Source organism: Achromobacter sp. T5-5 (genome assembly GCF_055397965.1).
This window is the reverse complement of record NZ_AP027919.1, coordinates 4,735,674-4,793,344: the sequence shown is the minus strand read 5'-3', so window position 1 is coordinate 4,793,344 and position 57,671 is coordinate 4,735,674. Positions and strand designations below refer to the sequence as shown.

Below are 57,671 nucleotides of genomic sequence, written 5' to 3'. Positions count from 1 at the left end.
CATGCAGTCCGCCGTCCGCACGTTGAACAGCCTGGCCGCCATGTCTTTCATGTTGCGCTAAGGATCCTTCCTCCCATGTCTAGCACCGACGCCCGTATTGCCCAACTGCGGCAGGCCATGAGCCGCCGCGGCCTGACCGCCTACATCGTTCCGTCCTCGGACCCGCACCTGTCCGAGTACCTGCCGGCCCGCTGGCAGGGGCGGCGCTGGCTGTCGGGCTTCACGGGGTCGGTGGGCACGCTGGTGGTGACGGCCGACTTCGCCGGCCTGTGGGTGGACAGCCGCTATTGGGTGCAGGCCGAAGCGCAGCTCGCGGGCACGGGCGTGCAATTGATGAAGATCGCGCTGGCCACGACGCCGGGCCACGTGGACTGGCTGGCCGCCAACACGAAGGCGGGCGACGTCATCGGCGTGGATGGCCAGGTGCTGGGCCTGGGCGCTTTCCGTGCCTTGTCCGCCGCCGCGGCCGCGTCCGGCGCCGCGCTGGAGATCCGCGAGGACCTGCTGGACGAGGTCTGGGCGGATCGCGCGGGCCTGCCGCAAGCGGCGATCTACGAACACGTGGCCCCCGAGGCCTGCGTGACCCGCGCCGACAAGCTGGCCCAGGTGCGCGAGGCCATGCGCGCGCACGGCGCCGACGTGCATTTCATTTCCACGCTGGACGACATCGCGTGGCTGTTCAACCTGCGCGGCGCGGACGTGGACTACAACCCGGTCTTTGTCGCCCACGCGCTGGTGGGCCTGGATCACGCGACCCTGTTCGTGGCGGACGGCAAGATCGACGACGCCCTGTGCGCCATCCTGGCCGCCGACGGCGTGCAAGTCGCGGACTACGCGCAGGCCGCGGACGCGCTGGCCTCGCTGGAGCTGGACCAGAAGCTGCTGATCGATCCGGCCCGCGTGACCTGCGGGGTGTTCCATGCCATGGATCCGGCCGTGCCGCGCGTGGAAGCCATCAATCCGTCCACCCTGCTGAAGTCCCGCAAGACGGACGCGGAGCTTGCCAATGTGCGCCAGGCGATGGCGCAGGACGGCGCGGCGCTGTGCGAGTTCTTCGCCTGGTTCGAGGGCGCGCTGGGCAAGGAAACCATCACCGAACTGACCATCGACGAAAAAATCACGGCCGCGCGCGCCCGCCGGCCGGCCTACGTCTGCCCCAGCTTCGCCACCATCGCGGGCTTCAACGCCAACGGCGCCATGCCGCATTACCGCGCCACGCGGGACTCGCACGCCACCATCGAAGGCGATGGCCTGCTGCTCATCGATTCGGGCGGCCAGTACCTGGGCGGCACCACCGACATCACCCGCGTGGTGGCCGTCGGCACGCCCAGCCCGGACCAGAAGGTCGATTTCACGCTGGTGCTCAAGGGCATGATCGCGCTGTCGCGCGCGTCGTTCCCGCGCGGCACGCCGTCGCCCATGCTGGACGCCATCGCCCGCGCGCCCATCTGGGAAGGCGGCGCGGAGTACGGCCACGGCACCGGCCACGGCGTGGGCTATTTCCTGAATGTGCACGAAGGCCCGCAGGTCATTTCGTACCGCGCGATGCCGGGTCCGCACACGGCCATGGAGCCGGGCATGATCACCTCGAACGAGCCGGGCATCTACCGGCCGGGCCGTTGGGGCGTGCGCATCGAGAATCTCGTCGCCAACCGCAGCTGGCTGACCTCGGAGCTGGGCGAATTCCTCTGCTTCGAAACGCTGACGATGTGCCCGATCGACACGCGCTGCATCGAACCTTCGCTGATGCGCGAGGACGAGATCGACTGGCTGAACGACTATCACAAGACGGTGTTCGAGCGCCTGTCGCCGCTGGTCGAGGGCGAGGCGCTGGACTGGCTGACGCGCCGCTGCGCCGCGATCTGACGTCGCGCCAGGAGCCGCCGGAAGCGCCGGCCGCCGGAAGCGCCGGCCGCCGGAAGCGCCGGCCTCCCGATACGCCGGCCCAAAAAAGAAGGCCGCGGGGCATGGCGCCGCGGCCTTTTGCGTGGCGGGGCGCGCGGCCCCGTTTACCGTGCCGCCGCCCCGTCGCGGCGGTGGAGCCAGCGTGCGGCCACCAGGCAGCCCAGCGCCAGCAGCGCGCCGTAGGCCAGCAGGGACAGGCCGGCCGCGGCGTGCGATTGGGCCGCCCAGGCGAGCTGGTTCCAGGTCATCGACATCAGCACGCTCAGGCCCAGTCCGATGCCCAACGCCTGGGCGAACCAGAACGCAACACTGCCCAGCGCCACGGCGCGGCCGATGCCGGGGCGTTCCAGGGGACGCGGCAGCACCTTCAGGCAGACCAGCACGGTCAGCGCCAGCAGGAACACGGGCAGCACCCAGTAGCCCAGCGCGTACTGCGCCCAGCCTGCGTCCAGCGTCTGCATCTGCAGATAGCCGCCCAGGATGATCGACACGCTCGTCTGCCACGCCAGGACGGTCAGGCCGCAAATCCAGGCGACGTCGCGCCGCGTCATGGCCGGGCTGCCGGGCGGTCCGGCGGGGGCGGCCGTCCAGGCCGCGATGCGCAGCGCCAGGCAGATCCCGATGATGTCCAGCAGGACGGTGACGACGCGGATCAGGAGATTCATCGCGATGAACCGTCCGGTGATGTCCAGCCCGAACCATGTCTCCAGCAGCGATCCGCTCTTGATCAGCGTCGCCAGCATCGCATTCTGCGCGATGGCCACGCCGCTCGTCAGGCACAGCGTGTAAAGGGCCTGCAGGGCGAGAAACGTGCCGAGCAGCCTGCCCGGCTGGTCGACGGCGCTGGCGTTGTGGCGCGCCAGCCAATGGCGCGTCGCGCCCCAGGCCGCCACGCCGACGATCAGCAGGGTGGACGCCACGTTGGCCAGCAGCGGGGCCAGCACCGGGGGCTGCGTGAAGCTTTCCCGGATCTGGTCCAGGTAGGGCGAAGGCCCCATCAGCGAATAGGCCTGCACGAGCGCGGTGTACGCCAGCCGCAGCAGCACGGCGGCGACGGCGATGCGCCAGGCGAGGGAAGGAGCGGGACGGGCGAGGTCGGTCATCGGCGCGGCGTATGAACAGGGGGCGCTGGCAAACGGCAGCGGCTGAAAACAGGGAGCGACCATAGCACGTCCGCGCCGACGCCGCGCCGCGGGGACGTGTCGTGTGCATTCAAATGTTACGCAACGGGCGCTAGGGGAAAACCCAAACAAGTCGTCTCGCCCGGCTATAATCCAAATTTCCCGCACGCGCCCGCTCGTCCCGGGCGCTCATTACGATGACCAAATACGTATTTGTCACCGGCGGTGTGGTGTCTTCCCTGGGCAAGGGCATCGCCGCCGCGTCGCTTGCCGCCATCCTTGAGTCGCGTGGTTTGCAGGTAACCATGCTGAAGCTCGACCCCTACATCAACGTCGATCCGGGCACGATGAGCCCGTTCCAGCATGGTGAAGTGTTCGTCACGGAAGACGGCGCCGAGACCGACCTGGACCTGGGCCACTACGAGCGCTTCATTTCCGCTCGCATGCACAAGGTGAACAACTTCACCACCGGCCAGATCTACGAATCCGTGCTGCGCAAGGAGCGCCGTGGCGACTACCTGGGCAAGACCGTCCAGGTGATTCCCCACATCACGAACGAAATCCAGGACTTCATCGCCCGTGGCGCCGAAGCCGGCTGGAATGGCAACACCGACGTTGCCATCGTCGAGATCGGCGGCACGGTGGGCGACATCGAGTCCCTGCCGTTCCTCGAAGCCGCTCGCCAGATGAGCCTGCGCATGGGCCGCAACAACGCGGCCTTCGTCCACCTGACGCTGGTGCCCTTCATCGCCTCCGCCGGCGAACTGAAGACCAAGCCCACGCAGCATTCGGTGCAGAAGCTGCGCGAGATCGGCATCTACCCGAACGCGCTGCTGTGCCGCGCCGACCGTCCCATTCCGGACGACGAGCGCGCCAAGATCTCGATGTTCTCCAACGTGCCCCTGGACGCGGTCATCTCCGTCTGGGACGCCGACTCCATCTACAAAATCCCCGCCATGCTGCACAAGCAGGGCGTGGACAACATCGTGTGCGAGGCCCTGGGCCTGACCCCGCCGCCGGCCGACCTGTCCATGTGGGACAACCTGGTCGAGGCGCTGGAACACCCCGAGCACCAGCTCACCATCGGCATGGTCGGCAAGTACGTCGACCTGACCGAGTCGTACAAGTCGCTGACCGAAGCGCTGGTCCACGCCGGCATCCACACGCGCTCGAAGATCAACATCGAGTACATCGACTCGGAAGACATCGAAACCCGCGGCACCGACCAGCTCAAGCACCTGGACGCCATCCTGGTTCCGGGCGGCTTCGGCAAGCGCGGCACCGAGGGCAAGATCGCCGCGATCCGCTACGCCCGTGAAAACGGCGTGCCCTACCTGGGCATCTGCCTGGGCATGCAGTTGGCCGTCATCGAGTTCGCGCGCCACGTCGCCGGCCTGGGCGGCGCCAACAGCACGGAATTCGATCCCTCCGCGCCGCATCCGGTCGTCGCCCTCATCACCGAGTGGATGGACCGCGAAGGCAAGGTCGAAAAGCGCGACACGACGTCCGACCTGGGCGGCACCATGCGCAAGGGCGCGCAGCGCGTGCCGATCAAGGCCGGCACCCGCGCGCAGGCCATCTACGGCGACGAGGTGAACGAGCGTCACCGTCACCGCTACGAGGTCAACAACGTCTACGTGCCGCGCCTTGAAGAAGCCGGCATGGTGATCAGCGCCCGCACCCCGTCCGAGAACCTGCCGGAAATGATGGAATTGCCCAACCACCCGTGGTTCGTGGGCGTGCAGTTCCACCCGGAGTTCACGTCCACCCCGCGCGACGGCCATCCGCTGTTCTCCAGCTACATCCGCGCCGCCATCGAGCAGAAGGCTCGCCGCGGCCAGGAGGCCTGATGCGTGTCCGCGGCCTCGAGTTCCGTAAGCGGATCCTCGGGGCCGCGGGCCGATTTCCCAGCGCCGCCCTATACGGCGGCGCTTCTTTCGGATACAACCGATTAGCATCGGATATGCGTCGCCCGTGCGCCTTGCGCGACACTGGCGGCGGCGCCGTATCCGGCGCCAGACCGAAATCAACGCAACTGCTCTGAAGGAACCCCATGAGTGCCTATCTCATCGCCGACGTCAATGTGACCAAGCCCGCGCAGTACGAAGACTACAAGCGCCTGTCCACGCTCGCCATGCGCGCGTACGATGCCAAGGTCCTGGTGCGCGGCGGCGAGTCCAAGCACCTCGAGGGGCGTGAACCCGGCCGCACCGTCGTCATGGAATTTCCGTCCATGGCCGCGGCCCAGGCGTTCTACGACTCCTGGCAGTACCGCCGTGCCCGCAATGCCCGCGAAGGCGCGGCCGTCATGAATATGTTTATCGTTCAGGGAATGTAAAGTCATGAGTGCAATCGTCGACATCATCGGCCGCGAGATTCTGGATTCGCGCGGCAACCCCACCGTGGAATGCGATGTGCTGCTGGAATCCGGCGCCATGGGCCGTGCGGCCGTGCCGTCCGGCGCATCCACCGGCGCCCGCGAAGCCATCGAGCTGCGCGACGGCGACAAGGGCCGTTATCTGGGCAAGGGCGTGCTGCGCGCCGTTGAAAACCTGAATACGGAAATCTCCGAAGCCCTGATGGGCCTGGACGCCCAGGAACAGACGTTCGTCGATCGCACGCTGATCGAACTGGACGGCACCGAATCCAAGGAACGCCTGGGCGCCAACGCCATCCTGGCGGCCAGCATGGCCGTGGCCCGCGCCGCCGCCGACGAATCGGGCCTGTCCCTGTACCGCTATTTCGGCGGCAGCGGCCCCATGAGCATGCCCGTCCCGATGATGAACGTCATCAACGGCGGCGCGCACGCCAACAACACGCTCGACCTGCAGGAACTGATGATCCTGCCGGTGGGCGCGGGCAGCTTCCGCGAAGCCCTGCGCTGGGGCGCTGAAGTCTTCCACATGCTCAAGAAGCTGATTCACGGCCAGGGCATGTCCACCGCCGTGGGCGACGAGGGCGGTTTCGCGCCCAACGTGCCCAGCCACGAGGCCGCCATCCAGCTCATCCTCAAGGCCATCACCGAAGCCGGCTACGAGCCGGGCACGCAGATCGCCCTGGGCCTGGACTGCGCCAGCTCCGAGTTCTACCGCGACGGCAAGTACACGCTGGCCGGCGAAGGCGGCATTTCGCTGTCCTCGCAGGAATTCACCAACCTGCTGGCCACGTGGTGCGACAAGTACCCCATCATTTCCATCGAAGACGGCATGGCCGAAAACGACTGGGAAGGCTGGAAGCTGCTGACCGACCAGCTCGGCAAGAAGGTGCAACTGGTGGGCGACGACCTGTTCGTCACCAACACCAAGATCCTGCGTGAAGGCATCCAGAAGGGCGTCGCCAACTCGATCCTCATCAAGATCAACCAGATCGGCACCCTGACGGAAACCTTCGCCGCCATCGAAATGGCCAAGCGCGCCGGCTACACCGCCGTCGTGTCGCACCGTTCGGGCGAAACCGAAGACTCCACCATCGCCGACATCGCCGTGGCGACCAACGCCATGCAGATCAAGACCGGCTCGCTGTCGCGCTCGGATCGCATGGCCAAGTACAACCAGCTCCTGCGCATCGAAGAGGAATTGGCTGAAGTCGCGTCGTATCCTGGCCTGGAAGCCTTCTACAACCTGCGTTGATAAGAAGCGCGGCCCCGGCACCCAGCCCGGGCCGCATCCACGCCACGACTGCTGAGGTTCCCGCGTATGCGCCTGCTGTTCCTGGTGCTGTTCGTGCTGCTAGGCCTGATCCAATACCCGCTCTGGCTGGGTAAGGGCGGGTGGTTCAAGGTCTGGGATCTGCAACGCCAGGTGGCCGAGCAGCGCGAGACCAATGAAGGCCTGCGCGCGCGCAACGCCGCGCTTGAAGCCGAAGTGCGGGATCTGGAAGGCGGTTCCGGCGCCATCGAGGAGCGGGCGCGCGGGGAACTGGGCATGATGCGCGAAGGGGAAGTGTTCGTGCACATCCTTCCGCAAAATACCCAGCCGCCTGCCGGTGCCTCGCTGTCCGCCGAGACCGCGCCCAAGCCCGCGCCGGCACGCGCCGCCGCACCGGCCGCCCGGCCCGCGTCGGCCGCGCCTGCCCGGCCCGCCGCCAACGGCGCCACGACTTCCAACACCGCCGCCCGCCACTGAGGCCGGGCGCGCATTTCCCTGGCGCCGCCGACGCTGGGCATCGACCCCAGCCGCGGCCGGCGCTTGCCCCCGGCCCGACATCCCGCGGATCGTCCGCCTGGCCCGGTCGCGGCGCCGCGATTCATTCCGGATCGCACTGTTTGCGTCGGCACGCTCCATAGACCACCCCTGGCGGATGCGGCCTCCTGCGGGCCCAGTCCACGGGATGCGAGTGCATCTCCTGCTCCAGCTCGACCACGATGGGCAACAGGCCCTTGGTCTGCGCGTGGCCGGCGTAGCTGTCGTCCTGCCGACCCAGCACGGCCAGCAGTGCCCGCAGCGCCGGCAGCAACGGCTTGTGCAGGTAGGTCAGGCGCAGCTTCAGGGTGTTGGCGCGGAAGATGTCCTGCCCGCCGGGGCGGGGCGGGCGGCGCGCGTGCTGCAGGTCCTGGTAGTCGTTGTCGATGGCCGGCAGGCCGGGCGCCGCGGGCACCTTCAAGCCGGGCCGCGCGTGCTCGCGGAACGAGCGGTCGTCCGGCAGCAGCACTTCAATACGCCAGGGGTCCGACCCGGTCAGCGCCCGCAGTTCGGCCATCGCGTCGTCGAGCCGGCGCGTTGCGCCCGCCTGCCCGTCGGCGTCCGCATGCAGCGGCAGGAGCGCCAGAAGAAACGCCGACCGCATCCGGGCCGGGTCGGCATGACCGGTGGCGCCGGCGCGCGCCGCCTCCGTCAGCGCCAGAAGCGCCATCTGGCGCGCGGCGTGCCAGCGGGCGGCCTCGACCGCCAGCAGGCCCAGCAGCAGCACGATGACGCCCGCCACCGCGAATTCGATGGCGGCGGCGCCACGGTGCCGGCTGGCGGGGCGAGGAAAGGGAGCAAAAACAAAGGCGGTCATGGCTGCGCAGTGTGGCGCGCCCATGACCGCCTGTCGATGAGGACAAACCGGCGTGACGAAAACGGCTCGGCGGGCTTGCCGCCAGGCCGATCAGTGCACGGTGGGAGGCTGCTCTCCGGCAGCCGGCTGGTTGGCGGAGAACAGCGCCGCGCAGTCCACGGCATCGAACTCGTAAGGCTTGCCGCAGAAATCGCAGGCCACGTCGACCTGCCCGCGCTCGGCCAGGATGCTGTTGACCTCTTCCTGGCCCAGCGAGCGCAGCATGTTGGCCACGCGTTCGCGGGTGCAGGGGCAGTGCCAGCTCACCGGCTGCGGTTCGAAGGCGACGAGCGTCTCTTCCCAGAACAGGCGGTGAATCAGCGTGTCGATGTCGGCTTCCAGCATCTCGTCGCGCTTGAGGGTGCCAGCCAGGGCGCCGAGGCGTTCCCAGGTCTCGGTGGCGGCCTGTTCGCTCAGCACCTGCGCATCGGCGCCGCCATGGTGCGGCAGCCGCTGCAGCAGCATGCCCGCGACATGGTCGGCGTCGGCGGACAGCCACAGGCGGGTGTCGAGCTGCTCGGAGGCCTTCATGTAGTGCTGCAAGGCTTGGGCGACGGTCTCGCCCTCGAGGGGCACGATGCCTTGGTAGGCCTGCTGGCCCGGCAGCTTGCGCTGCGGGTCCAGCACGACGATGAACCGCCCGTTGCCGCCGGGGTTGAGCAGGCTCTGCATGTTGCCGTCGGTGGGCACGTCATGGCCTTCGCGCATCTTGACGGTGGCGCGCAGGCTGAGGTCGGAGCGGCATTCCACCACCAGCAGGGCGATGGGGCCGTCGCCCTGGATCTGGAGCACCAGCGAGCCGTCGAACTTGATGTTGGCGGCGAGCAGCGTGGAAGCGGCCACCAGTTCTCCCAGGAGATGGGTGATGGCTGGCGGATAGTCGTGGTTGGCCTGGACGGCCTTCCAGGTGGCAGACATGCGAACCGCTTGCACGCGGACGCTGCGGTCTTCGGTGAGGTATTTTTTGAGCTGATCGGTCATAAAGGAATGTTAGCCGATCGGAGGAGGGTATTCCCCCTGCTGGCAGCAGGGGTTGGGGCGTTCGCCGGGGCGGATCAGGCCAGCCGCTTCAGGGCCGTCTTGTACTGTTGGCCGCGCGCCACGTAGTGGGCGGTGTTCTTGTGCAGATTGGCGATTTCTTCTTCCGAGAGCTCCCGCACGATCTTGCCGATGCCGATCACCAGGGAGTTGTCCGGAATGACGCGGTCTTCGGGAATGATGGCGCCGGCGCCGATCAGGCAGTTGCGCCCGATCACCGCATTGTTCAGGACGATGGCCTGCATGCCGACCAGGGCGCCCTCATGGATGGTGCAGCCGTGCAGCATGGCCTGGTGCCCGACCGTGACGTTCGGGCCGATGGTCATCGGACAGCCGGCATCGACGTGCAGGACGCTGGATTCCTGGATGTTGGTGCCCTGGCGGATCACGATGGCGTCGTTATCGGCCCGGATCGACACCTGCGACCAGATGCTGACCCCGGCTTCCAGCGTCACGTTGCCGATGATGTCGGCGCTGTCGGCCACGTAGGCATGCGGGTCGATGCGCGGGATGAGGTCGTTGAGTTGGTAGATGGCCATGCCTAGGTCTCCGTTTGCCGCGCCGGGGCGGCAACGGGCGCTCCAACGTCTGTCGTGGGCACAACTGCCTGCGCGCGTTCTTCCTCGCGCTGGCGCAGGATGCGCCGCTGGATCTTGCCCGTGGTGGTCATGGGCAATTCGTCCACGTATTCGATTTCCTTGGGGTACTCGTAGGGCGCCAGGCGCTCGCGCACGTGTTCCTGCAGATTCTCGGTGATTTCAGCGCGGTCGCGCTGCGCGAATTCCGGGGTCAGTACGACGTACGCCTTGACCAGCGCTCCGCGCTCGGCGTCCGGCTTGGGCACCACCGCGGCATTGGCGACGGCCGGGTGTCCGACCAGGCAGCTTTCGATTTCGCCCGGGCCGATCCGGTAGCCGGCCGACTTGAACACGTCGTCGGCCCGGCCGGCGTACCAGAGGTAGCCGTCTTCATCGACCGTGGCGAGGTCGCCCGTCAGGCACCAGTCGCCCTTGAACTTGGCCTGCGTGGCGGGCTCGTTGCGCCAGTAGCCCAGGAACATCACCGGGTCGGGAAAGCCGTGAATGTCGAGGCGGTTGACGGCGATCTCGCCCGTCCCGCCGGCGGCGACGGGGACGCCTTCGTCGTCCAGCACGGCCACGTTGTGGCCCGGATACGGCCGGCCCATGGAGCCGGGCTTGGCGGGCCAGCGCTTGTTGCTGTTGCCCACCACGTAGTTCATTTCGGTCTGGCCGAACATCTCGTTGGGCGTCACGCCCAGCGCGTTCCGGCACCAGTCGAACACCGTTTCGCCCACGCTTTCGCCCGCGCTCATGATGGCGCGCAGGGCAAGCTGGTAGCGTTGGCGAGGTTCGGGCACCGCCTTCATCATCATCTTGAGGGCGGTGGGGAAGAGGAACGTGTTCGTGACCTGGTAGCGCTCCAGCAGCTCGAAAGCGCGCTCGACCGAGAAGCGCCCGCGCGTGCCGACGATGGGGTGGCCGAAGTACAGCGTGGGCAGCAGCGCATCCATCATGCCGCCGGTCCAGGCCCAGTCGGCGGGCGACCAGAACACGTCGGCGGGCTTGGGAAACCAGTCCTGCGAGGCGACGAAGCCCGGCAGGTTGCCAATCAGCACGCTGTGGGGAAGCAGCGCGCCCTTGGGGGCGCCCGTGGTGCCGGAGGTATAGAGCAGGATGGCCGGGTCCGAGGAGCGGGTCGGCACGGCCCTGAATTCGTTGGGTTGCCGGGCAAGCAGGCTGCGCCAGGGCAGGACGCGCTCGTCGGCAAAGCCGATGCCGATGACCTGCTGCAGCGCCGGACAGTTGTCGCTGACCGACAGCAGGTTGGCGCTGGAGGCATGATCGACGATGGCGACGCGGGCTTCGGCATCGCACAGGCGGCTCTGGAGCGCCTCGGGGCCGAACAGCGCCGACAGGGGCAACACCACGGCGCCGACGCTGTAGATGGCCATGTGCGCGACCACCGTCTCAGGGCGTTGTCCCAATACCACACCGACCCGGTCGCCCCGGCCCACGCCCATTTTCACCAGGCCGTTGGCCAGTTGATTGGCGGCCTCCGCCAGGCGGGCGAAGGTCCAGACCTCGCGGTTGCCGGATTCATCTTCGTAGTAGATGGCAATGCGCCGCGCATCCGGACTACTGGATGCCCAGCGGTGGCAGCACGCTTCCGCGATGTTGAACTGGGTGGGCACCAGCCAGCGGAATGTTTGGTAGAGCGCCTGATATTGGTCGTTCATGGCCCTATGTTGTGAGCATGTTGCAGCGTGAACGGGCCATGACGCCCGTTACCCAGTTGCAAGCATGACCTAGAGGGGCGTGAACTGCAATATACCCGTTGCGTAACGGGGACGCATACGGGTTATCACGGGTATTTGCCCTGGCGCCGCAGCGCCGAGGGCAGGGCGGGCAGCGTCAGGGATCGTGGGGGGCGGTTGGCCGGATCGCGCTGGCGTTCGGCCTGCATCACCGCCCAGTCCAGGAGCTGGAGCTGGCCGTCGTGGGTTTCCGCCAGGGCCGACAGGCTTTCCACCCAGTCGCCGTCGTTGCAGTACAGGATGCCGCCCACGTCGCGCAGTTCGGCCTTGTGGATGTGGCCGCAGACCACGCCGTCCAGACCGCGCCGGCGGGCCTCGCCCGCCAGGGCTTCCTCGAAGTCGGTGATGAAAGACACCGCGTTCTTGACCTTGTGCTTCAGGTACTGGGACAGCGACCAGTAATGCAGGCCCAGCCGGTGGCGCAGCCGGTTGAAATGGTGGTTGATCCACAGCGCAAGCTGATAGAGCCCGTCGCCCAGGTGCGCCAGCCAGCGGCTGTGCTGGATGACGCCATCGAACTGGTCGCCGTGCAGCACCAAAAGGCGCAGGCCCTTGGCCGTGACGTGCACGTCCTCGTCCAGGACCTCGATGTCGCCAAAGGCAAAGCCCGCGAATTCCCGGGCAAACTCGTCGTGGTTGCCGGGGATGAACACCACGCGCGTGCCGTTGCGCGCCTTGCGCAGGATGCGCTGCACCACGTCGTTGTGCGCCCGGGGCCAGTGCCAGTGCTTGCGCAATTGCCAGCCGTCGACGATGTCGCCGACCAGGTAGAGGGTGTCCGAATCGTTGTGATCCAGGAAATCGAGCAGGAATTCCGCCTTGCACCCGGCAGTGCCCAGGTGAATATCGGAAATCCAGAGGGCGCGCCAGTGCGTGGGTTGGATGTCGTTCACGGTCGCGTCCCTGTGGGCTGTGGTCATGCTTGGGAATGAGACCATCGCGCGATGACGCGCGCGTGACGAATCCGTGACGTAGTTGTGACGGCCGGCGGCGGCGCCCGCGCGCCGCCTGGCCGGCCGGATCAGGACTGTCCGGTGGCTTTTTTGCCCTTGATCCGTTTCCATACGGCGCCGCCCAGGACGGCCGCCGCCAGGATGCCGGCCTTGGCGAACTTGGCCAGGAAAGCGGCGATCACCGCGAACAACCCCAGCTTCTTGGCCGCCACGCCCGCCACCAGGGCTGCCAGCCCGTACTCGGCCACCTTGTCGCTGGAGGCGTCAAAGTCCGCGTAGCGCTTGCCTTCGACGTATTTCAGGTTGTCCAGCAGCGCGAGCACGGCGGCTTTGTCCGTGGGTACGTTGCCCTTTTCGGTGATGAGGTCCAGCGTGATGTAGCCGTCCCGCCCCAGGGCGTAGGTGTTGTAGTTGACCGTGGCGTCGTCTTGCGCCCCGGCGTCCTTGTGCTTGGCCGCGACGGACCAGACGAGGCGCTGCGTGGTGCTGTCGTACCTGGGCGCTTCCACCCAGCCGTCGACCGTCAGTTCCGGGAATCCGCGCTTCCTGCGTTCCTCATTGGACGCTTCCGTGCCCTCGCGCAGGCTGTCCAGCAACTCGCCGACGTTCCAGTTCCGGGCGTCGTCGTCCTTGATGTAGCCGGCCTTGTCGAAATTGACGGTGACCACCCAGTCCTCGTCATCGCTTTTGGGCATCACCACGCCCAGCAGCGACGGGTCCTTGCCGTTGCCATAGGCCTGCATCAGCCGTTCGGCCTGCGTGCGCGGCACGAAGAACATGCTTGGCGGCAGTTTCAGGGTTGCCTGGTCGCCAAGGGTGACATCGGTGGGGCCTTGCAGCGCCGCGGCAAAAGCGGCTTTGGTCGCCAGTTCGATTTCTTGCTGGGCCGATGCGTTCTGGGCGGACGCGCCGGCGGGCAGGAGCAACAGCGCACTGGCGAAGGCCAGCGACAGGCGGGTAATGAGTGCGCGCATGGGGAGAGTGAAGCCGTCAGTTAAATGGGGCCTCATTGTCTTGGCGGTCGCCTGTCATCTTTCTGAACACTCACCCAACGTCACAAGCGCCGCGCGGGCGTGAAACGGGATGTGTCCGGAAGGGCGCCGCCCGGGCGCGGCAATGCCTTCAGCGGGCGTTTTTGCCCTTTGCCTGCGGCGCGTTGCGCAGCCGCGTCCCGAGGATCCGGTCGTGCAGGAACTGCCCGTCGGGATCCAGCCAGGACCAGATGAAAATGGTGAAGGGCGCCGCGACGATGAACATGTCCACCGAGGGCCAGCCCGTGGCGGCGGCGGCCGCCCAGACCACGGCCGCGCCCGCCAGCACCAGCGGCCACGCGAGAAGGTAGCGCAGGACCAGCAAGCCGGTGGACGGCGTGTTGCCATGGCGGTCCACCAGCCGGATGTTCCATGTCTTCATGGGCAGCGTCTGGCCGCGGCGGCGCCAGCACAGGACGAAATAGGCGCCGATCGCCACGAACAACCAGGCCTGCCTGGCCGCCCGCAGCTCCAGGGCATTCCTGCTCTGGGTCAGCGTATCCATCAGGTAGCCCGCCAGGAACACCACGCCAAACAGCAGCACGGCTTCGTACATCATGCAGGCGAATCGGCGCAGCCGATTGGGGGTCTGGTCGAGGGGGGCGTCGGTCATGGACCGGTATTATCCATAAATCGGCGAGGGACGAAAAAAAACCCGCCGGTAAGGGCGGGTCTATAAAAGGGGCTATGCAGCCCCCAAGGGGAAAATCTTTAGGCCCGAGGGCCTGGGCCATGATCAGGCAGCGGAATGCGCGTTCTTGGCGCTCGTCTTGCCAGCCAGGGCCTTGATGCCGTGGGCCAGCTTGCGCAGGCCTGCAGCCAACGCCCGCATCGGGTGCGGACGGAATTGTTCTTCAATAGCCTGGAGCATCAGTTGACGCTCGAGTTCGTCGGTCAGGCGGATGGTGTTGTTCGCGTTGATCACAATAGCCTCCACGGGCTTGCACAGTTGTTTGCTACTAGGGATAACCCGAATTATAGGGGTTTACCCTGAAACTATGCAAGCGGTGGGTGCACGCTGGTGCAACTTGGCAACACCTTGGTGCTGATGATGCCCCAAAACCGCGCGGCCGGGGACCATGAGCAAAGATAGGGGCGTCATGTTGCGGCGCTTTTACAACGCGCCGCCCCTACGTTCGAGGAATGCGGTTGCCGCCCCGGGGGCGACGGTCAGGCGTCGCGGTAGCCCGCGGCCACCAGTTCGAAGCCGAACAGGCGGCAGTCCAGCGCGCCGTTGTGCAGCGGGATGCGGCGTTTGGGCTTCAGGCGCATCTGGTTGGGTAGCGTCAGGTCGCTGGTGATGACGTGCAGTTCCCATCCCGCGAAATTGTGCTTCAGGCACGTGGCCCATTCGCGCCACAGGTCGGGATCCTGTTCGGCGCCCATGCGTTCGCCGTAGGGCGGATTGGTGACGATCCAGCCGTGGTCGGCGGGCGCCGTCACATTGCGGGCGTCGCCGACTTCGAACCGGATGGAATCGGCGGTCAGCCAGGCGCGTTCGGCGTTGTTGCGGGCGTACTCGATGGCCTGCGGATTCAGGTCGTAGCCGACCAGCGGGGCTTCGAGTTGCGGCAGGATGCGGGCGCGGGCGTCTTCCTTCAGGTCGCGCCAGCGATAGGCGTCGTGATCGCGCAGGCGCTCGAAACCGAACGGACGGGAAATGCCGGGCGGCACGCCCAGGGCGATCCAGGCCCCTTCGATCAGGATGGTGCCGGAGCCGCAGAAGGGGTCCAGCAGCGGCGCGGCGGGGTCCCACCCGGCCAGCGCCAGCATGCCGGCCGCCAGGTTTTCACGCAGCGGCGCCTCGCCCTTGTCCAGCCGCCACCCGCGTTTGAAGAGGGACTCGCCCGAGGTGTCCAGGTACAGCGTGGCGGTATGGCCCGTCAGGAAAAGGTGCACGCGGGCGTCCGGGCGCACCGTGTCGATGCTGGGACGTTCGCCTTCGAGTTCGCGCAGCCGGTCGCAGATGCCGTCCTTGGCGCGCAGGTTGCAGTACTGCAGGCTTTGCACCGGGCTCTTGATGGCCGAGGTGTCCACGCGCAGCGTCTGTTCGGCGCCGAACCAGCGTTCCCAGGGGGTGTCGCGCGCCAGGTCCAGGATGTCGTCTTCGTGCGAGATCTCGGCGTGCGCCACCTGCACCAGGATGCGCGTGGCCAGGCGCGAATACAGATTGGCGCGCTGGATGCCGGACCAGTCGGACGTGAACGAGCAGCCCGCCCGGCCGGCCTTGGCATCTTCGTAACCGAGCGCCTGCATTTCGGCGGTCAGCGCCTCTTCCAGGCCCTGCGGGCAGGGAGCGAAGACCGTGAAGATCTCGGCCTGGCGCGGCTCGCGGGGGCGGCGGGTGCGGGTTTCGATCCGTGGCGCGGCGGGCTCGCGGAAGGTGTCGGCGTCCTCGGCGTAGGCGGGCGCGCGCGAGGCGTCGGCATCCCTGGCAAAGGCCGGTTCGTCCGCGTAGTCCGGCTCCGGCGCGAATTCCGGCGCGGGGCCGTCGTCCTCGAAGGGATCGTAGAACCGGCCGGCCGGCGTGGCCGGGGCGATGTATTGGTCGTCGCGCAGGCGCGGGGCGCGCTGCGGGGGGCGCCCCGAGCGCGAGCCGGGCGCTGCGTCGCGCGCCGAGTCCCCGCGGCCCGCGTCGGACGCGCCGCGGCGGGGTGCGGGACGATCCGCCGGGGCGCGTTCGCCCTGTCCGCGCGCGTACTGCCCACGTTCGCCTTGGCTGCGTTCGGAGCGACTGCGTTCGGGCTGGCCGGCGCGGCCTGCCGGACCGCGTGCGCTGTCGCCGCGGCCGCCGGCCGGGGATTTGCGCGCGCCGCGGGCTTCTTCTTCCTGGCGCCGCTGGTAGCCGACGGGGTCTTTCTGGCGTTCGATGTTTTCGCGGCTGCGCTCGATCTGCGCAACCAGGCGCGCGCGCGCGCCGGTGCGGGTGCGCTTGGCCGTGCCTTCGGCGTGGGCGTCGCGGGCCGTTTTCTTGATCGTCAGCGTCTTGCGCGGGCGGTCCTGTTCATCAGAGGACATACGAATCCTGGCGAATGTGCAAAGGTAGGGGTATCAGAAGGGTTTGACGACGACCAGCGCCACCACCACCAAGAGCAGCAAGACGGGAACTTCGTTGAACCAGCGATAAAACGTGTGCGAACGGGTGTTCTTGCCCTGTTCGAATTTGCGTAGCATGAGGCCACAGGCGTGATGGTAGCCGATGACGAGCAGCACGAAAAAGAGTTTGGCGTGCATCCAGCCGTTGCCGGGGCCCACGCCGATGCGGTAGCCCAGGTACAGCCACATCCCGAAGATGATGGCCACGACGGCCAGGATGGTGGTGAAACGATACAGGCGGCGCGCCATGCCGAGCAGCGTCGCCTGGACGGCCTGGTCCGACTGCTGCGCCAGGTTCACGAAGATGCGCGGCAGGTAGAACAGGCCGGCAAACCAGGAAGCGATGAAGACGATGTGAAAAGTCTTGACCCAGAGCATGGCCATGGCGCGATCCGATCGAGGAAAGCCGCATTGTAAGCCTCCAGGGGCGTGCGCCAGCCAATGCACCCGGTGTCTGACGCCCGTGGGAGACGGGCGTCAGCCTGGGTGGATGTGCCAAGGGTGTCAGGCACCCCTCAGATCACATACAGATCCACATATTCGTGGACCGGCATCGCCTCCAGCGTCTGCTGGTCCAGCGAGGCGGCGAGGATGCGCTGCTGCTGGCGCGCCGGGAATACGCGGGCCAGGTTGGTGCGGAACTTGGCTTCCAGCAGCGGTATGCCCTCTGGGCGGCGGCGCTTGTGGCCGATGGGGTACTCGCAGACGATTTCGTCCAGCGCGGTGCCGTCCTTGAATTGCACGGTGAGCGCATTGGCGATCGAGCGCTTGGCCGGGTTGTGATAGTCGCTGGTGTAGGCCGGGTCCTCGACGCAGACGATCCTGTCGCGCAGCGCATCGATGCGCGGATCCTGCGCGACGTCGTCTTCGTAGTCGGCGGCGGTCAGGCGGCCGAACAGCACCGGCACGGCCACCATGTACTGGATGCAGTGGTCGCGGTCGGCGGGATTGTCCAGCGGACCCTTCTTGTCGATGATGCGGATGCAGGCTTCGTGCGTGCGGATGCGGATCTGCGCGATGTCGTCCGCGGTCTTGCCCAGCGATTTGAGCCGGTCGTGGATCTGCATGGCGCATTCCACCGCGGTCTGCGCGTGGAACTCGGCGGGGAACGAGATCTTGAACAGCACGTTCTCCATCACGTAGCTGCCGTAGGGACGCTGGAACTTGAATGGCTGGCCCTTGAAGAGCACGTCGTAAAAGCCCCAGGTCTTGGCCGTCAGCACCGAGGGGTAGCCCATTTCGCCGGTCCGCGCGATGAGCGCGAGCCGCACCGCGCGGCTGGTCGCATCGCCGGCCGCCCAGCTCTTGCGGCTGCCGGTGTTGGGCGCGTGGCGGTAGGTGCGCAGGCTCTGGCCGTCGACCCAGGCCAGCGACACTGCATTGATCACTTCGTCGCGGGTCAGGCCCAGCATCTGCGCGACGACGGCCGTAGAGGCCACTTTGACCAGCACCACGTGGTCCAGGCCGACCTTGTTGAAGGAATTTTCCAGCGCGATGCAGCCCTGGATCTCGTGCGCCTTGATCATGCCGGTCAGCACGTCGCGCATGGACAGCGGCGGTTTGCCTGAAGCGGCCGCCGTGCGCGACAGCCAGTCGGCCGTGGCCAGGATGCCGCCCAGGTTGTCGGACGGGTGGCCCCATTCGGCGGCCAGCCAGGTGTCGTTGAAATCCAGCCAGCGGATCATCGCGCCGATGTTGAACGCGGCCTGGACCGGATCGAGCTGGAACTGCGTGCCGGGCACCTTGGCGCCATGGGGCACCACGGTGCCCGGCACGACCGGGCCCAGCAGCTTGCGGCACGCCGGATATTCCAGCGCCTCCAGGCCGCAGCCCAGCGTATCGATCAGGCAGTTGCGCGCGGTTTCGTACGCCAGCTCGCTGCGGATTTCGTAGTTGAGAACGTAGTCCGCGATGTCGGCCAGGACCTGGTCGGGATCGGGACGTACGTTGGAGATCGGGGCAGACATCGCGGTACCTCTTTCGGAAAGTGGATACAGGTGGCCATGACGCGCCCTCGATCCCGTCTTACTTGCGCTTGTCGATGGGCACGAACTTCTGGTCTTCCGGACCCACGTAGTTGGCGGTGGGGCGGATGATCTTGTTGTCGATGCGCTGCTCGATGATGTGGGCCGACCAGCCCGCGGTGCGCGCGATGACGAACAGCGGGGTGAACATGGCGGTGGGCACGCCCATCATGTGATAGCTCACGGCCGAGAACCAGTCGAGGTTGGGGAACATCTTCTTGACGTCCCACATGACGGTTTCCAGGCGTTCGGCGATGTCGAACATCTTGGTCGTGCCGGCCTTCTTGGACAGCTTCTTGGCGACTTCCTTGATGACCTTGTTGCGCGGATCGGAGACCGTGTAGACCGGATGGCCGAAGCCGATGATGACTTCCTTGGCTTCGACGCGGCGGCGGATGTCGGCCTCGGCTTCTTCGGGCGTCTCGTAGCGCTTCTGCACCTCGAAGGCCACTTCGTTGGCGCCGCCGTGCTTGGGGCCGCGCAGGGCGCCGATGGCGCCGGAGATGGCCGAGAACATGTCCGAACCGGTGCCGGCGATGACGCGGGCCGTGAACGTGGACGCGTTGAATTCGTGCTCGGCGTACAGGTTCAGGGAGATGTGCATCGCCTTGACCCATTCGTCGCTGGGCTTTTCGCCGTGCAGCAGGTGCAGGAAATGGCCGCCGATGCTGTCGTCGTCGGTCTGCACGTCGATGGTGCGGCCGTTGTGGCTGTAGTGGTACCAGTAGAGCAGGGCCGAACCCAGGTTGGCCATCAGGCGGTCTGCGATGTCGCGCGCGCCCGGGGTGTTGTGGTCGTCCTTTTCGGGCAGCACGCAGCCCAGCACCGACACGGCCGTGCGCATGACGTCCATCGGGTGGCTGGCGGCGGGTAGGGCTTCCAGGGCGATCTGAAGCTGCGTGGGCAGGCCGCGCAGGCTGCGCAGCTTTTCCTTGTAGGCCTTCAGTTCGGCCTTGTTGGGCAGCTTGCCATGGACCAGCAAGTGGGCGATTTCCTCGAACTCGCTGGTGTGCGCGATGTCCAGGATGTCATAGCCGCGGTAGTGCAGGTCGTTGCCGCTGCGGCCGACGGTGCACAGTGCGGTGTTGCCCGCGACCACGCCGGACAGCGCAACCGACTTCTTGGGCTTGAAACCGGCTTTTTCTTCCGGCTTGGCGTCCGACTTGGCTTCTTGCTTCTTGGGAACCGTGCTCATGTCTCTACTCCTTTCCTTACGCGATGGACGATGCAATGGGTGGCGGGCCACGCCGCGGGTCTGCCGCGGCGTGGCCTGGTCGTTGCGGGATTACGCTTTGCCCTTCTGGAAGAGCGCATCCAGTCTGGATTCGAATTCGTGATAGCCGATGCGGTCGTAGAGCTCTTCGCGCGTCTGCATCAGGTCGACCACATTCTTCTGGTGGCCATCGCGGCGGATGGCGGTGTAGACGGCCTCGGCGGCCTTGTTCATGGCGCGGAAGGCGGACAGCGGATAGAGCACCATGCCCACGCCCACGCTCTTGAGTTCTTCGACCGAGAAGAGCGGGGTCTTGCCGAATTCGGTGATGTTGGCCAGCACCGGCACCTTGACTGCCTTGACGAAGCGGTCGTAGGTGGGCAGGTCGTAGGCGGCTTCGGCGAAGATCGCGTCGGCGCCCGCTTCCACGCAGGCCAGCGCGCGCTCGATGGCGGCGTCCACGCCGTGCGAGGCGATCGCGTCGGTGCGGGCGATCAGGTAGAAATCGCTGTCGGTGCGCGCGTCGGCGGCGGCCTTCACGCGGTCGGCCATTTCCTCGGTGGTGACGATTTCCTTGCCCGGACGGTGGCCGCAGCGCTTGGCGCCGACCTGGTCCTCGATGTGGCAGGCGGCGGCGCCGAACTTGATCAGGCTCTTGACGGTGCGGGCGATGTTGAATGCCGACGGCCCGAAGCCGGTGTCGATGTCCACCAGCAGCGGCACGTCGCACACGTCGGTGATGCGGCGCACGTCGGTCAGGACGTCGTCCATGGTGTTGATGCCCAGGTCGGGCAGGCCCAGCGAGCCGGCTGCGACGCCGCCGCCGGACAGGTAGATGGCGCGGTAGCCGGCGCGCTTGGCCAGCAGGGCGTGGTTCGCGTTGATGGCGCCGATGATCTGCAGGGGATGCTCTTCGGCGAGCGCGCGGCGAAAGAGGGCGCCGGGCGATTCGGGTCTGGACATGGTTGTCTCCTGTTCTTGGTCGCCCACGACCTTAGCGTGGGTCCGAAAAATAAATCTGTCCCCTGCACGACAATCGGTTGTGGCTGGGCAATGAGACAGGTGTATTTGCCGGTACTGCCGAGGGCGCGGGACCGCGTATTCCGGTCCCGCTTAAGGAATGGGCCCGCATGAACGGGCCCAAACCTTTACTGCGCGCTGCTTACTTCAGCAGGTCCTTGACGCCGTCGCGCTCTTCGAGGAGCTCTTTCAGCGTGAAGTCCAGGCGCTCACGCGAGAAGGCGTCGATTTCCAGGCCTTCGACGCGCTTGTACTCGCCGTTTTCGGTGATGACCGGCACGCCGTAGATGATGCCTTCGGGGATGCCGTAGGAGCCGTCCGACGGGATGCCCATCGTGACCCACTTGCCGTTGCTGCCCAGGACCCAGTCACGGACGTGGTCGATGGCGGCGTTGGCGGCCGAAGCGGCCGAGGACAGGCCACGGGCTTCGATGATGGCGGCGCCGCGCTTGCCCACGGTGGGGATGAACGTGTCGCGGTTCCAGGCGTCGTCGTTGATCAGCTTGGCGAGCGATTCGCCGCCGACCGTGGCGAAGCGGTAGTCGGGGTACATGGTGGGCGAGTGGTTGCCCCACACGACCAGCTTTTCGATGTCGGCGACGGCCTTGCCAGACTTGGCGGCCAGTTGCGACAGGGCGCGGTTGTGGTCCAGGCGCAGCATGGCGGTGAAGTTCTTGGCCGGCAGGTCCGGCGCCGACTTCATGGCGATGTAGGCGTTGGTGTTGGCGGGGTTGCCGACGACCAGAACCTTGACGTTGCGGCTGGCGACGTCGTTCAGGGCCTTGCCCTGGGCCGTGAAGATCTGGGCATTGACCGACAGCAGGTCCTTGCGTTCCATGCCCGGGCCGCGGGGACGGGCGCCAACCAGCAGGGCCACGTCGGCGTCCTTGAACGCGGTGCGCGGGTCGCTGTGCGCGGTGACTTCCTGCAGCAGCGGGAAGGCGCAGTCATCCAGTTCCATGATGACGCCCTTCAGGGCCTTTTGCGCTTTCTCGTCGGGGATTTCCAGCAGTTGCAGGATGACGGGTTGATCTTTACCCAGCATTTCGCCCGAGGCGATGCGGAATAGCAGTGCGTAACCGATTTGGCCGGCGGCGCCGGTGACGGCGACACGCAAGGCAGGCTTGGACATGAACGTTCTCCGTAATGGTTTGGCGAGAATGGATCTCACCAATCAGTGTAATCGTTGGGCGCGGGAATCAGCGCGTGCACGGCCGCTCTGCGCGGGGCGCGGGCAGCTTTGAATCCTAGATCGGATTTACGTGTGCGTCAATTGCTCTTCTATCTTATATAAGACATAAGACGTTGGACAGCTCGCCTCCCGATATGCCACAATAGAGCGTTTGTTCGAATGCGCCGCGGCCCCGCTCGGCCGTGCGTCTGGGCCAGTCTGCAAGACCGGCGGCAGCAGCGCATTGCGGATGGGTTTGCATCCTTTGCGTTGCCCTCTCATTCATCCGGATGAACATGACACTTTCAAGAAGATCCATGGCAGAGCCTCGGCCCGAAACCTCCCTACGCACACGCGCCGCCCGTCCGACGGGCGAGGGGGCCGCTTTCAGTCCACTCTACCGCCAGATCAAGGATCTGCTTGTCCAAAGCCTCGAACGCGGCGAATGGAAGCCCGGCGAGCTCATCCCCAGCGAAATCGATCTGGCCGCCCGTTTCCAGGTGAGCCAGGGCACGGTGCGCAAGGCGGTCGATGAGCTGGCTGCCGAGCACATGCTGTTGCGCCGCCAGGGCAAGGGCACTTTTGTCGCCACCCACCACGAAGCCCGCGTGCGCTACCGATTCCTGCGCCTGGCCCCCGACGAAGAGGGCGAGGCCGGCCGCGCGGAAAGCCGCATCCTGGAATGCCGCCGCATGCGCGCCCCGGCCGAGGTCGCGCGCGCCCTGGACCTGCGGGCCGGCGAGACGGTCGTCATGATCCGCCGCCTGCTGTCCATGGGGCAGACACCCACCGTGCTGGACGACATCTGGCTGCCCGGCTCCATTTTCCGTGGCCTCACCCTCGAGCTGCTGACCGCCAACAAGGCGCCGCTCTATGGCCTGTTTGAATCCGAATTCGGCGTCAGCATGGTGCGCGCGGACGAGAAGCTGCGCGCGGTCGCCGCGCCGGCCGAAGCCTGTACGCTGCTTAATGTTGCCGCCGGCACGCCGTTGTTGCAGGTAGACCGGGTGTCTTACACATACGGTGACCGCCCCATGGAAATTCGCCGGGGGTTGTACTTGACCGATCGATACCACTACCGCAATAGTCTGAATTGATGAGCTTTTTACCTACGATTTGATACCAACCCGTCTCTGGGCGAAAATACCGCGTTTGCCCGCAAGGGCCGCGGCGATTTAGCCGTAACGATTCCCTAGTTCCGAAACACCGAGGCCGTCATGTCCGACACCGCTGCCAAGCCACGTCCGCAGTTTCGCAATATTGGTATTGCGCAAATTGCCAGTTACCGCCTGCCCCTGGCCGGCAAGCTGTCCATCCTGCACCGCGTCAGCGGCGCGTTGTTGTTCCTCTGTCTTCCCTTGGTCATCCTGCCGTTGTTCGCGGCCAGCGTGGCCGCACCCCAGACGTTCGCCGCCGTGGCCGCGTACGCCGGCAATCCGATCGTCAAGCTTGTCCTCCTGGTCCTCATCTGGGGCTACCTGCATCACTTCTGTGCGGGCATCCGGTACCTGATCCTGGATCTGCACATCGGTATCGACAAGCAATCGTCCAAGAAGACCGCCGGCGTGGTGTTCGGCGTCAGCCTCGCGCTGACCCTGGTGTTCGCTCTCAAACTGTTCGGAGTGCTGTAAATGGCCGCCGCTAAAAACTACGGACCCAAGCGCCTGGTCGTCGGCGCCCACTACGGCGTCATGGATTTCATCATCCAGCGCATCACCGCCGTCATCATGGCTGTGTACACGCTGGTGCTGCTCATCGGCATCCTGATGATGCCGGCCTTCACGTACGAACACTGGACCGCGCTGTTCAACTTCTACGTGGGCGTTCTTCCGGTTGGCCAGATCCTGGCCACCCTTGCATTCATTGCGCTGGCCTGGCATGCCTGGATCGGCGTGCGCGACATCTGGATGGACTACGTCAAGTCGGTGGGCGTGCGCCTGCTGCTGCAAGTGCTGACGATCCTCTGGTTGATCGGTTCGGTCGTTTACTTCGCGCAAATCCTCTGGAGCATTTAAGCCGTGGTCTCTGTCCTGAAATCCCTGCCGCGCCGCCAGTTTGATGTGGTGGTCGTTGGCGCCGGCGGAGCCGGCATGCGTTGTTCGCTGCAACTGTCCCAAGCGGGGCTGTCCGTTGCGGTGCTCTCCAAGGTGTTCCCCACGCGTTCGCACACGGTTGCCGCACAAGGCGGCGTGAGCGCCTCGCTGGGCAACATGAGCGAAGACAACTGGTACTGGCACATGTACGACACCGTCAAGGGTTCGGACTGGCTGGGCGACCAGGATGCCATCGAATTCATGTGCCGCGAAGCGCCGAACGCCGTGTACGAGCTCGAGCACTTCGGCATGCCGTTCGACCGCAACCCCGATGGCACGATCTACCAGCGTCCGTTCGGCGGCCACACCGCCAACTTCGGTGAAAAGCCGGTCCAGCGCGCCTGTGCCGCCGCCGACCGCACCGGCCACGCGCTGCTGCACACGCTCTACCAGCGCAACGTCGCCGCGCGCACCCAGTTCTTCGTCGAATGGATGGCGCTGGACCTGCTGCGCAACGAAGCCGGCGACGTCGTGGGCGTGACCGCCCTCGAAATGGAAACGGGCGAAATCTACATCCTCGAAGCCAAGACCACGGTGCTGGCCACCGGCGGCGCTGGCCGCATCTGGGCCGCTTCCACGAACGCCTTCATCAACACCGGCGACGGCCTGGGCATGGCTGCCCGCGCCGGCATCCCGCTGCAAGACATGGAATTCTGGCAGTTCCATCCGACCGGCGTGGCCGGCGCGGGCGTGCTGATCACGGAAGGCGTGCGCGGCGAAGGCGGCATCCTGCTGAACAAGGATGGCGAACGCTTCATGGAGCGCTATGCGCCCACGCTGAAGGATCTGGCGCCGCGCGACTTCGTGTCGCGCTCGATGGACCAGGAAATCAAGGAAGGCCGCGGCTGCGGTCCGGACGGCAGCTACGTGGTCCTCAAGCTCGACCACCTGGGCGCCGACGTCATCAACAAGCGCCTGCCCTCGATCCGCGAAATCGCCATCAAGTTCGGCAACGTGGACCCGATCAAGGAACCGATCCCCGTCGTTCCGACCATCCACTACCAGATGGGCGGCATCCCGGCCAACTACCACGGCCAGGTGCTGACGCGCGAAAACGGCGAGAACAAGATCGTCAACGGCCTGTACGCCATCGGCGAATGCGCCGCGGTGTCGGTGCACGGCGCGAACCGCCTGGGCACGAACTCGCTGCTGGACCTGATCGTGTTCGGACGCGCCACCGGCAACCACATCGTGAATTCGCACCCGGAGCGCCAGCACGCGCACCAGGACCTGCCCAAGCAGGCTGTCGAGTTCTCGCTGGACCGCATCAACAAGCTGGAATCGCGTACCTCCGGCGAAAAGACGCAAGACATCGGCAACGCCATCCGCTTCTCGATGCAGCGCCACTGCGGCGTGTTCCGCACGCTGGAACTGCTGAACGAAGGCGTGACCCAGATCGAAGATCTGGCCAAGCAAGCCGACAATATCTACTTCAAGGACAAGTCCAAGGTGTTCAACACCGCCCGCGTCGAGGCGCTGGAGCTGGCGAACATGACCGAAGTGGCCCGCGCCACGATCAAGTCGGCCGCCGCCCGCACCGAAAGCCGCGGCGCGCATGCGCTGGACGACCACCCGACCCGCGACGACGAGAACTGGCTGAAGCACACGCTGTGGTATTCCGAAGGCAGCCGCCTGGATTACAAGCCTGTGCAGATGAAGCCGCTGACGGTCGAGTCCTTCCCGCCCAAGGCGCGTACCTTCTAAGTCCGGATTGAGCCTACTATGAGCACCAAGAGAATCGTCAAGTTCGAAATCTACCGCTACGATCCGGACAAGGACGAGCGCCCCTACATGCAGAAGCTGGAAGTCGAACTCCAGCCCACCGACAAGATGCTGCTCGATGCGCTGGTGCGCATCAAGAACGACGTCGATGACAGCCTGGCCCTGCGCCGCTCGTGCCGTGAAGGCGTGTGCGGTTCGGACGCCATGAACATCAACGGCAAGAACGGCCTGGCCTGCACCACGAACCTGCGCGAACTGAAGGAACCGATCGTCCTGCGTCCGCTGCCGGGCCTGCCGGTCATCCGCGACCTGATCGTGGACATGACGCACTTCTTCAACCAGTACCACTCGATCCGCCCGTACCTCATCAACGACACGCCGCCGCCCGAAAAAGAGCGCCTGCAGTCGCCCGAGGCGCGCGAAGAGCTGGACGGCCTGTACGAGTGCATCCTGTGCGCGTGCTGTTCCACTTCCTGCCCGTCGTTCTGGTGGAATCCGGACAAGTTCGTCGGCCCGGCCGGCCTGCTGCAAGCCTACCGTTTCATCGCCGACAGCCGCGACGAAGCCACGGGCGAGCGCCTGGACAACCTGGAAGACCCGTACCGCCTGTTCCGTTGCCACACCATCATGAATTGCGTCGACGTCTGTCCCAAGGGGCTGAACCCGACCAAGGCGATCGGCAAGATCAAGGAACTGATGGTTCGCCGCACGGTCTAGTTTTTTGTGTATTTAAGGTGTGAAGCATGAGCAGGCTAACTGAACTGGAGCGGGCGCGACTGCGTTGGCGGGCGCGCCGCGGCCTGCTCGAAAACGACTTGATCATCACCCGGTATCTGGATGCCCATGAGGCTGAACTTACCGATGATGATGTGGCCGCATTGACCCAGCTTTTCGAGATGGGAGACAACGATCTTCTCGATCTGCTGCTGGCCCGTAAGGAACTCGAAGGCGACCTGGATACCCCCCGGCTTCGAACGATTATTGGCCAGATGCGCGCGCTCTGATTAATTGAGAGGAATAAACATGAACCTGTCTGACAAAAAAGCCACTCTATCCTTCTCGGATGGCAGCGCACCCATTGAGTTCCCTGTGTACAAGGGCACGGTCGGTCCGGATGTGATCGACATCCGCAAGCTGTACGGCCAGACGGGCATGTTTACGTTTGACCCCGGCTTCATGTCGACGGCGGCCTGCGAATCGGGCATCACGTACATCGACGGCGACAAGGGCGAGCTGCTGTACCGCGGCTTCCCGATCGAGCAATTGGCCGTCAATTGCGACTTCATGGACATCTGCTACCTGATCCTGAACGGCGAACTGCCCAACCAGGAACAGAAGGCCGATTTCGATTCGCAAGTGACCCATCACACGATGGTCAACGAGCAGCTGCATTTCTTCCTGCGCGGTTTCCGTCGCGACGCCCACCCGATGGCCGTCCTGACGGGCCTGGTCGGTGCGCTGTCGGCGTTCTACCACGACTCCACCGACATCACGAACCCGCAGCATCGCCACATCTCGGCCATCCGCCTGATCGCCAAGATGCCGACGCTGGTCGCGATGGCGTACAAGTACTCGCAAGGCCAACCGTTCATCTACCCGCAGAACGACCTGTCCTACACGGGCAACTTCCTGCGCATGATGTTCGCCACGCCGTGCGAAGAGTACAAGGTCAATGAAGTCGTCGAGCGCGCGCTGGACCGCATCTTCATCCTGCACGCCGACCACGAGCAGAACGCGTCGACCTCGACCGTCCGCCTGTGCGGCTCGTCGGGCACCAACCCGTTCGCCGCCATCTCGGCCGGCGTGGCTTGCCTGTGGGGCCCGGCTCACGGCGGCGCCAACGAAGCTTGCCTGCAGATGCTGGAAGAACTGCAAGCCAACGGCGGCATCGCCAAGGTCGGCGAGTTCATGGAGAAGGTCAAGGACAAGAACTCGGGCGTGCGCCTGATGGGCTTTGGCCACCGCGTCTACAAGAACTACGACCCGCGCGCCAAGCTGATGCAGGAAACCTGCAAGGAAGTGCTCTCGGCCCTGGGCCTGGAAAACGACCCGCTGTTCAAGCTGGCCATGGAACTGGAACGCATCGCCCTGGAAGACCCGTACTTCGTGCAGCGCAAGCTGTACCCGAACGTGGACTTCTACTCGGGTATCGTCCAGCGCGCCATCGGCATCCCGACCTCGCTGTTCACGGCCATCTTCGCGCTGGCCCGCACGGTGGGCTGGATTGCCCAGTGGAACGAAATGCTGTCGGATCCCGACTACAAGATCGGCCGTCCGCGCCAGCTCTTCACCGGTTCGGTCACGCGCGACGTGCCCCCGATGGACAAGCGCTGATCGCTGGTCCTGCTTCGGCAGAACAAACCGCCTTCGGGCGGTTTTTTTTCGCCCGCGCGTCGTCCGGAAAATTGCGGATATCATCCGTCCCATGATTCCTGTCGCACTGCCTTCCGCCGGCTTTTTCATTCTGCTTACCGCAGGCTTCTTCGCGGGTATTCTGCTGTTGGGCTGGGCGCTGGTCCTGGGCGTCAGCGGCGGCGCGCGGCGCACGGTCCGCAAGTATTGGAAGACCTCCACGGTGCTGTGCCTGGCGCTTTTGGCGCCGTTCAGCTTCTATGCCTGGTTCCAGGCCATGATGTGGCAACTGGAACGGGACATCCGGCGCGAGGAAGCGGCGCACCACGTCACGTTGCAGGCGCCGACGACGGTGGGCGGCGTGGTCATGCCCGCCGGCACGCGGCTGAAGGTGCAGGACAAGGGGCAGCTCGATACCTACCTTGAAGCGGCTTTTCCGCAGGCGGTGGCGATCCTGGGCGTACAGGCGACGTCGGTGCGGCGTTATCTGGATACCGAATACGACAAGGAATACAACATCGTGGCCCGGCGCCCGCGCACGGTCATTCTGCGCGGCGTGGGCGAGCAGGACGTTCAGGGCTGGCGGTGCGACGCCACGCAGGACATCGAATTCGATGTGGCGCCCGATGGGGCGATAAAGATGCTGACGCAATGCGTGCTGGCGGCAGGCAACCAGGCCGCGGGACTGACGCTGGGCCACGGGGCCGTGGTGCGCGGCTCCGGCGGCACTGTTTACACCGATGGGTCGCGCGATTCGGACCGCTGGCGGATCGATGTGAATGACGACACGGCCGTGCGGCTATTGGGAATGTTCCTGAGCAGACCGACCGTGTACCTGGACGATGCGCGCAGGCTGTTGCGCGTGACGGGGGCTGAGTTGGCCTGCCCGATGCAGTTCGGCGCCATGACCTATGTGGCGGGCACGCAGGTCAAGACCGCCAGGCTGGGATCAGGAAACGCGCGCGGGCCGTACCCCGGCGTCCTGGTTTTCAGCCCGTGGCACGGCCAGTCGGCCGCGCGGGCCGGCGCCGAGGACGTGCCTGAGGGCATGTCTGTGATGCAGACGCTGCAGGGCGAGGTGCTGGAGGTCGTGAAGAACGACGCGGCGGGCGTGTTCCGCTTCGACACCTTCATCGTCGACGGCAAGGAGCCGGAAACGCCGGCGCGCGCTCGCTGCCCGTAGCGGGCTGCTTCGGTGCCGGCTGCTTCGATGACGGCTGCTTCGATGACGGCTGCTTCAGTACCGGCTGCTTCGGTAGGGCTTTGTCAGAAGCCGATCCCGCGCGCCATCAGCACGGCAAAGAGCGGCAGGAAGATGAAGAGGTGCGCCCCGATCATCACCCAGCGCCGCGCGCGCTGGATTTCGTGCAGGGCGGGGACGAACTCAGGCTGTTGCCGCCGCTGCCTGGCCCAGCGCAGGAAGGTCAGCGTGGGCGGGATCGAACAGAGCGCGATGATGACGAAGAGCGCAATCTTGGCGTGGAACCAGGGATTGCTCATGTAGAACGCGGCGCCCTTGGCGCCGAGCATCAGGCGCAGCACGCCGGTGATGAGCACGATGACGGCGCTCACGCCATACAGGCGGTCATAGACGATGAGGCGCTTCACGCCCGAGGGCGTCAGGTCCGGACGCAGCAGTACGGCTTCAGCGGTCAGGACGACCACCAGCACGAAAATCGCCAGGTAGTGGAACCAGGCATACATTGCATCGGCCAGCATGTCGTCTCCAGGAAAAATGACAAGCTAGCGTTTTACCACTGGCGTAGGGGGGCGGGCCAGCGCTGTCGCGCGCGCGGCGCGTCAGGCGGGCATTGGGGCATTGGGGCATTCGGGCATTGGCCGGGCCGGGCATCCCGGAAAAACAACGGGCGCCCCGTTTGGGGCGCCCGAGGCGTTACTGCGGCACCGTCCGATCAGCGGCGGCGCTTCTTGGCTTCTTCGGCGGCTTCCTGCTGCGCATCCACCACGGCCAGCGCCGTCATGTTGACGATGCGGCGCACGGTGGCGCTGGTGGTCAGGATGTGCACGGGACGCGCGGCGCCCAGCAGGATCGGACCCATCGCGACGCCATTGCTGCCAGTCATCTTCAGCATGTTGTACGTGATGTTGCCGGTGTCCAGGTTGGGCATGACCAGCAGGTTGGCCGGGCCCTTGAGCGTGCTGTCCGGGTAGGCCAGGACACGGATCTTTTCGGACAGGGCGGCGTCGGCGTGCATTTCGCCGTCGACTTCCAGGTCCGGCGCGCGATCCTGCACGATCTGGCGCGCGGCCGACATCTTGCGCGACGATTCCGTGACGCGGCTGCCGAAGTTCGAGTGCGACAGGAGGGCGATCTTGGGCACCACGCCGAAACGCAGCATCTCGTCGGCGGCCTGGATGGTGATGTTGGCGACTTCTTCGGCCGTCGGGTTTTCGTTGACGTGCGTGTCGGTGACGAACAGCGTCTGGTCGGGCAGCATCAGCACGTTCAGGGCGGCGTAGGTCTGGCCTTCCTTCTTGCCGATGATTTCGTCGATGTACTTGAGCTGGTTGTCGTACTTGCTGGCCACGCCGCACAGCAGCGCATCGGCGTCGCCGCGGCGCAGCAGCATCGCGCCGATCAGCGTGTTGTGCTTGCGGATCATCGCCTTGGCGATGGCCGGCGTCACGCCTTCGCGGCCCTTCAACTGGTAGTACGCGTTCCAGGTTTCGTTGAAGCGGCTGTCGTCTTCCGGATCCACGATCTCGAAGTGCTGACCGGCGATGAGGCGCAGGCCGGCCTTCTGGATGCGCATCTCGATGACGGCGGGGCGGCCGATCAGGATCGGGAACGCCAGCTTTTCATCGGCAACCGTCTGCACGGCGCGCAGGACGCGCTCGTCTTCGCCGTCGGCGTAGATGACGCGCTTGGGCGCCTTCTTGGCCTGGGCGAACAGCGGACGCATCAGCTGGCCGGAGTGGTACACGAAGCCCATCAGCTTCTGGCGGTAGGCTTCGATGTCCTCGATGGGGCGGGCAGCCACGCCGGAGTCGGCGGCGGCCTGCGCCACGGCCGGCGCGATCTGGACGATCAGGCGCGGGTCGAAGGGCTTGGGAATGATGTAGTCCGGGCCGAACGACAGTTCCTGGCCGGCGTAGGCGCGGGCCACTTCATCGTTCTGCTCGGCCTGGGCCAGGTCGGCGATGGCCTTGACGCAGGCCAGCTTCATTTCCTCGGTGATGCGCGAGGCGCCGGCATCCATGGCGCCGCGGAAGATGAAGGGGAAGCACAGCACGTTGTTGACCTGGTTCGGGTAGTCCGAACGGCCGGTGGCGATGATGCAGTCGGGGCGCGCGGCCTTGGCGACTTCGGGGCGGATTTCCGGTTCCGGGTTGGCCAGGGCCAGGATCAGCGGGCGGTCGGCCATGGTCTTGACCATGTCGCCGGTCAGCACGCCGGCGGTGGAGCAGCCCAGGAACACGTCGGCGCCGTTGACCACGTCGGCCAGCGTGCGCGCGTCGGTCTTTTGCGCGTAGCGCTTCTTGTTGGCCTCCATGTTCTCGTCGCGGCCGTCCCAGATGACGCCGCGCGAGTCCACCACGTAGATGTTTTCGCGCTTGATGCCCAGGTGGACCAGGAGGTCCAGGCAGGCGATGGCGGCGGCGCCGGCGCCGGAGCAGGCCAGCTTGACCGAGCCGATGTCCTTGTTCACGACCTTCAGGCCGTTCAGGATGGCGGCCGACGAGATGATCGCGGTGCCGTGCTGGTCGTCGTGGAAGACGGGGATCTTCATGCGCTCGCGCAGCTTCTTCTCGATGTAGAAGCACTCGGGCGCCTTGATGTCTTCAAGGTTGACGCCGCCCAGCGTGGGCTCGAGCGCGGCGATGATGTCGACGAGCTTGTCCGGATCGTTCTCGGCCAGCTCGATGTCGAACACGTCGATGCCGGCGAATTTCTTGAAGAGGCAACCCTTGCCTTCCATCACGGGCTTGGCGGCCAGGGGGCCGATGTTGCCCAGGCCCAGCACGGCGGTGCCGTTGGTGATCACGCCCACCAGGTTGCCGCGCGAGGTGTACTTCGAGGCCGCGTCGTCGCCCTGGTCGAAAATGGCCATGCAAGCCGCAGCCACGCCGGGGGAGTAGGCCAGGGACAGGTCGTCCTGGTTGGCCAGGGTCTTGGTCGGGGTGACCGAGATTTTGCCGGGGGTGGGATAGGCGTGGTAGTCCAACGCCAGTTTGGTGAGAGTTTCGTCCATGGGATCGGGGCCTGAAAGGGCTAACGGAAAAAAACGGAGATAGAAAACGGGGATGACAAAACAAGGCGGGCTCGCGGCCCGCCGTATTCTTTGCGAAATGCATAGGGAACACCCGTATTTCACCAGAAAGCGCGGGTGCTTGGTTGCTGCAGTGCAGCGAGCGTTCGCTTTTGATCAAGCAGAAGCGAACGCCGCCTCGGTCGGCCGGATGAGTCTGGGCGGATGAGCGGTGAGGAAAGCGGCCTAGATTTCCCAGGGAGGGGATTGGCGGCTGGCGGCGTTGAGTTTCTGGCGCAGCGCGCGCGCGTCGTCCTGACGGTCAAGGCTGTCCAGCGCATACAGCGTGATCCAGTCCGCGCTCACCTCGAAGAAATCGCGCAGTTGGGCGCGGGTGTCGCTGCGGCCGAAGCCGTCCGTGCCCAGCGTGCGGTAGGGCGCCGGCACCCAGGCGCGGATCTGTTCGGGCACCGCGCGCACGTAGTCGCTGGCGGCGATGACCGGCGCGTCGCTGCCCGCCAGGCACGTGCGCACCCAGTCGTCGTCCGCGCCGGCTTCCAGGCCCAGCACGCGCGCGCGCTCGGCCTGGCGCCCGCTGCGGGCCAGTTCCGAGAAGCTGGTGACGCTCCAGACTTCCGCGTCCACGCCGTATTCGTCATGCAGGCGGGCAGCGGCCGTCTCGGCCTCGCGCAGCATGGGGCCGGCGCCCAGCAGCCGCACCTGGGCCTTGCCGCGCGCCGGCCGCAGCCGGTAGAGGCCACGCAGGATGCCCGCGCGGGTTTCGGGATCCTGCGGCATGTCGGGCTGCGCCAGGTTCTCGTTGGTGACGGTCAGGTAGAAGAACTCATCGCGCTGCTCGTCCAGCATGCGGCGCATGCCGTGATCCACAATGACGGCCACCTCATAGGCGTAGGCCGGATCGTAGGCGCGGCAGTTGGGCACGGCGGCGGCCATGACGTGGCTGGAGCCGTCCTGATGCTGCAGTCCTTCGCCGCCCAGCGTCGTGCGGCCGGAGGTCGCCCCGATCAGGAAGCCGCGCGCGCGCTGGTCGGCGGCGGCCCAGATCAGGTCGCCGATGCGCTGGAATCCGAACATCGAGTAATAGATATAGAACGGCAGCATCGGCAGGCCGTTGACCGAATAGCTGGTGCCGGCGGCGGTCCATGACGAGATGGCGCCGGCCTCGGTGATGCCTTCTTCCAGGATCTGTCCGTCGCGGGCCTCGCGGTAGTACAGCACCGAGCCGATGTCCTCGGGCTCGTAGAGCTGGCCCTGCGCGGAATAGATGCCGATCTGCCGGAACAGGTTGGCCATGCCGAAGGTGCGGGCCTCGTCCGCGACGATGGGCACGATGCGCGGCCCCACCGTGGTGTCCTTGAGCAGGGCGGTGAGCATGCGCACGATGGCCATCGTGGACGACATTTCCTTGCCGTCGGCAGCCAGCGCAAAGCGCGCCCACTGATCGGCCGGCGGCGGCGCCAGGCGCGGCGCCTCGGCATTGCGGCGCGGGATGTACCCGCCCAACGCGGCGCGGCGCGCCTGCAGGTGGCGCATTTCGGCGCTGTCGTCGGCGGGACGATAGAACTTCAGGGCCAGGCAGTCGGCATCGGAGATCGGCAGGGCGAAGCGGTCGCGGAAGGCGAGCAGGGCTTCGTCGTCCAGCTTCTTCTGCTGGTGCGTGGTCATCTTGCCCTGGCCCGCCGCGCCCATGCCGAAACCCTTCTTGGTCTGCGCCAGGATGACGGTGGGCTGCCCGCGGTGGCGCACCGCGCGGTGGTAGGCGGCATGGATCTTCACCATGTCGTGGCCGCCGCGGTGCAGGCGGTCGATGGCCTCGTCCGACCAGTCGGCCACCAGCGTGGCCAGCTCCGGGTTCTGGTTGAAGAAATGGGCGCGGTTGAAGGCGCCATCGTTGGCCGCGAAGGTCTGGAACTGGCCGTCGACGGTGTTGGCGAAGGCGCGGGCCAGCGCGCCGCCGGTGTCCCGGCGTAGCAGCGCGTCCCAGTCGCCGCCCCAGACAAGCTTGATGACGTTCCAGCCCGCGCCAGCGTACAGGGTTTCCAGCTCGTCGATGATGCGGCCGTTGCCGCGCACCGGGCCGTCCAGGCGCTGCAGGTTGCAGTTGACGACGAAGATCAGGTTGTCGAGCTTTTCGCGCGCGGCCAGCGTCAGGGCGGCGATGGATTCGGGCTCGTCCATTTCGCCGTCGCCGAAGATGCCCCAGACCTTGCGGTCGCCGCCGGGCACCAGCGAACGGTGCTCCAGGTAGCGCGTGAATCGCGCCTGGTAGATGGCGTTGATGGGACCGATGCCCATGGACCCGGTGGGGAACTGCCAGAAATCCGGCATCAGCCAGGGATGGGGATAAGAGGACAGGCCGCGCAGCCCGCGCGCGGTCGCGGTGATTTCCTGGCGGAAGTGGGCCAGGTCCGCTTCGCCCAGGAAGCCCTCCAGGTAGGCGCGGGCGTAGACGCCGGGCGCCGAGTGGGGCTGCATGTAGACGATGTCGCCGGGGCTGGCGGCCGTGCGCGCGCGGAAGAAGTGGTTGAAGCCGACTTCGAACAGGTCGGCGGCCGACGCGTAGCTGGCGATGTGGCCGCCCAGTTCGCCGTGCGCCTGATTGGCGCGCACCACCATGGCCAGGGCGTTCCAGCGGTTGATGCGGGCGATGCGTTCCTCGACGGCCAGGTTGCCGGGGAAAGGCGGTTCCTGGTCGGCGGGGATGGTGTTCAGGTAGGCGGTGCGGGTCTGGCTGTTGGCGCGCAGCCCCAGGGTGGCGGCGTGGCCCAGCAGGCTGTCCAGCACGTAGCCCGCTCGCCCGGCCCCGTCGGCCTGAAGCAGGGATTGCAGCGCGTCGCGCCATTCGGCGGTCTCGGCGGGATCGGCGTCGTCCGGGAGGGCCGGCGCGGCATGGGGCTGGCGAGGGTCGAGCATGGTGTTGTCGTCTCCTGTTTTACGCCCATGCTAGACCCTTGCCCGTGGCATGGGTAATCAAAATCCAGGGCGAATCCGGCGCGAATCAGCATATTGTGTCGTGAGGTTTTGCCGTTACGGCAGCTTCTACCGTGAAACCCCGCTTACGGCTGGTGACCACTGGGCGGACGCCAAGGCGCTAGAATTCGCGGCTATCAATCGGGAGAAACGGGAGAAACCCATGACTGAACCCATGCGCGTCCCTGCGGAGGTCACCCTGCCGGAACTGACGTTCCGGGGCGTCCTGCTCGGGGCGCTGATCACCGTGATCTTCACCGCCTCCAACGTGTTCCTGGGATTGAAGGTCGGCCTGACGTTTTCCTCCGCCATCCCGGCGGCGGTGATCTCGATGTCGGTCCTGCGCATGTTCAAGGACGCCAACATCCTTGAAAACAATATGGTGCAGACGCAGGCCTCCGCGGCCGGCACGCTGTCCGCCATCATCTTCATCCTGCCGGCCCTGGTCATGATGGGCCATTGGCAAGGCTTTCCGTTCTGGCAGACGCTGGGCATCTGCGCGGCCGGCGGCATGCTGGGCGTGATGTTCACGATTCCGCTGCGCCACGTCATGGTGGTGCAGAGCAACCTGCCCTATCCGGAAGGCGTGGCGGCGGCCGAGATCCTGCGGGTGGGCAGCGCGGAGCGCGAGCAGGACGAGCTGGAATCGGGTTTGCCGCCTGCCGGCAAACCTGCCGCGACCGGCATGGGCGACATCGTGGCCGGCGGCATCGCGGCGGCCGTGGTCAGCTTTGCCGCCAGCGGCCTGCGCGTGCTGGGCGACGGCGTCAGCCGCTGGTTCGAGCTGGGCGGCGCGGTGTTCCGGCTGCCCATGGGCTTCTCGCTGGCGCTGCTGGGCGCGGGCTATCTGATCGGCATCGTGGCGGGCCTGGCGATGCTGACGGGCCTGATCATTTCGTGGGGCATCGCGGTGCCCATCCTGACCGCGATGGGCGACATGCCGGCCGGCGCAACGCTGGCGTCATATGCCACCGGGGTGTGGTCCTCGCAGGTGCGCTTCATCGGCGCGGGCGTCATCGGCGTGGGCGCGATCTGGACGCTGGCGACGCTGTTCGTGCCGATGGCGCGCGGCGTGAAGGCCTCGTTTTCCGCGCTGACCAAGGAAGGCGCGGCTCGCGCCGGCGCCGCGCCGCGCACCGAGCGCGACTTGTCGGCGGGTTGGATATCGGCCGTGACGCTGGTGCTGGTGGTGATCCTGGTCATCACGTTCCAGGTGTTCCTGTCAGGCGTGCCGCTGTCGGCTGGCGCCATCTGGAAGCTGGTGGCCTATGCGGTCCTGTTCGCCTTCGTGTTCGGTTTCCTGGTGGCCGCGGCTTGCGGCTACATGGCGGGCCTGGTGGGCTCCTCGACCAGCCCGATCTCCGGGGTGGGGATCGTCGCCATTGTCTTGGTTTCATTGCTGATGCTGGGCGTCGGCGGCGAGCTGATGGCGATCGAAAACGGCGTGCAGATGGCGATCGCGCTGGCGATCTTCAGCACCTCGGCGGTGGTGGCGGTCGCTTCCATTTCGAACGACAACCTGCAGGACCTGAAAACGGGTTGGCTGGTGGGCGCTACGCCGTGGCGCCAGCAGGTCGCGCTGCTGATCGGCTGCGTGGTGGGCGCGGCGGTGATCTCCCCCGTGCTTGAACTGCTGTACAACGCCTACGGTTTCGCGGACGCGATGCCGCGCGAAGGCATGGACGCATCGCAGGCGCTGTCCGCGCCGCAGGCCACGCTGATGCTGGCGATCACGCGCGGCATCTTCACCCACCAGCTCAACTGGACCATGATCCTGATCGGCATGGCCGTCGGCGTGGGCCTGATCGTGGTGGACGAAATCCTCAAGCGCACTTGCAAGGTCGCGCGCATCCCGGTGCTGGCGGTCGGCATCGGCATCTACCTGCCGCCGACCGTGGCCGCGCCCATCGTGGCGGGCGCGCTGCTGGCCTGGCTGCTGGAACGCGTGCTGCGGCGCCGCGCGGCCGCCGCCGGGCAGCCCTACGACAGCTATGCCGAGGCGGCCAACCGGCGCGGCGTGCTGATTGCGTCCGGGTTGATCGTGGGCGAGAGCCTGGTGGGCGTGCTGATGGCGGCGATCATCGGCGCCGCGGGCACCGAGGCGCCGCTGGCGATCGCGGGCGAAGGCTTCGCCACGACCGCGTCCTACCTGGGGTTGGCGGTATTCGTGCTGGTGGCCGTGCTGTTTTCGCGCCGCGTGCTGCGGCTTTCGTAGCGCGGCTGGCCGGGAGGGCGGTGTCTGACACCCTGGGGAGACGGTCCCCAGGGAATGTCAGTCACCTTCGGCCCGCAGCAGGTCCGACAGCGCGCGGGCGATGACCTTGGTGGCGCGGCGCAGGTCTTCCAGCACGATGCGTTCGTCGCTGCGCTTGGCGTGCGATTCCAGCACCGTGCGCGGGCCGGCGCCATAGATCACGCCGGGTATGCCGGCTTCGGCATAGAGCCGCACGTCGGTGTAGAGCGGTGTGCCCATCGCCGGTATCGGTTCGCCGAAGACCGCTTCTCCATGCTTCTGGATGGCGTGCACCAGCGGTTGCGCGCCGGGCAGGGGGCGCATCGCGTTGGCGAGCAGCAGCCGCTTGATGTCCACGCGGATGCCGGGCTGCGACGCCGCGGCCTCCTCGATGATCCGACGGATGTCGGCCTCGACCTCGACCGCGTTTTCCTCGGGAATCATGCGGCGGTCCAGCTTGAAGCTGACCTTGCCGGGCACCACGTTCGTGTTGGTGCCGCCCTCGATCCGGCCCACGTTCAGATACGGATGCGAGATGCCGGGCACCTGCGACGTGATCTTGCGGTACAGCGCGTTCTGCGCGTAAAGGGCGTTGAGGATGTGGACGGCGCCCTGCAGCGCGTCCACGCCGCTGCTTGGAATGGCGGCGTGGGCCATCTTGCCGTGCACCGTCACTTCCATCTGCAGGCAGCCGTTGTGCGCGGTCACGACTTCATAACTGAAGCCGGCCGCGATCAGCAGGTCGGGCCGGGTCAGGCCCTGCCCGAGCAGCCAGCCGGGTCCCAGCAGGCCGCCGAATTCCTCGTCATAGGTAAAGTGCAGCTCGACCGCGCCGCGCGCCGGCCTGGCCACGGCTTCCAGTGCGCGCACGGCGAAGGTGAAGCTGGCGAAGTCGCTCTTGCTGACCGCGGCGGCGCGGCCGTACAGGCTGCCGTTTTCGATGTCCGCGCCGTAGGGGTCGTGGGTCCAGCCGTCGCCGGGCGGCACCACGTCGCCGTGGGCATTGAGCGCGATGCGCGGGCCGGCGCCGCCATACTCGCGGCGCACGATGAGGTTGGTGATGGACTGCATGCCGTAGTCCGCGACCGCCTGGGCCGGCACGGGATGCGCTTCGGCCTCGAGGCCGAACGCCTGCAGCAGTTGCGCGGTGCGCGCGGCGTGCGGCGCGTTGTTGCCGGGCGGCGTGTCGGTGGGCACGCGCACCAGTTCCTGCAGGAAGCGGACTTCTTCGTCGAAATGGGCGTCCACCCAGGCGTCAAGTCGGGCGTAGTCGGTCATGGTTTTACGTCGTGGTTTCGTTGGATAGCGCATCCAGCAGGCCGAGCATGGCCTGCGCGGCAAGTTCGATGTCGTCGCTGGTGGTGGATTCGCGGGGGTTGTGGCTGATGCCGTTGTTCTGGCCGCGCACGAACAGCATGGCCTGGGGCATGATCTCGTGCAGCTTCATGGCGTCGTGGCCCGCGCCGCTGGGCATGCGGTGCACGGGCACGCCCAGGGCGTCCACCGCGCGTTCCCAACGCTGCTGCCAGCGCGGGTCGCTGGGCGCGGCGGCGGCGCGCATGGTTTCCTCGATCGCGTAGCGCAGGCCGCGCCGCTGGCAGATGGCGGCCAGCTCGGCCAGCACGTCGTCCACCAGCGCGTCGCGCTGCGCATCGCTGGGCGCGCGCAGGTCCAGGCTGAAACGGCATTCGCCCGGCACGACATTGATCGACCCGCTGGGGACCTCGAACATGCCCACGGTGCCGACCGAGTCGCCATCGCTGGCGGCGCGCCGTTCGACGTAGAGCGCCAGTTCGGCGGCGGCCACGGCCGCGTCGCGCCGGCGGTCCATGGGCGTGGTGCCCGCGTGGCTGGCCAGTCCCAGGATCTGCACCTGGTGCCGCACGCAGCCATTGATGGACGTGACGACGCCCAGCGGCAGGCCCAGTTCATACAGGACGGGCCCCTGTTCGATGTGCACCTCGACAAAGCCCAGGTAGGCGGCCGGATCGCGCCGCAGCGCCGCGATGCCGTCGATATCGAGGCCGGCGTGCGCCATGGCCTCGCGCATCGTGACGCCGTCGGCATCCTTCTGGTCCAGCCATCCGGGGTTGAAGCCGCCGATCAGCGCGCCCGATCCCAGGAAGGTGGCCCGGTAGCGCTGGCCTTCTTCTTCGGCGAAGGCGATCACTTCGATATCGAACGACAGGCGCCGGCCCTGCCGGTGCAGCGCGCGCACACACGCCATGGGCACGAAGATCCCGAGCCGCCCGTCGTACTTGCCGGCATTGCGCACGGTGTCGTAGTGGCTGCCGGTCATGAGGACGGGCGCGTCGGCCCGGTCGGCGCGGTAGCGGCCGACCACGTTGCCGACCGCGTCGATCCCGACCTCGTCAAAGCCGCAGTCCCGCATCCATTGCGACAGGCGCGCGGCGCAGGCCCGGTGCGCGTCGGTCAGGTACGTGACCGTGAGCTGGCCCTTTTCGGCGTAGCCGGGATCGCTGTAGGCGCTGAGCGCTTCGTGCCAGTCCCAGATGTCGTTGCCTAGCGCGGGTTCGCCAAAACGCGCGCGCAGACGCAGTTCGGCCATCCGGTGCAATTGGCGCAGCGCTTCTTGCGGTTCGGCGTCAGGGGGATTGTCCAGGCGCCGCGACAGGTCTTCCAGGAGGCTTGCCCCGTCCAGCGGCGTGCCGCGGGGGCCGCGATCGGCGGCGATGAATCCGAAGCCGAAGCGGGCCGCGTATTGCGCCGTGAGCTGCGCCAGGCGCTCGGCGTGCGCCGCATCGGCGCCGGGCAGCGGCCCGAAGGCGGGCTGGGCGCGCAGCAATGCCAGGCGCGTGTCAAGGCTGGCGCCGTCCACCGCCTGGCGCAGGCGCTGGCGCAGGTCGGCGACGGACCGGAAGGGTCGCGAGCGCAGCGCCTGCTCGGCGACCCAGGGCGCGTGCGGGTACAGATCGGCAAGCTGCGCCTGGGCCTGGGCAGCCGGGGCGGCGTTGAGATCGTCTAGGAGGTCGGCCATGTGGGTCCTGTTCAACGGGCGGGATCAAAAGGGTGCGTGGTTTTCCAGTGGCGCGCGATGTCCAGGCGTCGGCATACCCAGACGCGGTCGTGGCGCGCGATGTGGTCCAGGAATCGCTGCAGCGCGACGATGCGCCCGGGCCGGCCCAGCAGGCGGCAGTGCATGCCGATGCTGAGCATCTTGGGCGATTCGTCGCCCTCGGCGTAGAGCGCGTCGAAGCTGTCTTTCATGTACTTGAAGAAGGGCTCGGCGTGCGAGTAGCCCTGCGGCAGCGCGAAGCGCATGTCGTTGCAGTCCAGCGTGTAGGGCACGATGAGTTGCGGCGCGACCGAGCCGTCGGTCTTGCGCACTTGCATCCAGAACGGCAGGTCGTCGCCGTAGTAGTCGCTGTCGTACTCGAAGCCGCCGTAATCGGCCACCAGCCGGCGCGTGCGGGGGCTGTCGCGTCCCGTGTACCAGCCCAGCGGACGCGTGCCGGTCAGCGCCGTGATGGCGTCCATGGCCAGGCGCATGTGCTCGCGTTCCGTGGCTTCGTCCACGTCCTGATAGTGGATCCAGCGCCAGCCATGGCAGGCGATCTCGTGGCCCAGTTCGACGAACGCGGCGGCGAGGTCGGGATGGCGCTGCAGGGCCATCCCGACGCCGAACACGGTCAGCGGCAATTGCCGCTTTTCGAATTCGCGCAGGATCCGCCACACGCCGGCCCGCGAGCCATATTCATAGATGCCCTCCATGCTGAGATGGCGGTCCGGGTAGCTTGCCGGATTGAACATCTCGGACAGGAACTGCTCCGATCCCGCGTCGCCATGCAACACGCTGTTTTCGCCGCCTTCTTCGTAATTCAGGACGAACTGCACGGCGATGCGCGCGTTGCCCGGCCATCGGGCGTGGGGAGGATTGCGTCCGTATCCGATGAGGTCGCGGGGGTAGGGCAGCGTGGCGTCGTAGGCGGGCATCGGCGGGGCAGCGCAGGGCGGGCGGCTAGGGGAAGGAGGGACCGGCGGCCTGGCGGTTTGCCGGTGTTGCATCGGTCTTGCACGGACTCTTTCATGTATACAAAGTATGTACATCAAATACCAGAGATGGGCCACCCGAGATTGCCCTAGCCATCGCCCTGGATGGCGAATTCCGGTGAATTCCGTCGATCACGCGGGGGGCGCTTGCCCGCCTTTGAACAACGCCGCGCCCATGAAATCGATAAAGACCCGCAGCTTCGGCGCGAGGTGCTTGCTCGATGGCCACAGCAGCCGGAAGGTGCCTTCATGCTGGACGTGCCGGTCCAGCACCGATACCAGGTCGCCCCGTTCCAGCGACGGCCGGACCAGGAAGTCGGGCAGGCACGCGATGCCCAGGCCCGCCAGCGCGACATCCAGCAGGGCCGCGGACGTGTTGCAGGTCATCGAGACCGGCAGCGCCCATTCCGGCGCGTCGGGGGCGCGCGTCAAGGGCCAGGGTTCGAGTTTTCCGGTGCTGGGAAATTTGTGCTGCAGACAGGCGTGATGCGCCAGGTCGGCGGGGGACGCAGGCGTTCCGCGAGCTGCCAGGTAGGCGGGCGACGCGACGAGCAGCAGCCGATACGTGCCGACCGGACGCGACACCAGGCGCGAGTCGGTGGGCTCGCCGGTGCGCATGACGACGTCGAAGCCCTCGTTGATCACGTCGACCAGGCGGTCCGAAAAATCCACGTCCAGCTCGATGGCGGGGTATCGGTGCATGAAGTCGGTCAGCGCCGGCATGATCAGCATGCCCACCAGAGGCAGGCTGATACGCAGCCGGCCGCCAGGCGCTTGCCGGGTTTCGGACAGTTCGAGCTCGGCCGATTCGACTTCGCACAGAATGCGGCGGCAACGCTCGAGGAACAGCGCACCCTCGGCGGTCAGCGTGATGCTGCGTGTGCTGCGATGGAACAGACGCACGCCCAGCCGCGCTTCCAGCCGGCAGATGCCCTTGCCCACCGTGGACGAGGACACGCCGAGGCTGCGGGCCGCCTCGGAAAAATTTCGCGTTTCGGCGGCCTGCACGAAGAAGGCAATGGCGCTCAGGGATTCGACCATGCTGGATTAAGGAAAATTTGTCGGAATTGTTTTGAACATTAGCATTATTGTCGCGAGCCCCTCTGGAGGCGACCATGGCTGCCTTCGATCAACCCGTCCAGCCCGGCGCCCACAGTCAGCGCGGGCCGGGCTTCAAAAAGGCAGAGCATGACCAGTTCAACAACCCGGATTCCCGAGGGCGGCGCGGATGGGGCGCGCCTGCCGATTGCATCGCTGCTGGCGCTGGCGTTGGCAGGTTTCATCACGATCCTGACCGAAGCGCTGCCGGCGGGCCTGCTGCCGCAGATCAGCGCCGGGCTGGGCATTTCCGAAGCGATGGCCGGCCAGATGGTGACCGTCTACGCCATCGGCTCGCTCGTGGCGGCGATCCCCCTGACCGCCGCGACGCAGGGCGTGCGCCGGCGACGGTTGCTGCTGGCGGCGATTGGCGGATTCGTCATCGCCAATACCGTCACCACGGTATCCACGCGCTTTGAATGGATCATGGCGGCGCGTTTCCTGGCGGGCGTGTCGGCCGGGCTGCTGTGGGCGCTGGCGGCAGGCTACGCCGCCCGCATGGTGCCGGAGCGCCAGAAAGGGCGCGCCATCGCGATTGCCATGGTCGGCACGCCCCTGGCGTTGTCTCTCGGCGTGCCGGCAGGCACGTTTCTGGGCAACCTGGTGGGCTGGCGGTCGTGTTTCGGCATCATGAGCGCGTTGGCGCTGATCCTGATGGCGTGGGTGCGCGTGCAGGTGCCGGACTTCGCCGGGCAGGCGGCCGGCGAGCGGGCGCCGATGCGGCGCGTCTTCACGACGCCGGGCGTTCGCGCGGTGCTGTTCGTGGTGTTCGCGTTCGTCCTGGCGCACAACATTCTCTACACCTACGTTGCGCCCTTCCTGGCCGCGGCAGGCATGGGGGATCGCACGGACGCGATGCTGCTGGTGTTCGGCCTTTCGTCCTTGCTGGGACTGTGGGTCATCGGCGTTCTCATCGACACCCATCTGCGCGCGCTGACGCTGGCCAGCACGGCGTTGTTCGCCTTGTCCGCGCTGGCCCTGGGCGTGCGCGGCGATGAACCCGTCGTGGTGATCGTGGCCGTGGTCGCATGGGGCCTGGCTTTCGGGGGCGCGCCGACGCTGTTCCAGACCGCGATCGCGCATACCGCCGGCGGTGCGGCCGACGTGGCGCAGTCGATGCTGGTCACGGCCTGGAACCTGGCGATTGCGGGCGGAGGGATCGTCGGGGGCGTCCTGCTCGCCCGCGCGGGCGTCGCCGCCTTCTCGCCCGCGCTGCTGGCACTGCTGGCCGCGACGCTGGTGGTGGCGGGCGCGGCCAGCCGTCACGGCTTTCCCGGGCAGCGCGGGCGAGGCGCAGGCCTTACCGCAGATCCCCGCAGGGCCACCCCGTAACGCCGAAGCCGCCGTTATCCGTTGCGGTAGAGAAAGCTGTAGGCGTTGATCGCCGGCACCCCTCCCAGGTGCGCATACAGAACCTTCGATCCGGCGGGAATCTCGCCTTTGCGGATGATGTCCATCATCCCCTGCATGGATTTTCCTTCGTACACGGGGTCGGTCATCATGCCTTCCAGCCGGGCGCAGGTGCGGATGGCGTCGTTGGTTTCGGGCGAGGGCAGGCCGTAGGCCGGATAGGCATAGCGCGTGTCCAGCACCACGTCCTTGTCTTCGATCGGCTTTTCAAGTCCCACCAGATCGGCGGTGCGCCGCGCGATGCGCAGGATCTGGGCCCGTGTCTGGTCGGGCGTGGCCGACGCGTCGATGCCGATGACGCGGTCGGCGCGCCCGTCGGCCGCAAAGCCCACGACCATGCCGGCCTGGGTGCTGCCCGTGACCGCGCAGACGACGATGTAGTCGAACTTGAAACCCAGCTCGGCTTCCTGGCGCCGCACTTCCTCGGCAAAGCCCACGTAGCCCAGCCCGCCCAGTTCATGGTCCGAGGCGCCCGCCGGAATCGCATAGGGCTTGCCGCCGCGCCGTCTGACGTCTTCCAGCGCCTCTTCCCAGCTCTGGCGAAAGCCGATGTCGAAACCCTGGTCCACCAGCCGCACGTCCGCGCCCATCAGGCGGCTCATCATGATGTTGCCGACGCGGTCGTAGACCGCGTCCGAATAATCCACCCAGTTCTCCTGGACCAGCACGCAGGCCAAGCCCAGCTTGGCGGCCACCGCCGCGACCATGCGGGTGTGGTTGGACTGGATGCCGCCGATGGTGACGAGCGTGTCGCAGCCTTGCTCCAACGCCTGCGGGATCAGGTATTCGAGCTTGCGCAGCTTGTTGCCGCCGAAGGCCAGGCCGCTGTTGCAGTCCTCGCGCTTGGCGTAGATCTCGACCTTGCCGCCCAGGTGCTGGGACAGGCGGTCGAGCTTTTCAATGGGGGTGTCGCCGAAGGTCAGGCGATGGCGGGGGAAACGTTGCAGATCCATGGGGGCTCCTGGTGATCCTGGCAGGGTCCGCGCCAGCGGCGGGACTTGCAAAAATCATAGAAATCATGGGGTTGTGGGGTCAATTGCGTATTTTTTTAAATCGTTAAATCAAAAAATCGTTCATACCGATTAATGGATTTATTATTTCGAAAACAAAATCCGCCACGAAATATTATTTTCAGGGACGTATCGCATGACCGCCGTTTTCACGCTGGACCGCATCGACCGGCAGATCCTGCGCATCCTCCAGGAGGACGCGCAGATCACCAACCTGGACCTGAGCGCGCGCGTGCACCTGAGTCCGGCCGCGTGCCTGCGGCGCGTCGAACGGCTAAGGAGCGAAGGCGTCATCAGAAAGACCGTGGCGCTGCTGGAGCCCGCCGACGTGGACATGGCCACGCTGGTCATCGTGGGCGTGGTGCTGGACCGCTCCACGCCCGATTCGTTCACCGACTTCGAGGAAGCGGCCAAGGGCATCAGCGGCTGCCTGGAATGCCATCTGGTCGCGGGGGAGTTCGACTACTTCCTCATGCTGCGCATACGGGATCTTGAACGCTTCAACAAGCTGCATGCGGGCGAGATCATCAAGCTGCCTGGCGTACGCCAGATCCGCACGTTTTTTGTCCTGAAAGAGATCATGTCGACCACCGCGCTTCCGGTTTGACGCGGCTTAAATGCAACACTTGGCTTTCATGCAAATCAAAATGACGCGCTGCGGCATTTTGGATTGCCAGATTTTGGTGGCGCGTAGACGGCGCAATGCCAGGGGTTCAATGGACATTCCGATGCCGCATGAAAGCATTCCGAAAGCGCTTTGCGCGGCACAAAATTGGCGGAAGACGCCCGTAAACTCAAAGGGTTATACTCTTCGACCATAGGCTTTCAGGGCTTGTACGCGCCTTCTGCCCCTGCTATCCGCTTAACGGGAAGCCCGTGTCGCGGAAGGTTTTCCTGCATCGTATCGAGTGAAGCACTCGTAAAGGTGAAGCGATATGTCTTCGGAAATAGAATCTCTATCCACGTCTTACCTCTTTGGGGGTAATGCCCCCTATGTCGAGGAGCTTTACGAAGCCTACCTCGATAACCCCGGTTCGGTTCCTGACAACTGGCGCGAATATTTCGACCAATTGCAGCACGCTCCCGCGACCGACGGCCAGGAATCCACCCGCGACCAGGCCCACGCTCCCATCGTCGAATCGTTCGCCCAGCGCGCCAAGGCCAATGCCTTCGTGCAACGCGCCGCCGAACCCGACCTGAGCGTCGCCAGCAAGCAAGTGTCGGTGCAATCGCTGATTGCCGCCTACCGCTCGCTGGGCTCGCGCTGGGCCGACCTGGATCCGCTCAAGCGCCAGGAACGTCCGCCGATCCCCGAACTCGATCCCGCCTTCTACGGCCTGACCGAAGCCGATCTGGACCAGACCTACTCGGCCACCAACACGTACTTCACGACCGCCAGCACGATGACGCTGCGCGACATCCTGAAGGCGCTGCGCGACACGTACTGCCGCAGCATCGGTGCAGAATTCACCCACATCTCCGACCCCGCCGCCAAGCGCTGGATCCAGGAACGCCTGGAAACGACGCTGGGCGCGCCCACGTACACGGCGGAAGAAAAGCGCCACATCCTGCAGCAGCTCACCGAGTCCGAAGGACTGGAACGCTTCCTGCACACCAAGTACGTCGGCCAGAAGCGCTTCTCGCTGGAAGGCGGCGAAAGCTTCATCGCCTCGATGGACGAAGTGGTCAACCACGCCGGTGAAAACGGCGTCCAGGAAATCGTGGTCGGCATGGCTCACCGCGGCCGCCTGAACCTGCTCGTGAACATCATGGGCAAGATGCCCGGCGACCTGTTCGCCGAGTTCGAAGGCAAGCACGCCGAAGGCCTGACCGACGGCGACGTGAAGTACCACAACGGCTTCTCCAGCGACCTGTCCACGCGCGGCGGCCCCGTCCACCTGTCGCTGGCGTTCAACCCGTCGCACCTTGAAATCGTCAACCCCGTCGTCGAAGGCAGCGCCCGCGCTCGCCAGGAACGCCGCGGCGATGCCGAAGGCAAGCAAGTGCTGCCGGTGCTGGTGCACGGCGACGCGGCCTTTGCCGGCCAGGGCGTCGTGATGGAAACCCTGAACCTGGCCCAGACGCGCGGCTACGGTACGGGCGGCACCCTGCACATCGTCATCAACAACCAGATCGGCTTTACCACGTCCGACCCGCGCGACTCGCGTTCGACGCTGTATTGCACCGACGTGGTCAAGATGATCGAAGCCCCGGTGTTCCACGTCAACGGCGACGACCCCGAAGCCGTGGTGTTCGTCACCAAGCTGGCCCTGGACTACCGCCTGCAGTTCCGCCACGACGTCGTCGTGGACATCGTCTGCTTCCGCAAGCTGGGCCACAACGAGCAAGACACCCCGTCGCTGACGCAGCCCCTGATGTACAAGCGCATCGGCCACCACCCCGGCACGCGCAAGCTGTACGCCGACAAGCTGACCACGCAAGGCGTGCTGGCCGAAGGCGAAGCCGATCAGCTCGTCAAGGACTACCGCCAGCTCATGGAAGACGGCCAGCGCACCATCGAACCGGTGCTGACTGACTACAAGAGCAAGTACGCCATCGACTGGTCGCCGTTCCTGGGCGCCAAGTGGACCGACCAGGCCGACACCGCCGTGCCGCTGGCTGAACTCAAGCGCATCGGCGAACGCATCACCACCGTGCCGGAAGGCTTCACGGTGCACCCGCTGGTCGCCAAGCTGCTGAACGACCGCCGCACCATGGCCAAGGGCGAAATGAACCTGGACTGGGGCATGGGCGAACACCTCGCCTTCGCGACCCTGGTGTCCTCGGGCTACGCCATCCGCATCACCGGCCAGGACTCGGGCCGCGGCACGTTCACGCACCGCCACGCCGTGCTGCACGACCAGAACCGCGAACGCTGGAACGACGGCACCTACATCCCGCTGCAGAACGTGTCGGAAGGCCAAGCGCCGTTCACCGTCATCGACTCCGTGCTGTCCGAAGAGGCGGTGCTGGGCTTTGAATACGGCTACTCCAGCGCCGAGCCCAACACGCTGACCATCTGGGAAGGCCAGTTCGGCGACTTCGTCAACGGCGCCCAGGTCGTGATCGACCAGTTCATCAGCTCCGGCGAAGCCAAGTGGGGCCGCCAGTCGGGCCTGACCCTGATGCTGCCGCACGGCTACGAAGGCCAGGGCCCCGAGCACTCGTCGGGCCGCATCGAGCGCTTCCTGCAGCTGTGCGCCGACAACAACATGCAAGTGGTCCAGCCGACCTCTGCCTCGCAGATCTTCCACGTTCTGCGCCGCCAGATGATCCGCCCGTTCCGCAAGCCGCTGGTGCTGTTCACGCCGAAGTCGCTGCTGCGCAACAAGGACGCGGGTTCGCCCCTGACCGACCTGGCCGGCGGCAGCTTCCGCCCGGTCATCGGCGAGGTCGACGAGGCCATCGACGCCAGCAAGGTCAAGCGCGTGCTGGCTTGCTCGGGCAAGGTGTACTACGACCTGGTCAACGCCCGCCGCGAGCGTGGCGCCGACCACGTCGCCATCGTCCGTGTCGAGCAGCTCTATCCGTTTGCGCACAAGTCGTTCGAAGCCGAACTGCGCAAGTATCCGAAGGCCACCGAAGTCATCTGGGTGCAGGACGAACCCCAGAACCAAGGCGCCTGGTTCTACGTTCAGCATCACGTGTACGAGAACATGGTCGAAGGCCAGAAGCTGGGCTACGCAGGCCGTGCCGCGTCGGCATCGCCGGCCGTGGGCTACCTGGCCAAGCACCAGGAGCAGCAGAAGGCCCTGATCGAAACGGCCTTCGCGCCCAAGTTCAAGGTCATGTTGACGAAGTAACCTTTACTTGATGCACGCGCCGCGGGCGGCAAGCGTTCCGGAACCCCGTTTCGAACCTTGCCGCGCCGCGTGACAAGAACACACTCTCTACGGAATAAACAAAATGGCTATTACCGACGTCGTCGTTCCCCAACTTTCCGAATCCGTCTCCGAAGCGACCCTGCTGACCTGGAAGAAGCAGCCCGGCGCTGCCGTTGAAGCGGACGAAATCCTGATCGAAGTCGAAACCGACAAGGTCGTGCTGGAAGTGCCGGCCCCCGCCTCGGGCGTGCTGTCCGAAATCGTCAAGGGCGATGGCAGCACCGTGACCTCCGGCGAAGTCCTGGCCCGCATCGACACGGCCGCCAAGGCTGGCGCCGCCGCCACCGCGCCCGCCGAAGCCCCCAAGGCCGCTGAACAAGCCGCCGCCGCGCCGGCCCCCGCCGCTGCTGCCCCGGCCTCGACGGCCGCCGCCGGCGTCGCGTCGCCCGCCGCCTCCAAGATCCTGGCCGAGAAGGGCGTTGACGCCGCTTCCGTGGCCGGCACCGGCCGCGACGGCCGCGTGACCAAGGGCGACGCCCTGGCCGCCAGCGCGCAGCCCAAGGCCGCGCCCGCCAAGGCTGCCGCCGCGCCCGCCCCGACCACGCTGTCGCTGGACGGCCGTCCGGAACAGCGCGTGCCGATGAGCCGCCTGCGCGCCCGCATCGCCGAGCGCCTGCTGCAATCGCAACAGGAAAACGCGATCCTGACGACGTTCAACGAAGTCAACATGCAGGCCGTGATCGACCTGCGCGCCAAGTACAAGGACAAGTTCGAAAAGGAACACGGCATCAAGCTGGGCTTCATGTCGTTCTTCGTCAAGGCCGCCGTTGCCGCGCTGAAGAAGTACCCGCTGATCAACGCCTCGATCGACGGCAAGGACATCATCTACCACGGCTACTTCGACATCGGTATCGCTGTCGGCAGCCCGCGTGGCCTGGTGGTGCCGATCCTGCGCAACGCCGACCAGCTGTCCATCGCTGAAATCGAAAAGACCATCGCCGACTTCGGCCGCCGCGCCGCTGACGGCAAGCTGGGCATCGAAGAAATGACCGGTGGCACGTTCTCGATTTCCAACGGCGGCGTGTTCGGTTCGATGCTGTCGACCCCGATCATCAACCCGCCGCAATCGGCCATCCTGGGCGTGCACGCCACCAAGGATCGCGCCGTCGTCGAAAACGGCCAGATCGTCATCCGCCCGATGAACTACCTGGCCCTGTCCTACGACCACCGCATCATCGACGGCCGCGAAGCCGTGCTGGGCCTGGTCGCCATGAAGGACGCCCTGGAAGATCCGCAGCGCCTGTTGCTGGACCTGTAATCTCGACGCCCCTGGCCGGCGCCGCGCGCGACCCGCAAGTCGCGCGGCGCCCGGGCCGGCTCCCCGCCGGCCCGCAGCACGACCACGCTGGGCAGGAAGTGCGCTTCTTCATCCCTCATTCGCGAGAACACTATGTCCAAACAATTTGACGTCGTCGTGATCGGCGCAGGCCCCGGCGGCTACATCGCCGCCATCCGCGCCGCGCAGCTCGGCATGTCGGTCGCCTGCATCGACGCCTGGCAGAATGGCCAAGGCGGCCCGGCTCCCGGCGGCACCTGCACCAACGTCGGCTGCATCCCGTCCAAGGCGCTGCTGCAATCGTCCGAACACTTCGAGCAGGCCAACCACCACTTCGCCGAGCACGGCATCGAAGTCAAGGGCGTCAGCCTGAAGCTCGACACGCTGATCGGCCGCAAGAACACGGTGGTCAAGCAGAACAACGACGGCATCCTGTACCTGTTCAAGAAGAACAAGGTCACGTTCTTCCACGGCAAGGGCGCGTTCAGCGGCCAGGTGGAAGGCGGCTGGGCCATCAAGGTCACCGGCACCGCCGAGGAAGACCTGGTTGCCAAGCACGTCGTGGTCGCCACGGGCTCGTCGGCGCGTGAGCTGCCCGGCCTGCCGTTCGACGAAAAGGTCGTGCTGTCCAACGACGGCGCCCTGAACATCGGCGCCGTGCCCAAGACGCTGGGCGTCATCGGCGCCGGCGTGATCGGCCTGGAAATGGGCAGCGTGTGGCGCCGCCTGGGTTCCGACGTCACCATCCTGGAAGCGATGCCGGAATTCCTGGCCGCCGCCGACCAGCAAGTGGCCAAGGAAGCCCTGAAGGCCTTCACCAAGCAAGGCCTGAACATCCAGATGGGCGTCAAGATCGGTGAGATCAAGGCGACCGCCAAGTCGGTGACCGTGCCTTACGTCGACGCCAAGGGCGCCGAGCAGAAGCTGGTCGTGGACAAGCTGATCGTCTCGATCGGCCGCGTGCCCTACACCGGCGGCCTGAACGCCGACGCCGTGGGCCTGAAGCTGGACGAACGCGGCTTCGTGGCCGTGGACGGCGACTGCAAGACCAACCTGCCGAACGTCTGGGCGGTGGGCGACGTGGTGCGCGGCCCGATGCTGGCGCACAAGGCCGAAGAAGAAGGCGTGGCGGTTGCCGAGCGCATCGCCGGCCAGCACGGCCACGTCAACTTCGACACCGTGCCGTGGGTCATCTACACCTCGCCGGAAATCGCCTGGGTCGGCAAGACCGAGCAGCAGCTCAAGGCCGAAGGCCGCGAGTACAAGGCCGGCAGCTTCCCGTTCCTGGCCAACGGCCGCGCCCGCGCGCTGGGCGACACCACCGGCTTTGCCAAGGTGATCGCCGATGCCAAGACCGATGAAGTCCTGGGCGTGCACATCGTGGGCCCGATGGCCTCGGAACTGATCTCGGAAGCCGTGACCATCATGGAATTCCGCGGCGCCGCCGAAGACATCGCCCGCATCTGCCACGCGCACCCGACGCTGTCGGAAGCCGTGAAGGAAGCCGCTCTGGCCGTGGACAAGCGCGCGCTGAACTTCTAAGCCGCGCTTGACCTCTGCAAGACCGGGGCGGGTTCCAGGACCCGCCCTTTTCTTTATTGCCCTGTTGTTTCTCGCCTTTTTTCATTCAGCCTGATCCGGTTCCCACATGAACGTCAGCGAATACTACGAACACGCCTTGGCCGAACGCGGCTACAAGCCCGACGAAGCGCAGAAGAAGGCGATCGACCGCTTGCAGCGCTATTACGACGAATGGGTCAAGTTCAAGTCGATGCGCTCGAACGCGCTCAAGAAGCTGTTGAACCGTCCCGACGTGCCCCGGGGCGTCTATCTGTGGGGCGGCGTGGGCCGCGGCAAGAGCTTCCTGATGGATGCCTTCTACGCCACCGTGCCGGTCGTGCGCAAGACGCGCCTGCACTTTCACGAATTCATGCGCGGCGTGCACCGCGAGCTGGAGGAAGTGAAGGGCATGCAGGATCCGCTGGACGAGGTCGCCAAGCGTGTGGCCAAGCGCTACCGGCTGATCTGCTTCGATGAATTCCACGTGTCCGATGTGGCGGACGCGATGATCCTGCACCGCCTGCTGCTCAAGCTGTTCGAATACGGCACGTCCTTCGTGATGACGTCCAACTACGAACCGTCCACGCTGTACACCGACGGGCTGCACCGCGACCGCGTGCTGCCCGCCATCGCGCTGATCCAGTCGCGCATGGACGTCATGAACGTGGACGCGGGCGTGGACTACCGCCGCCGCTCGCTGGAGCAGGTGCAGAGCTATCACACGCCGCTGGACGAGCACGCGCAGCAGGCGCTGCAGGCGGCCTTCGATGCGCTGGCCGATACGCCGCCGCAGGAGCCCGTGCTGCACATCGAGCATCGCGAGATCCGCGCGCTGGCGCTGGGCGGCTCGGTGGTGTGGTTCGATTTCGCCACGCTGTGCGGCGGTCCGCGTTCGCAGAACGACTATCTGGAACTGGCCAACCGCTTCCACGCGGTGATTCTTTCCGGCGTGCCGCGCATGGGGCCGCGCCAGGCTTCCGAGGCGCGTCGCTTTACCTGGCTGATCGACGTGTTCTATGACCACCGCGTCAAGCTCATCATGTCCGCCGAGTGCGAGCCCGAAGAGATCTACACGCAGGGCGCGCTGGCCAACGAGTTCCACCGCACGGTCTCGCGCATTCTTGAAATGCAGTCGCGCGAATACCTGGAATCCGAGCGCCGCCTGGCCGCGACGTTGTAGCAATGCCTCACCCGGTCCTATTTTCAAGGACCGGGGCCGTCTGTCATTGTTAATGCAAGTCATTATCAATTAAGATTCCGAGACTTTGGTTCACCGCCGCAGTCTCAACCTTGTCCTCCACCTTGCTTTCCTCGTCGGGTCCGTGCGTCGACACCCCGGCCGCGCCCGTCGATGGCTTGTATCGCGATCATCGCCCCTGGCTGTTCGGATGGCTGCGCCGCAAGCTCGGCTGCGAGCATCGCGCCGAGGACCTGGCGCAGGACGTATTTGTCCGGGTGATCCAGGGCCGCAAGCAGGTGCGCGCCCACGAGGCCCGCGCACTGCTCACCACCATTGCCAAGGGCCTGGTGGTGGATCACCAGCGCCATGCCGCGCTGGAGCATGCCTACCTTGCCTATCTGGCCGCCGTGCCCGAATCCTATGCGCCGTCTCCCGAAGCGCAGGCCGAGCAGTTGCAGGCGCTGGTCGAACTGGACCGCCTGCTGGACGGGCTGCCGCCCAAGGCCCGCGCGGCGTTCCTGCTGTCGCAGCTTGACGGCCTGACCTATCCCGAGATCGCCGAACGCCTGGGCGTGTCGTTGAGCTCGGTGCAACAGTACATGGTGCGTGCGATGTCCGCGTGCTATGCCGCGATCCATGCCTGACGCCGCCGACGCCGCAAACGGCGCGCCGCTGGACGGCCGAGCGCCGGCGGGCCCGCCATCGGACGCCGTGGTGCGCGAGGCCATCGCCTGGTGGACGCGGCTGCAATCCGGGGTGGCCGACGCGGGCGAGCAGCAGTCCTGTCGCGACTGGCTGGCCCAGGATCCCGCCCACCGCGTGGCGTGGGACCGGCTGCAGGGCATCGGCCGCGATGCGCGCCGGGTGCCGGCGGCGTTGGCGCACACCGCGCTGAACGCGCCGGCATCGCGCGGGCGGCGCACCGCCCTGCGCAGCCTGCTCGCGGTGGCCGGCGTGGCCGCCACCGGGTGGACGGGCTATCGCCACGCGCCCTGGCAGCGCCTGGTCGCGGACTACAGCACCGCCGTGGGCGAGCGCCGCGCGCTCGCGCTGGCGGACGGCCTGCGCGTCACGCTCAACAGCGACACGGCGGTGCGCGTCAACGTCCGCGGCAGCGCGCGCGACATCGATCTGCTGCGCGGCGAGATGCTGGTGCAGGCCGACCCGCGCCCCGGCGTGCAGGCGCTGCGGGTGGACACCGGCCATGGCGAATTGCGCGCCGAGCGTGCGCGCTTCGACCTGCGGCGCACGGCCGACGACGTGCGTGTCGGCGTGTACGAAGGCAGCGTCGCGCTGCTGCGCCAGGGTGTCCTGACGCCACTGAGCGCCGGCGAACGGCTGGCCTATGCCGACGATGCCGACCTCGGCCGCGCCGCGGCGGACCCGGATGGTCTCGCCTGGGTGGACGGCATGGTGGTGGCCAAGGAGTGGCGCCTGGACGACTTTGCCGGCTATCTGGCGCGTCAGCGGGTGGGCGTGATCCGCGTCGATCCCGCGGTGGCGCATCTGCGGTTGTCGGGCGTGTTTCCGCTGGACGACGCCGAACGGGCGCTCAAGGCGCTGGAGCACACCTTGCCCATCACCGTCACGCGCCATACGCAGTATTGGCTGCAGGTCGGCCCCCGCGACGCCTGACTGTTACACATTTTCTTGCCGGCGCATTGCAGGTTTTGCATCCCCGTACGGAAAGCAGAAGAAACCACCGTACAGGGAGATCTTCGTGTCCGCTTCATTCCATCCGCGCCTGCGCGCACCGATGACCGCCGGCCGCCAGGCCATGCTGGCCGCCACCTGCGCGGGCGCGCTGGTCGCCGGCGCGCCGGCGGCCTGGGCGCAGTCCACGCCGGCCGCGGCGCCCGCCACCGTCAACGCGCAACGCACTTTTCAGATTCCGGCCGGGCCGCTGGCCGATGTGCTGACGCAGTTCGCGCGCAGCGCGGGGGTGGTGCTTTCGTTCGATCCGGCGCTGGTCCGGGGCCGGCGTTCGGAAGGGCTGGACGGCGCCTACACGGTGGGCGCGGGCTTTGCGCGCATCCTGGCGGGCAGCGGCCTGCAGGCGCGCGCGCGGTCGGGCAATGCCTGGACCCTGGCGCCCGCGCCGGTCTCCACCGGCGATGCGCACACGCTGGCGCCCGTGACGGTCACGGGCCTGTCGGACAGCGCCTATGCGCCCACGGTGGGATACGTGGCCACCGCCAGCGCCAGCGCCACCAAGACCGATACGCCGCTCATCGAGACGCCCCAGTCGGTGTCCGTGATCACGCGCGAACAGATCACCGAGCAGGGCGCGCAGACGCTGAACCAGGTGCTGCGCTACACCGCCGGCGTGGCCACGGAGTCGCGCGGCGCCACGGCGACGCGCCTGGACCAGTTCACCGTGCGCGGGTTTTCGGCGTCCACCTACCTGGACGGGCTGCGCGTGTTCGGCGGCCGCGATGCGCTGCCGCAGGTGGACGCCTTCCGCCTGGAGCGCGTGGACGTGCTCAAGGGGCCGGCGTCGGTCATGTACGGGCAGGGCGGCCCCGGCGGCGTGGTGAACCAGGTCAGCAAGCGGCCGCTGGACGAGCCGCTGCGCGAAGTGGGGCTGCAGGTCGGCAACTACGATTTCCGCCGCGCGAACGTGGACTTCGGCGGTCCCATCGATGAAGAAGGCAAGTTCCTCTACCGCCTGGTGGGTTCGGGCTACATGTCCGACGGCCAGGTGCGGGACACGAAGGAGCGCCGCTATTTCGTGTCGCCGGCATTCGCCTGGAAACCCAATGCCGATACCTCGCTGACGATCCTTACGAATTTCCAGCACGATCCCGACATGGGTTCGTACGGCGCCTTGCCGGCCATGCGCACCCTGCTGCGCGCGCCCGATGGCTTCCAGCTGCCGGCGGACTACTACGACGGCGACGCCAACTTCGAGAAAAGCGACCGCAAGAGCTATTCGCTGGGCTACATCCTGGACCATCGCTTCAACGACACCTTCAAGGCGTCGCAAAGCCTGCGCTGGACGCATTCGGACGCGAAGTACCGCAGCGTCTACGGCGCGATGACCAACTACTACGGCTACACGGACAGCAGCTATCTGTACCACCAGCGGGCGTCGATCGCGACGGACGTGGACGTGGGCGCGCTGACCCTGGACAACAACCTGCAGGCGCGGTTCGACACCGGCAGGATCCGCCACAACGTGCTGGTCGGCTTCGACTACCAGCACGTCAAGACCGACACGCTGTCGGGCTTTGGCTCGGCGCCGCCGCTGTACGTGAAGAACCCGGACAATTTCCAGAACATTCCGGTGCCGGCGTTCTCCAGCGACGCCACCACCACGCAGTACCAGACCGGCGTGTACTTCCAGGACCAGATCAGGATCGACCGCCTGTCGTTCCTCCTGGGCGGGCGCTATGACTGGTCGCGCAGCGTGGGCGAGACGAAGGCCATCGCCTCGGGCCGCGTCACGCCGTCGGCGCTCAACGCGGAAGCGTTCTCGGGCCGGTTCGGCGCGATCTACAACTTCGACAACGGCGTGGCGCCGTACTTCAGCTATTCGGAATCGTTCGAGCCGCAGTCCGGCACGGGGTGGAACAACACGCCGTTCAAGCCGATCGAGGGCAAGCAGTACGAAGTGGGCATCAAGTACCAGCCGCCGGGTTCGGCCACGATGCTGACCTTCGCGGCCTTCGACATCCGGCGCGAGAACATGACCACCACCGATCCCGATCCGACGCACCTGTGCGGCACGGCGGGCGGCCGCTGCTCGATCCAGGCGGGCGAGCTGCGCACGCAGGGCATCGAGCTGGAGGCCAAGACCGAGCCGATGCGCGGCCTGTCGCTGATCTGATCGCCGCGTATTCGCTCATGAACAACGAATACACCAAGGCTTATCCGAACGCGTCCGGCTTCGACCTGACCGGCAAGACGCCCGTCGCGCTGCCGTCGCAGCAGGCGTCGGCGTGGGCGCGTTACCAGCTGCAGGAAGGGCCGCTCGCCGGGCTGGGCGTGGGCGGCGGCGTGCGCTATATCGGGTCGTCCTACGCCAACGAGGCCAACACCATGAAGGTGCCGAAGGTCACGCTGGTCGACCTGATGCTGGACTACGACCTGGGCCGCGCATCGCCCGCGCTCAAGGGCATGCAGGTCGCGCTGAACGTGCAGAACCTGTTCGACAAGGAATACGTCGCCTCGTGCTCGGGCGATTCGTGGTGCTGGTTCGGCTACCAGCGCTCCATCAAGGCCAGCTTGCGGTATCGCTGGTAAGCCGGGGGAAGGGCGGCCCGCGCGGCGGGTCGCCTGCGCTTCGCACGTCGATCGGGTCTTTTTGTCTTAACGAGAATCGTTATAATTCAGGCCTTATACAGGGAAAGGCGGATAAGCTCGGGCCCCCTCCCACCCCCGGGTCCGCCAGCGTCCCGCAACCACCTGACACTCCACGTGAAAGCTCCCGCAGCCGGCGCAGGCATGATGCGCTACCGATTCGCCGTTCTTTCCCGCGCGACGGCCGCCATCCTGGGCGGCTATGCCCTGGCCTCGGCGGCGGCGGCCTGCCTGGCGGTCTGGCTGCCGCTGGGACGGGCGGACGCCGTGACCGCGGCGCAGATGCTGTCCTTCGTGGTCTACGCCTGCGGCGTGATCTGGGTGTTCGCGACACGCAACGCCTGGCGCGCCTGGGCCGGCATCCTGGGCCCGGCCGCGCTGCTGGGCGGACTGT

47 protein-coding genes and 1 pseudogene (2 of these 48 cut by a window edge) are annotated in these 57,671 nt (G+C 66.4%); 25 read left to right on the top strand and 23 right to left on the bottom strand.

From position 1 onward, the window contains the following. Nucleotides 1-61: the 3' portion of a M55 family metallopeptidase gene (locus ACZ50Q_RS21750; protein WP_464079524.1), read on the top strand. Its footprint begins 773 nt before the window's first position; only the last 61 of its 834 coding nucleotides appear in the window; its start codon lies beyond the left edge, outside the window; it ends in the stop codon at nt 59-61. A 14-nt stretch (nt 62-75) separates the two neighbouring features. Next, nucleotides 76-1,866, top strand: a complete 1,791-nt coding sequence (locus ACZ50Q_RS21745; protein WP_464079523.1) for an aminopeptidase P family protein — start codon at nt 76-78, stop codon at nt 1,864-1,866. Between the two features lie 143 nt (nt 1,867-2,009). Here ACZ50Q_RS21745 and ACZ50Q_RS21740 read toward each other — a convergent pair whose 3' ends face one another. Further along, nucleotides 2,010-3,008, bottom strand: a complete 999-nt coding sequence (locus tag ACZ50Q_RS21740) for a hypothetical protein (protein ID WP_464079522.1) — start codon at nt 3,006-3,008, stop codon at nt 2,010-2,012. A gap of 215 nt (nt 3,009-3,223) precedes the next feature. Between ACZ50Q_RS21740 and ACZ50Q_RS21735 the strand changes: the two genes are divergently transcribed. The 4 genes from ACZ50Q_RS21735 to ftsB all read left to right on the top strand — a co-directional run bounded on the left by ACZ50Q_RS21735 (nt 3,224) and on the right by ftsB (nt 7,150). Beyond that, a complete protein-coding gene (locus ACZ50Q_RS21735) occupies nt 3,224-4,876 on the top strand; it encodes a CTP synthase (protein WP_092577874.1) in 1,653 nt (550 codons plus the stop codon). Nucleotides 4,877-5,079: 203 nt separating this feature from the next. After that, nucleotides 5,080-5,364, top strand: coding sequence for a DUF1330 domain-containing protein (locus ACZ50Q_RS21730; RefSeq protein WP_076519431.1), 285 nt, complete (start codon nt 5,080-5,082; stop codon nt 5,362-5,364). A gap of 4 nt (nt 5,365-5,368) precedes the next feature. Beyond that, a complete protein-coding gene (gene eno, locus ACZ50Q_RS21725; protein ID WP_054429546.1) occupies nt 5,369-6,655 on the top strand; it encodes a phosphopyruvate hydratase in 1,287 nt (428 codons plus the stop codon). Between the two features lie 66 nt (nt 6,656-6,721). Further along, entirely contained in the window at nt 6,722-7,150 is a 429-nt protein-coding gene (gene ftsB, locus ACZ50Q_RS21720; protein ID WP_092577876.1) for a cell division protein FtsB, read from the top strand. A gap of 121 nt (nt 7,151-7,271) precedes the next feature. Here ftsB and ACZ50Q_RS21715 read toward each other — a convergent pair whose 3' ends face one another. The 14 genes from ACZ50Q_RS21715 to ACZ50Q_RS21650 form a co-directional block, all read right to left on the bottom strand. Continuing rightward, nucleotides 7,272-8,024: a TadE/TadG family type IV pilus assembly protein gene (locus ACZ50Q_RS21715; RefSeq protein WP_464079521.1), complete on the bottom strand. Its 753-nt coding sequence runs from the start codon at nt 8,022-8,024 to the stop codon at nt 7,272-7,274. Nucleotides 8,025-8,114: 90 nt separating this feature from the next. Beyond that, nucleotides 8,115-9,044 carry an Hsp33 family molecular chaperone HslO gene (gene hslO / locus ACZ50Q_RS21710; RefSeq protein ID WP_464079520.1) on the bottom strand — a complete coding sequence of 310 codons (930 nt, stop codon included), beginning with the start codon at nt 9,042-9,044 and terminating at the stop codon, nt 8,115-8,117. A gap of 74 nt (nt 9,045-9,118) precedes the next feature. Further along, on the bottom strand, nt 9,119-9,640 hold the full coding sequence (locus ACZ50Q_RS21705; RefSeq protein ID WP_464079519.1) for a gamma carbonic anhydrase family protein: 522 nt from the start codon (nt 9,638-9,640) through the stop codon (nt 9,119-9,121). Nucleotides 9,641-9,642: 2 nt separating this feature from the next. Further along, nucleotides 9,643-11,358: an acyl-CoA synthetase gene (locus tag ACZ50Q_RS21700; protein WP_464079518.1), complete on the bottom strand. Its 1,716-nt coding sequence runs from the start codon at nt 11,356-11,358 to the stop codon at nt 9,643-9,645. Nucleotides 11,359-11,483: 125 nt separating this feature from the next. Then, nucleotides 11,484-12,356 (bottom strand): UDP-2,3-diacylglucosamine diphosphatase, encoded by an 873-nt coding sequence (locus ACZ50Q_RS21695; RefSeq protein ID WP_156902810.1) that lies wholly within the window; start codon nt 12,354-12,356, stop codon nt 11,484-11,486. Nucleotides 12,357-12,457: 101 nt separating this feature from the next. Beyond that, entirely contained in the window at nt 12,458-13,363 is a 906-nt protein-coding gene (locus tag ACZ50Q_RS21690; protein WP_464079517.1) for a DUF2167 domain-containing protein, read from the bottom strand. A 148-nt stretch (nt 13,364-13,511) separates the two neighbouring features. Further along, the gene (locus ACZ50Q_RS21685) at nt 13,512-14,033 is read right to left on the bottom strand and encodes an RDD family protein (RefSeq protein WP_464079516.1); all 522 of its coding nucleotides are present in this window, start codon (nt 14,031-14,033) and stop codon (nt 13,512-13,514) included. A 123-nt stretch (nt 14,034-14,156) separates the two neighbouring features. After that, entirely contained in the window at nt 14,157-14,345 is a 189-nt protein-coding gene (locus ACZ50Q_RS21680) for a hypothetical protein (RefSeq protein WP_175493109.1), read from the bottom strand. 245 nt (nt 14,346-14,590) lie between these two features. Then, nucleotides 14,591-15,979 carry a THUMP domain-containing class I SAM-dependent RNA methyltransferase gene (locus tag ACZ50Q_RS21675; RefSeq protein ID WP_464082026.1) on the bottom strand — a complete coding sequence of 463 codons (1,389 nt, stop codon included), beginning with the start codon at nt 15,977-15,979 and terminating at the stop codon, nt 14,591-14,593. Between the two features lie 492 nt (nt 15,980-16,471). Continuing rightward, on the bottom strand, nt 16,472-16,900 hold the full coding sequence (locus ACZ50Q_RS21670; protein ID WP_172805877.1) for a CopD family protein: 429 nt from the start codon (nt 16,898-16,900) through the stop codon (nt 16,472-16,474). A gap of 131 nt (nt 16,901-17,031) precedes the next feature. Then, nucleotides 17,032-18,483: a bifunctional 2-methylcitrate dehydratase/aconitate hydratase gene (locus ACZ50Q_RS21665; RefSeq protein WP_464079515.1), complete on the bottom strand. Its 1,452-nt coding sequence runs from the start codon at nt 18,481-18,483 to the stop codon at nt 17,032-17,034. A gap of 58 nt (nt 18,484-18,541) precedes the next feature. Further along, nucleotides 18,542-19,735, bottom strand: coding sequence for a bifunctional 2-methylcitrate synthase/citrate synthase (prpC, locus tag ACZ50Q_RS21660; protein WP_464079514.1), 1,194 nt, complete (start codon nt 19,733-19,735; stop codon nt 18,542-18,544). Between the two features lie 90 nt (nt 19,736-19,825). Then, complete coding sequence (gene prpB / locus ACZ50Q_RS21655) at nt 19,826-20,716, bottom strand: methylisocitrate lyase (protein WP_076519442.1); 891 nt, start codon at nt 20,714-20,716, stop codon at nt 19,826-19,828. A 199-nt stretch (nt 20,717-20,915) separates the two neighbouring features. Further along, nucleotides 20,916-21,905 carry a malate dehydrogenase gene (locus ACZ50Q_RS21650; protein WP_076519443.1) on the bottom strand — a complete coding sequence of 330 codons (990 nt, stop codon included), beginning with the start codon at nt 21,903-21,905 and terminating at the stop codon, nt 20,916-20,918. 356 nt (nt 21,906-22,261) lie between these two features. Here ACZ50Q_RS21650 and ACZ50Q_RS21645 point away from each other — a divergent pair, with 356 nt between their 5' ends. The 8 genes from ACZ50Q_RS21645 to ACZ50Q_RS21610 all read left to right on the top strand — a co-directional run bounded on the left by ACZ50Q_RS21645 (nt 22,262) and on the right by ACZ50Q_RS21610 (nt 29,294). Next, nucleotides 22,262-23,041 (top strand): GntR family transcriptional regulator, encoded by a 780-nt coding sequence (locus tag ACZ50Q_RS21645; RefSeq protein WP_464079513.1) that lies wholly within the window; start codon nt 22,262-22,264, stop codon nt 23,039-23,041. A gap of 120 nt (nt 23,042-23,161) precedes the next feature. After that, nucleotides 23,162-23,575: a succinate dehydrogenase, cytochrome b556 subunit gene (sdhC, locus tag ACZ50Q_RS21640; protein ID WP_076519444.1), complete on the top strand. Its 414-nt coding sequence runs from the start codon at nt 23,162-23,164 to the stop codon at nt 23,573-23,575. Next, nucleotides 23,576-23,959: a succinate dehydrogenase, hydrophobic membrane anchor protein gene (gene sdhD, locus ACZ50Q_RS21635; protein ID WP_076519445.1), complete on the top strand. Its 384-nt coding sequence runs from the start codon at nt 23,576-23,578 to the stop codon at nt 23,957-23,959. It begins immediately after the preceding gene. 3 nt (nt 23,960-23,962) lie between these two features. Then, entirely contained in the window at nt 23,963-25,741 is a 1,779-nt protein-coding gene (gene sdhA / locus ACZ50Q_RS21630; RefSeq protein ID WP_076519446.1) for a succinate dehydrogenase flavoprotein subunit, read from the top strand. Nucleotides 25,742-25,759: 18 nt separating this feature from the next. Further along, complete coding sequence (locus tag ACZ50Q_RS21625) at nt 25,760-26,476, top strand: succinate dehydrogenase iron-sulfur subunit (protein ID WP_006389365.1); 717 nt, start codon at nt 25,760-25,762, stop codon at nt 26,474-26,476. Between the two features lie 26 nt (nt 26,477-26,502). Further along, nucleotides 26,503-26,763, top strand: coding sequence for a succinate dehydrogenase assembly factor 2 (locus ACZ50Q_RS21620; RefSeq protein WP_076519448.1), 261 nt, complete (start codon nt 26,503-26,505; stop codon nt 26,761-26,763). A 19-nt stretch (nt 26,764-26,782) separates the two neighbouring features. Continuing rightward, nucleotides 26,783-28,093 (top strand): citrate synthase, encoded by a 1,311-nt coding sequence (locus tag ACZ50Q_RS21615; protein WP_076519449.1) that lies wholly within the window; start codon nt 26,783-26,785, stop codon nt 28,091-28,093. A 91-nt stretch (nt 28,094-28,184) separates the two neighbouring features. Then, the gene (locus ACZ50Q_RS21610; RefSeq protein ID WP_464079512.1) at nt 28,185-29,294 is read left to right on the top strand and encodes a hypothetical protein; all 1,110 of its coding nucleotides are present in this window, start codon (nt 28,185-28,187) and stop codon (nt 29,292-29,294) included. Between the two features lie 83 nt (nt 29,295-29,377). On the opposite strand, the gene ACZ50Q_RS21605 is transcribed toward ACZ50Q_RS21610, so the two are convergent. The 3 genes from ACZ50Q_RS21605 to mdeB form a co-directional block, all read right to left on the bottom strand. Next, entirely contained in the window at nt 29,378-29,830 is a 453-nt protein-coding gene (locus ACZ50Q_RS21605; protein ID WP_464079511.1) for a DUF2214 family protein, read from the bottom strand. 194 nt (nt 29,831-30,024) lie between these two features. Continuing rightward, nucleotides 30,025-32,325, bottom strand: coding sequence for an NADP-dependent malic enzyme (locus ACZ50Q_RS21600; RefSeq protein ID WP_464079510.1), 2,301 nt, complete (start codon nt 32,323-32,325; stop codon nt 30,025-30,027). Between the two features lie 243 nt (nt 32,326-32,568). Beyond that, nucleotides 32,569-35,256, bottom strand: a complete 2,688-nt coding sequence (gene mdeB, locus ACZ50Q_RS21595; protein WP_464079509.1) for an alpha-ketoglutarate dehydrogenase — start codon at nt 35,254-35,256, stop codon at nt 32,569-32,571. Nucleotides 35,257-35,476: 220 nt separating this feature from the next. Between mdeB and ACZ50Q_RS21590 the strand changes: the two genes are divergently transcribed. Further along, nucleotides 35,477-37,528: an OPT family oligopeptide transporter gene (locus ACZ50Q_RS21590; RefSeq protein WP_464079508.1), complete on the top strand. Its 2,052-nt coding sequence runs from the start codon at nt 35,477-35,479 to the stop codon at nt 37,526-37,528. 57 nt (nt 37,529-37,585) lie between these two features. Here ACZ50Q_RS21590 and ACZ50Q_RS21585 read toward each other — a convergent pair whose 3' ends face one another. The 4 genes from ACZ50Q_RS21585 to ACZ50Q_RS21570 form a co-directional block, all read right to left on the bottom strand. Continuing rightward, nucleotides 37,586-38,824 carry a M20 family metallopeptidase gene (locus tag ACZ50Q_RS21585; protein WP_464079507.1) on the bottom strand — a complete coding sequence of 413 codons (1,239 nt, stop codon included), beginning with the start codon at nt 38,822-38,824 and terminating at the stop codon, nt 37,586-37,588. A gap of 4 nt (nt 38,825-38,828) precedes the next feature. Next, a complete protein-coding gene (locus ACZ50Q_RS21580) occupies nt 38,829-40,544 on the bottom strand; it encodes a hydantoinase/carbamoylase family amidase (RefSeq protein WP_464079506.1) in 1,716 nt (571 codons plus the stop codon). 11 nt (nt 40,545-40,555) lie between these two features. Beyond that, entirely contained in the window at nt 40,556-41,500 is a 945-nt protein-coding gene (gene puuE / locus ACZ50Q_RS21575) for an allantoinase PuuE (RefSeq protein WP_464079505.1), read from the bottom strand. Nucleotides 41,501-41,689: 189 nt separating this feature from the next. Next, entirely contained in the window at nt 41,690-42,598 is a 909-nt protein-coding gene (locus ACZ50Q_RS21570; protein ID WP_464079504.1) for a LysR family transcriptional regulator, read from the bottom strand. Nucleotides 42,599-42,745: 147 nt separating this feature from the next. Here ACZ50Q_RS21570 and ACZ50Q_RS21565 point away from each other — a divergent pair, with 147 nt between their 5' ends. Further along, nucleotides 42,746-43,987 (top strand): MFS transporter, encoded by a 1,242-nt coding sequence (locus ACZ50Q_RS21565; protein ID WP_464079503.1) that lies wholly within the window; start codon nt 42,746-42,748, stop codon nt 43,985-43,987. A 14-nt stretch (nt 43,988-44,001) separates the two neighbouring features. Here the strand turns inward: ACZ50Q_RS21565 and ACZ50Q_RS21560 are convergent, their stop codons facing one another. Further along, entirely contained in the window at nt 44,002-45,018 is a 1,017-nt protein-coding gene (locus tag ACZ50Q_RS21560; protein WP_092577915.1) for a 1-aminocyclopropane-1-carboxylate deaminase, read from the bottom strand. A 193-nt stretch (nt 45,019-45,211) separates the two neighbouring features. Here ACZ50Q_RS21560 and ACZ50Q_RS21555 point away from each other — a divergent pair, with 193 nt between their 5' ends. From ACZ50Q_RS21555 to ACZ50Q_RS21515, 9 genes and pseudogenes are all read left to right on the top strand, one after another. Beyond that, nucleotides 45,212-45,682 carry an Lrp/AsnC family transcriptional regulator gene (locus tag ACZ50Q_RS21555; RefSeq protein ID WP_076519462.1) on the top strand — a complete coding sequence of 157 codons (471 nt, stop codon included), beginning with the start codon at nt 45,212-45,214 and terminating at the stop codon, nt 45,680-45,682. Between the two features lie 328 nt (nt 45,683-46,010). Then, on the top strand, nt 46,011-48,878 hold the full coding sequence (locus tag ACZ50Q_RS21550) for a 2-oxoglutarate dehydrogenase E1 component (protein WP_464079502.1): 2,868 nt from the start codon (nt 46,011-46,013) through the stop codon (nt 48,876-48,878). Nucleotides 48,879-48,981: 103 nt separating this feature from the next. Next, nucleotides 48,982-50,217, top strand: a complete 1,236-nt coding sequence (gene odhB / locus ACZ50Q_RS21545; protein ID WP_092577919.1) for a 2-oxoglutarate dehydrogenase complex dihydrolipoyllysine-residue succinyltransferase — start codon at nt 48,982-48,984, stop codon at nt 50,215-50,217. Nucleotides 50,218-50,349: 132 nt separating this feature from the next. Then, nucleotides 50,350-51,777, top strand: coding sequence for a dihydrolipoyl dehydrogenase (gene lpdA, locus ACZ50Q_RS21540; RefSeq protein WP_092577921.1), 1,428 nt, complete (start codon nt 50,350-50,352; stop codon nt 51,775-51,777). Between the two features lie 106 nt (nt 51,778-51,883). Then, nucleotides 51,884-52,975 (top strand): cell division protein ZapE, encoded by a 1,092-nt coding sequence (gene zapE / locus ACZ50Q_RS21535; RefSeq protein ID WP_076519466.1) that lies wholly within the window; start codon nt 51,884-51,886, stop codon nt 52,973-52,975. Nucleotides 52,976-53,085: 110 nt separating this feature from the next. After that, nucleotides 53,086-53,619 (top strand): sigma-70 family RNA polymerase sigma factor, encoded by a 534-nt coding sequence (locus ACZ50Q_RS21530; protein WP_092577922.1) that lies wholly within the window; start codon nt 53,086-53,088, stop codon nt 53,617-53,619. Continuing rightward, on the top strand, nt 53,612-54,610 hold the full coding sequence (locus ACZ50Q_RS21525; protein ID WP_464079501.1) for a FecR domain-containing protein: 999 nt from the start codon (nt 53,612-53,614) through the stop codon (nt 54,608-54,610). Before ACZ50Q_RS21530 ends, ACZ50Q_RS21525 begins: the two co-directional genes overlap by 8 nt. A gap of 142 nt (nt 54,611-54,752) precedes the next feature. After that, nucleotides 54,753-57,220: pseudogene (locus ACZ50Q_RS21520) on the top strand (TonB-dependent siderophore receptor). Nucleotides 57,221-57,421: 201 nt separating this feature from the next. Next, on the top strand, nt 57,422-57,671 hold the 5' portion of the coding sequence (locus ACZ50Q_RS21515) for a DUF3649 domain-containing protein (RefSeq protein WP_076519471.1). 32 nt of this gene lie beyond the right edge of the window; only the first 250 of its 282 coding nucleotides appear in the window; its start codon is at nt 57,422-57,424; its stop codon lies beyond the right edge, outside the window.

Bases quoted from the DNA above. Each gene is read 5' to 3' on its own strand.
- ACZ50Q_RS21695 (WP_156902810.1), bottom strand. From the start codon at position 12,356: ATGACCACAGCCCACAGGGACGCGACCGTGAACGACATCCAACCCACG.
- odhB (WP_092577919.1), top strand. From the start codon at position 48,982: ATGGCTATTACCGACGTCGTCGTTCCCCAACTTTCCGAATCCGTCTCC.
- ACZ50Q_RS21620 (WP_076519448.1), top strand. From the start codon at position 26,503: ATGAGCAGGCTAACTGAACTGGAGCGGGCGCGACTGCGTTGGCGGGCG.
- prpB (WP_076519442.1), bottom strand. From the start codon at position 20,716: ATGTCCAGACCCGAATCGCCCGGCGCCCTCTTTCGCCGCGCGCTCGCC.
- ACZ50Q_RS21665 (WP_464079515.1), bottom strand. From the start codon at position 18,483: ATGTCTGCCCCGATCTCCAACGTACGTCCCGATCCCGACCAGGTCCTG.
- ACZ50Q_RS21590 (WP_464079508.1), top strand. From the start codon at position 35,477: ATGACTGAACCCATGCGCGTCCCTGCGGAGGTCACCCTGCCGGAACTG.
- ACZ50Q_RS21550 (WP_464079502.1), top strand. From the start codon at position 46,011: ATGTCTTCGGAAATAGAATCTCTATCCACGTCTTACCTCTTTGGGGGT.
- hslO (WP_464079520.1), bottom strand. From the start codon at position 9,044: ATGACCGATCAGCTCAAAAAATACCTCACCGAAGACCGCAGCGTCCGC.
- lpdA (WP_092577921.1), top strand. From the start codon at position 50,350: ATGTCCAAACAATTTGACGTCGTCGTGATCGGCGCAGGCCCCGGCGGC.
- ACZ50Q_RS21625 (WP_006389365.1), top strand. From the start codon at position 25,760: ATGAGCACCAAGAGAATCGTCAAGTTCGAAATCTACCGCTACGATCCG.
- ACZ50Q_RS21740 (WP_464079522.1), bottom strand. From the start codon at position 3,008: ATGACCGACCTCGCCCGTCCCGCTCCTTCCCTCGCCTGGCGCATCGCC.
- ACZ50Q_RS21705 (WP_464079519.1), bottom strand. From the start codon at position 9,640: ATGGCCATCTACCAACTCAACGACCTCATCCCGCGCATCGACCCGCAT.
- ACZ50Q_RS21570 (WP_464079504.1), bottom strand. From the start codon at position 42,598: ATGGTCGAATCCCTGAGCGCCATTGCCTTCTTCGTGCAGGCCGCCGAA.
- ACZ50Q_RS21745 (WP_464079523.1), top strand. From the start codon at position 76: ATGTCTAGCACCGACGCCCGTATTGCCCAACTGCGGCAGGCCATGAGC.
- ACZ50Q_RS21525 (WP_464079501.1), top strand. From the start codon at position 53,612: ATGCCTGACGCCGCCGACGCCGCAAACGGCGCGCCGCTGGACGGCCGA.
- mdeB (WP_464079509.1), bottom strand. From the start codon at position 35,256: ATGCTCGACCCTCGCCAGCCCCATGCCGCGCCGGCCCTCCCGGACGAC.
- ACZ50Q_RS21730 (WP_076519431.1), top strand. From the start codon at position 5,080: ATGAGTGCCTATCTCATCGCCGACGTCAATGTGACCAAGCCCGCGCAG.
- ACZ50Q_RS21585 (WP_464079507.1), bottom strand. From the start codon at position 38,824: ATGACCGACTACGCCCGACTTGACGCCTGGGTGGACGCCCATTTCGAC.
- ACZ50Q_RS21715 (WP_464079521.1), bottom strand. From the start codon at position 8,024: ATGACCGCCTTTGTTTTTGCTCCCTTTCCTCGCCCCGCCAGCCGGCAC.
- ACZ50Q_RS21605 (WP_464079511.1), bottom strand. From the start codon at position 29,830: ATGCTGGCCGATGCAATGTATGCCTGGTTCCACTACCTGGCGATTTTC.
- ACZ50Q_RS21650 (WP_076519443.1), bottom strand. From the start codon at position 21,905: ATGTCCAAGCCTGCCTTGCGTGTCGCCGTCACCGGCGCCGCCGGCCAA.
- ACZ50Q_RS21560 (WP_092577915.1), bottom strand. From the start codon at position 45,018: ATGGATCTGCAACGTTTCCCCCGCCATCGCCTGACCTTCGGCGACACC.
- ACZ50Q_RS21645 (WP_464079513.1), top strand. From the start codon at position 22,262: ATGGCAGAGCCTCGGCCCGAAACCTCCCTACGCACACGCGCCGCCCGT.
- ftsB (WP_092577876.1), top strand. From the start codon at position 6,722: ATGCGCCTGCTGTTCCTGGTGCTGTTCGTGCTGCTAGGCCTGATCCAA.
- ACZ50Q_RS21690 (WP_464079517.1), bottom strand. From the start codon at position 13,363: ATGCGCGCACTCATTACCCGCCTGTCGCTGGCCTTCGCCAGTGCGCTG.
- ACZ50Q_RS21555 (WP_076519462.1), top strand. From the start codon at position 45,212: ATGACCGCCGTTTTCACGCTGGACCGCATCGACCGGCAGATCCTGCGC.
- ACZ50Q_RS21685 (WP_464079516.1), bottom strand. From the start codon at position 14,033: ATGACCGACGCCCCCCTCGACCAGACCCCCAATCGGCTGCGCCGATTC.
- ACZ50Q_RS21735 (WP_092577874.1), top strand. From the start codon at position 3,224: ATGACCAAATACGTATTTGTCACCGGCGGTGTGGTGTCTTCCCTGGGC.
- ACZ50Q_RS21565 (WP_464079503.1), top strand. From the start codon at position 42,746: ATGACCAGTTCAACAACCCGGATTCCCGAGGGCGGCGCGGATGGGGCG.
- prpC (WP_464079514.1), bottom strand. From the start codon at position 19,735: ATGAGCACGGTTCCCAAGAAGCAAGAAGCCAAGTCGGACGCCAAGCCG.
- ACZ50Q_RS21600 (WP_464079510.1), bottom strand. From the start codon at position 32,325: ATGGACGAAACTCTCACCAAACTGGCGTTGGACTACCACGCCTATCCC.
- sdhC (WP_076519444.1), top strand. From the start codon at position 23,162: ATGTCCGACACCGCTGCCAAGCCACGTCCGCAGTTTCGCAATATTGGT.
- sdhD (WP_076519445.1), top strand. From the start codon at position 23,576: ATGGCCGCCGCTAAAAACTACGGACCCAAGCGCCTGGTCGTCGGCGCC.
- eno (WP_054429546.1), top strand. From the start codon at position 5,369: ATGAGTGCAATCGTCGACATCATCGGCCGCGAGATTCTGGATTCGCGC.
- ACZ50Q_RS21615 (WP_076519449.1), top strand. From the start codon at position 26,783: ATGAACCTGTCTGACAAAAAAGCCACTCTATCCTTCTCGGATGGCAGC.
- ACZ50Q_RS21610 (WP_464079512.1), top strand. From the start codon at position 28,185: ATGATTCCTGTCGCACTGCCTTCCGCCGGCTTTTTCATTCTGCTTACC.
- ACZ50Q_RS21580 (WP_464079506.1), bottom strand. From the start codon at position 40,544: ATGGCCGACCTCCTAGACGATCTCAACGCCGCCCCGGCTGCCCAGGCC.
- ACZ50Q_RS21700 (WP_464079518.1), bottom strand. From the start codon at position 11,358: ATGAACGACCAATATCAGGCGCTCTACCAAACATTCCGCTGGCTGGTG.
- ACZ50Q_RS21670 (WP_172805877.1), bottom strand. From the start codon at position 16,900: ATGGCCATGCTCTGGGTCAAGACTTTTCACATCGTCTTCATCGCTTCC.
- zapE (WP_076519466.1), top strand. From the start codon at position 51,884: ATGAACGTCAGCGAATACTACGAACACGCCTTGGCCGAACGCGGCTAC.
- puuE (WP_464079505.1), bottom strand. From the start codon at position 41,500: ATGCCCGCCTACGACGCCACGCTGCCCTACCCCCGCGACCTCATCGGA.